The organism is Tsuneonella sp. HG094, from assembly GCF_053819285.1.
The window spans coordinates 1,725,898-1,780,235 of the sequence record NZ_JBSORA010000001.1 but is presented as its reverse complement, the minus strand read 5'-3'; the positions used below and the strand labels follow the sequence as shown (position 1 = coordinate 1,780,235).

Here is a 54,338-nt window from a genome sequence, read left to right as displayed (position 1 = left end):
GCGTGTCGAGCAGCCCGCCACCGTCGAGCGCCAGCTGGAACCGCACCCGGTCCTTTTCGAGCGCGGTCTTTTTGAGGTTGAGGCGCACACCGTTGGCGAAGACGACCTGGCGGATGCCGAGCTTGCTTTCCACCGCATCGCTCACCACCGCCCCGGCCGGGCCGAAATCGGTGTAGGCGAAAGTCGCGGCGGTCGTCAGGTCAGGTGCCGCGATCGCTTCGGCCATGGCAGCGGTCCACGCCGTGCGGAGTTCGCTTTCACCGCCAACCGGCGGGGTGCGGCCCTGGAAGCGGATCAGCGGATCGTCGAGTGGCGCGGCGTCCGCGCGCAAGGCGGCGATGACCGCCGCGGGCGTAATCGAGGGCGCAAACGCCTCGAACCGTTCCAGCGCGCTTTCCGGGGTTGCAGGAATCAGGTCGTCGTCGAGCATCTGCTCGATTGCCGCCACGAGAGCGCCGTTGCTTCGGGTTGCCGCCGATGCCGCGGCGTTTTCCGACGACTGCCGGATGCGTGCCACTTGTTCGGAGACCTCGGCTTCGGAGAAGCCATACTCCAGCGCCCGCCGCCATTCGCGCGCGGCGACCGCGAGGCCGTCTTTCCATCGCCCATCGACCGCATCGACGATCAGGTTGGTCGCGCGCCCGTCTTCAAAGACGTCGCCGGTGCCGAACCCCGCGCCCCGGAACGGCGCGTCCTCACTGCGGGCAATCGCTTCGAGCCGCCGGTTGACGATGCGATAGCCGACCGAGCGAAGCAGGTCCTGCCGGCGGGTCGCGACGGTGTCGGGCTCGTCGACCCATGGCGACAGGCGGGTGACGCTGATCCGCTCCGACAGCGCCGGATCGAGATAGACATCGGTCGAATCCTTGCGGCCGATGTCGAGCGGGCCGGTGACGGGGGTGCTTGGCGCCGCCTTGCCCTGCCAGTCGGCGAAGCGCTTCGCGATCGCCTGTTCGACTGCGGCTACGTCTATCGCCCCAACCACGATCAGCACCGCGTTCGAAGGCACGTAGGCCCGCTCGTAAAAGCCGCGCAGCTTCGCCGCGTCTGCCCCGCGCAGCGTGGCGTCGGTACCAATCGGCAGCCGCTCGGCATAGCGTGCGCCAGGCGCGGAAAACGCCCACTCGTCGATCGTTTCCTTGAGCGAGTAATTCGTCCGGTCGCGCTTCTCGGCGAGGATCACCCCGCGTTCGCGCTCCACTGCGGCATCGGAAATGGTCAGCTCGCTGGCCGTCTCGCGCATCAGCATCAGCGCGGTGTCGATCAGCTTGGCATCGTTGCGCGGCAGGTCGAGCTTGTAGCTGGTCGTCTCGAACCCGGTCGAGGCATTGGTATCGGCGCCGAACGCCAGTCCCTCGCGCTCGAGCAGCTTGATCATCTCGCCCTCGGGCACGTTCCTCGACCCGTTGAACGCCATGTGTTCGAGATAGTGGGCAAGGCCCCGCTCCTCGTCGCGCTCCTCCAGCGAGCCAGAACCGAAGCGCAGGCGGACCAGCACGGTATCTTCGGGCGTGTGATTTTCGCGCAGGACATAGCGCATGCCGTTAGGCAGCACGCCGAAGCGGTACGCCGGGTCAACCGGGATGTCGCTCTGCTCGAATGTCCAAGTCGGCGGCGCGAGAGGGGCAACGGTCTCGGCGAAGACCGGGGCCGAGGTTGCGAGGAGGATCGGGAGGAGCAGACGCGACTTCATGCGCGCCTTCTTGCCCGCGGCTGCTGAACGGGGCAACAACCGCGGCGCGCATGAAGCTCGATCTTGTCTACAATCCCGTTTCGGGGAGCTTCCGCCAGGCGCGGCTCGATGCGCTGGTCGCGGCGTTTTCGGCGCACGGTTGGACCGTGCGGCTCGTCCCTTCGGCACGGCGCTGGCGTCCGGCGGACGATGTGCCGGACCTCGTGTGCGTGCACGGCGGCGACGGCACACTGCGCGACAGCGTGCAGACGCTGGGCCCGCTGGCGGCCAGCGTACCGCTCTGCATTGCGCCTGCTGGCACGATCAACCTCGTCGCGCGCGAGATCGGCTATGCGCGCGATCCCGCAAAGCTCGCCGCGCAAGTGAGCGCGGCGTGGAGGAAGGGGGCGTGTGGCTGGCTTGCGGCGCCGCTCTACACCTTGGGCGAGATGCCCGTCGTCGCCTGCCTGTCGATCGGGCCGGACAGTCACGCGGTCGCCAGCATTTCGGGTGAGCTCAAGAAGCGGATCGGACGGCTGGCCTACGCGGTGGCGATGATGCGCCTGCTGCGCCGCTGGCCGGTCGGCACGATGACAGTGCGCGGCGAGACGACCGAGGGCGAGCGGTTCGAGGTAGAGGCGGGCGCGGTCATCGCCAGCCACGGCGCGCTTTATGCCGGGCCCTTCCGTCTGTCACCCAAGGCCGCACTCGCCGCTGATGGTGTCGAACTGATCGTGCTCAACCGGTCGAGCCGGCTCGCGACGGTCGCCTTCGCCTTTGCGGCGATGTTGCACGTGCCCTTCGAGAAACTGGGCCTCGCGAAACTATACAGCGTCCGCAGGGTCGAATTCGACCGCTGCGTCAGCCCAGTGCAGGTCGACGGCGACCACATCCCCGACTGCGCCTACGCGATCGGACCGAGCGGCATGAGCTTGCGCTATGTGATCTAGCGCGTTTTCAACATATCGCTCGGCAGGCACGGTACGTCTGCACCGGTCCAGTCCAGTTCGTACACTGCTGGTACCGACGACAGCGTGCCCCACGGTTCCATTGTCTGGCTCGGATCGTAGGTGATGTTGGCCTTGCTATTGTCGAAGCGGGCAAGGCGATCGTTATCGCGCTTGGCATCGGCGGCGGATATCTCGATTCGTTCGACCCGCGAGCCGCGCACGAGGCGAATGGTTCGATCGTCGCGTTTTTCCATCATCCGGTAATAGGCGCGGCCGAAAATGAGCGTGTCGAAAGTGGAGTTGAAGCCCCAGTTCGTCAGCGGCGTGGCGTCCGGGAGGCGAATAGTCGTGGCGTAACAGCTGTATGTTGGCTGGGTGTAGAAGGGTGCTAACTGATCCTGCTGGGGCGGCCGCTGACGCCGTTCGGGTGGGCTGAAACCTCCACCGGGCAGCGAAAGATCGTAGGTTTCGCCGGACTTGTCCCAGTCGACCGGTCCGGTTCCGGTGATCGAGAGAATGCTCGCCTGCGTCGCCCGGTCGAAGCGATAGGCAACCTTGTCGATCGCGTCCCACTGAGATCCACCAGCCACGGCGTTCTGGAATCCTTGCGTCAACTGGTCCGGCGTGAGGGGCGAAAGCTGGAGGTATTCGACAAGTCCGTCGACGCCCCGTTTTACGGTTGTCTGGACCATCCGCGCCGGCTTGTCGAAGCCCGCGCGGGCGTCGATCTCATGCAGTCCCATCTCGTCCGGCAACTGTGCGGGGTTCTGGGCCAGCTTTTCGAGCGGGGTACCCTCTTTCGACAGAGGCAGCACCGAGCGGTAAAAGACGACGGGCTTCGTCCCCATTTCGAAGACACCCGGTAGCGTTCCGTCGAGCCACAGACGCTCGCCGTCGATGGTGGCGCGGACCAGGACGTGGTCGAACAGACCAGGGTTGGGCAATCGCTCGGACAAGCCGTCGTCCGATCCGGTATTGCTGACGACGACTGCCTGCGCGGGAATGCCGAGCTCGTCGAGGAGCGCCAACAGCAGAGCGGTCTTGCCCTTGCAGTCCCCGTATCGGCGGCGCCAAGTTTCTTCGGCTGTTGCAGGGCGATAATTGCCGCCGTCGAGCCCAACGTACACGTACCGGACCTGCTCCTGCACGAGCGAAAGCGCGGCGGCCGCACGCGCCCGGGTCGTCGCGTGCTGCGCTGCGATGCGCGCTGCCTCTGTTTTCAGGGGGGAACCCGCCTCCAGCCGGCGCGACTCGTCGAACAGCGTGGAAAAGCGGGCCGATACCGCGGTCCAGCTCGGAAAATCGCTGAATTCAAGCACGCGCTGCCACCGGTACCGCGGCGGAGCATCCTTGGGCGTGGCCAGGAGCGAGGGATTGTCCATCAGGATTTCGACCCCCTCTCCGTCTTCACGACGGGAACTCCGAAATCGTTGGTCATCTTGAGCTGCGGCTGCTGACCATCTGCCCAATTCAGGGCTATGCGATAGCGACCGGGAAGCGGCGTGCCGGCCAGTGCAAGCAGCCCGGCGCTGGTGTCCTTCAGGGTCGGGTCACTAGAGGGAAGGGTGTACGCCCATTCGAGCTCGTCACCGACGCGAAGGTCGGGCACTTTCAACACTGCGGTCATGATCCCGCTGAGGGTAGCCTGCTCGAGTTGGTCTTCGCGCCGGAGAATTTCGAATTTCGTGCCGTCGAGAACGTCGATTGTCTCGTCACCCCGGAAAATCCGAAGCGAATGGACGGTCGGAGACCCCACTGCTGGATTCCAGGCGAGCGCGAAGTTGCCGATTTGGAGCGCCTGGGGATGGAGCACTCGGACGCGTTGCGAGACAAACGTCTGCTGCCCATTCCGATCGAGATATACCTGAGTGTCCTGCGCCCGCACGAAGGCCATTCCGCTCGCATCGGCCGGGACCGGCAAAAGTTCGCTTGACTTCGCCCATGCCGGAGCGGGCGCGCGTTCGACTGTCTGATTGATCACCTGCTGCCCGGCAGCCGGCGCCGACGCCAGCATTGCACCGGCCACGATCAAACACTGTGACGTCCGCATTGCGCCCCTTTTCATCTCCAAGAAGATCATGCCGGACTATCGCCGATTTGCAAGTACGCGCGAGCGAAGACTATCTCGCCGACACGAAAATACTTTGCGGTTACTTCTTCGGCTTCGTCGAACTGCGCAGGCGGCCGCGGTGGGCGCTCATGTCGAGGACTTCGCCGGGCGACTGCCCGTCGTCCTGCAGCAGGCCGAGGCGGCGGGCCACTTCCTGATAGGCCTCCTCCTCTCCGCCGAGGTCGCGGCGGAAGCGGTCCTTGTCGAGCTTTTCGCCGGTCGCCATGTCCCACAGGCGGCAGCCGTCGGGGCTGATCTCGTCGGCCAGGATCGTGCGGCTGAAATCGCCATCCCAGATGCGGCCGAATTCCAGCTTGAAGTCGATCAGGCGAATGCCGATCGCAGCGAACATCCCGCACATGAAATCGTTGATGCGGATCGCCATCGACGAGATGTCCTGCATCTCCTCATGGCTCGCCCAGTTGAAGCAGGCGATTTCTTCCTCGCTCACGAACGGGTCGCCGAGCGCGTCGTCCTTGTAGCAATACTCGATCAACGTGTGCGGAAGAGGCTCGCCTTCCTCGATCCCGAGGCGCTTGGTGAGCGATCCGGCGGCGACGTTGCGCACGATAACCTCGATCGGGATGATCTCGACCTGGCGCACCAACTGCTCGCGCATGTTGAGGCGGCGGATGAAGTGCGTCGGAATGCCGATATGAGCGAGGCGCGTGAAGACATACTCGCTGATGCGGTTGTTGATCACGCCCTTGCCGTTGATCGTGCCCTTTTTCTGGGCGTTGAAGGCGGTGGCATCATCCTTGAAATATTGGATCAACGTGCCGGGCTCGGGACCCTCGTAGAGGATCTTGGCCTTGCCTTCGTAAACTTGGCGGCGGCGGGACATGGGCGGTACGTCCTTCAATCGAAACGATGCGCCCCGGCGGGCGGGTCGGCGGTGACTCGCGCAGCCGGGGCGTGTGGCCTCGCGCCTTAGGGAATAGCCCAGTGGAACGCAATGTGGTCGGCGGGCAAGAAGCTGTGTGCATGACGCGCGCGTAAGGCGTGCTAGGGCAACCGGCATGAGAAGAGCGTGGATCGTGATCCTGTGCGGCGCCGCGGCAGTGACGCTGGCGATGGGGGTGCGTCAGTCGTTCGGCCTGTTCCTGCCCACGATGAGCGGCGCACTCGACATTTCGCGCGGCAGCTTCGGACTGGCCTTGGCGATCCAGAACCTGATGTTCGGTCTGGCGCAGCCGTTCGTGGGCGCGATCGCCGACAAGCACGGGGCGGGGCGAGTCACGCTGGCCGGGACCGTGCTCTACGTTCTCGGCCTTATCGGCGCATCGCAGGCGGGCGATGCGATGGGACTGCACCTCTCGCTCGGAGTGTCGGTGGGGCTTGCGCTGTCGGCGACGACGTTCGTCACCGTGCTCGGCGCGGTCGGCCGCGTGGTCGATCCCGCCAACCGCAGTCTCGCGTTCGGGATCGTGACGGCGGGCGGATCGCTCGGCCAGTTCCTCGTTGTGCCGGGTGGGCAGATGCTCGTCGCGGAGCTTGGCTACCGCTCGGCTCTGGTCGCACTAGCGGGACTAGTCGCGCTGATCGCACCGCTCGCGCTGGGCCTTGCCGGGAAGCCATCAGGCGAGGCCGTGGCGGAAGCAGCGCAAGGCCTTGGCGATGCGTTGCGCGAAGCGTCCCGGCACAGCGGATACTGGCTGCTCAACGCGGGTTTCTTCGTCTGCGGCTTCCATGTCGCCTTCATCGCGACCCACTTCCCCGCCTATCTCGACGACAAGGGTCTTGGACTGCAGATCGGCGCGACGGCACTCGCCCTGGTCGGCCTGTTCAACATATTCGGCTCCTATGCCTTCGGCGCTTCGGGCGACCGTCTGCGCAAGAAATGGGTGCTCAGCGCGCTCTACGCGGGTCGCGGGGTCGTGCTCACTGCGTTCGTCGCGCTGCCGCTGACGAACACGAGTGCGCTCGTGTTTGCCGCCGCGATGGGTTTCCTGTGGCTCGGCACCGTGCCCCTGACGAGCGGTATCGTCGGGCAGATTTTCGGCGTGCGCTATCTCTCGACGCTCTACGGCATCGTCTTTCTAAGCCACCAGATCGGCAGCTTTTTCGGCGCATGGGCGGCGGGCTATCTGTTCGACCGCTACGGCACCTACGATGCGGCGTGGGCCGCTTCGATCGCGCTCGCGGTGCTGGCAACGATCGTCCACCTGCCGATCCGCGACGCGCCGGTGGCCCGGCTGCAACCGGCATGACCTGGCGCGGACATCTTGCGGCGCTCGGGTTCCTCGCCATGGGCGCGGCGGCCGGCCTTGTGCTCTGGGACGGGTGGGGCGCCTATGTCTGGCTCGCCGACGCGATCATCTGGTGCGGCTGACGACGGGGCAGTTGCGCTGAGCGGGGAAAGTGGTGCCTCGGGGCGGATTCGAACCACCGACACTGCGATTTTCAGTCGCATGCTCTACCAACTGAGCTACCGAGGCAGGCACTGTCGCGCGGGGCCTGACGGCTGCCCGGCGGTTGGCGAGGCGGCGCTATGGCGGCGCGCAGCCCGCTTGGCAAGGGGTCAATCGGACTCTTCGCGGACGATTTCTTCGGGGGCGGCCGGCGCGCCGGGAACTGCGTATCCATCGGAGAACCACTGGACGAGGTCGCGGTCCTTGCAGCGGGTCGAGCAGAACGGCGCGTGGGTTTCGCTGCGCGGTTTGCGGCAGATCGGGCAGAGTCGGGCCTTGGCAGTCATCGCGGCACGATCTGGGCGAGCGAGGCTTCGAAGGCAAGCGAGTGATCCGCCACAGTCCTGATTTCGCGGCCCGCTCGCCGCGCAAGTTCGCCGAGCCAATCGGGGTGAAGGGCCGACAGGACCGCCGAATGCGCGCTGAGCAGGATGGCTCCGGCACCTTCGATCCGCTCGGCCCGGCGCAGTAGTAATCGCGCCGCCGCGCCCGTCCGGTCGAAGGCAAGCCGGTGAAGCAGCGAGGGGCCTTCCCGCCGGGCCACGATCTGCACGAACCCGAAGCCGTTCATCGCGGTGCGTTCGTGGGGCCAGCCGTCGAGTGCGGCATCCAGCGCCTCGTCGATGGACCGGCGATCGGCCTTGGCATCGAGGGCGGGAAAATCGATCCCGATCGAGCCACCGAGGTCAAACCGGCGAATCGCGGTTGTGACGGGCAGTACCGCCGCACGAGCAAGGTCGCGCAGGGCGAGCGCACCGTCGATGTCGATCAGCGTCATCGCGGCGGTCGGCGCGAACCATAGCGTGCCGCCCGAGAATTCGACCGACGCATCCCACGCATGCTGCCAGAGGTCTTCCCAATCCCCGGCAGGAAAGCTCCGCACGGAGCGGACAGGTGCTGCCAGGGCCTCGACGAGCGAAGGTGCGGGGCGAGGCTCGTTATCGCTCGGCCGCGCCTGGGCGAGCTTGCGGCGGCGCGGTTCCGTTACCGCCGCCCGATGGACCTGCAACCGGATCGCGGAACCCTCGGCAGCGCTGGCAGGCAGGCGATCGACGAGAGCATCCTCGCCGTTGGCGAAGCGCGCGATGCCGCGCGGTGAGCCCTTGGGGCGGCGAACGAGCACCGCGTCCTCGACCATTCCTGCTTCGAGCGACTCCGGCCACCGCATCTTTGCCGCGACCACCCGGTCGCCGTCATAGAGGAGCGCGCGCTCCTCGCCGATACCGCTTTCGACGAGCCACTCAGCCAAGCGCGAAGCCCGCCGCCTTGAGCAGCGCCCGCGTCTCGAACAGCGGCAAGCCGACCACGCCCGAATGGCTGCCGCCGATCCACGCAATCAGGCCCTCGGCACTCCCCTGGATGGCGTAACCGCCCGCCTTGCCATGCCATTCGCCGCAGGCGAGATAAGCTGCGATCTCATCATGCGACAGGCGCTTGAAGCGGACCTGCGTTTCGCTCAGCCGCTCGCGGATCGTGCCGTCGGGCGCGCGCAACGCAATCGCGCTCAGCACGCGGTGACGGCGGCCGGACAGCAGTTCGAGACAAGCCCGCGCGGTGGCCTCGTCCTCGGCCTTGGGCAGGATCCGGCAACCGGCGGCGACGACTGTGTCGCCGGCCAGCACGAAGGCGGCCGGGTCGAAAGACGCCTCGGCCTTCTCGCGCGCCATGCGGATCGCATAGTCGCGCGGCAGTTCGGCCTTGCGCGGGGTTTCGTCGATATCGGCGGCGGTCACGCGCACGGGCTCGACGCCGAGCCGCGCGATCAACTCGCGGCGGCGCGGACTGGCGGATGCGAGGACGAGATCGGGCATTGTCTGCCCGGCCGCGTTATTGCGGCCCCGGGCCGCCGCGTCCCGGCATGAAGCGGTAGGTGATGCGCCCCTTGGTCAGGTCGTAGGGCGTCAGCTCGACGAGGACTTCGTCGCCCGTCAGCACGCGAATACGGTTCTTGCGCATCTTGCCGGCGGTGTGGCCGAGAATCTCGTGGCCATTCTCGAGCTCCACCCGGAACATCGCGTTCGGCAGCAGCTCCACCACCCGCCCGCGCATTTCGAGGAGTTCTTCCTTGGCCATGTAGCTCGTCGGTTCCTTTTGATGTGTCGGTCGAATTGGCCGGTGCCCTTAGACGGCGTCGCGGCAAAAGGGAAGCGATTGCCTGTCCATCCCGGAAACGGGTGCGCGACAAAGCGTTACGCGAATTCACCTTGTGTTCGGTCGGCCGGCCCGACACATGCCCTCGGCGGGGGAGGCCCGGTTTGTTTTTATTGAAGGAATCTCCCGTTGTCGGTTCGTTTCCCGCAGTCGTCCCTGCTCGTCCTGGCGCTCGTTGCCGGCCCAGTGCTCGCACAGGAAGCGCCAGCTCCGACTGCGCAGGCGGAGTCCGCTGCCCCGGCGGACGAAGGTTCGGCGAGCGATAACGAGATAGTCGTCACCGCAGCCCGGATTCCCGGCCAGGTCGAGACTGCGGTTCCCCCCATCGTCGAGCTCGACGAACAGCAGGTCGCCGCATACGGCGCGACCTCGATTTCCGATCTCGTGGCCCAGCTTGCCCCGCAGATCGGTTCGGGCCGCGGCCGCGGCGGGCGGCCGGTGTTCCTGCTGAACGGGCAGCGAATCTCAAGCTTTCGCGAAATGGGCCGCCTGCCCCCCGAGGCGATCCGCAAGGTCGAGGTGCTGCCCGAAGAGGTCGCCGTGCAGTTCGGCTACCCCGCCGACCAGCGCGTCATCAACTTCATCCTCAAGGACGATTTTGTCAGCCGCGAGGTCGAGGTCGAGTACGGTCAGCCGTGGGCCGGGGGCTACAGCAGCCAAGAAGGCGAGTTGGGCCTACTCACCATCGACGGCAAGAAACGGTTCAACGGCACCCTCAGCTACAATCGCCGCACCCCGCTGACCGAGGCGGAGCGCGGGGTGATCCAGGCGACCGGCAACGCGCCGACGGTGGCGACGGATGCCGACCCGGCGGCATTCCGCACGCTCGTCGGCCGCAATTCGACCTTCGAGGCCAACGTTACCCGCAGTAGCGGCTTTGGCGAAGGCGCGGGCGGCGGCACGTTCACGCTCAACGGGAACTATACCCACGAGAACTCGACCTCGCTGTCGGGGCTCGACACCGTGCTGCTGACCGGCCCAACGGGCTCGACGGCGGTGCGCACCATCGATGCGGATCCGCTGTTCCGGCGGTCGAACAGCGACACATATTCGCTGGGTGGTGGCGTCAACATGCCACTCGGCGATTGGCAATTTTCTTCGACGGTCGATGCCAGCCTTGCCGACATCGAGACGCTCATCGACCGGCGGCGCGACACGACCGCGCTGCGCAACGCGGCGACCGCCGGGACCCTGCCGATCGACGGAGCGCTGCCGACTATCGGCGATGCGGGCATCGACACCGCCAACAGCCGCACATGGAACGCGTCCAACAAGACCACGCTGGTCGGCCGTCCGTTCAGTTTGCCGGGCGGCGAGGTCGGGCTGACCTTCGACGCAGGGTACGACTGGACCCGGATCGAGAGCACCGACACGCGCAGCGTAACCGGCAATCCAACGCTGACGCGCGGGAACCTCAATGGCGGGGTCAACCTCAACCTGCCGATTACCAGCACCCGCGAAGGGTTCGGCGAGGCGCTGGGCGATCTGTCGCTCAACCTGTCGGGCGGGGTCGATTACCTGTCCGACTTCGGCACGCTGACCGACTGGTCCACCGGGCTCAACTGGCGTCCGACCGAGCGGCTCGGGCTTCAGGCAAGTTACACGGTGCGAGAGGCGGCGCCGGGCCTTTCGCAGCTGGGCGGTCCGCAACTCGTTACTTTCAACGTCCCGACCTACGATTTCCAGACCGGGCAAACGGTGCTGATCACGACTACGACGGGCGGCAATCCCAACCTTCTCGCCGAGACGCAGCGCGACCTCAAGCTGGCAGCCAACTATGATATCGACCTGTTCGAACGCGCGAACGTGGTCGTCGAATATTATCGCAACCGCTCGGACAATGTGACTTCGAGTTTCCCGCTGTTGACGCCTGCGATCGAGGCGGCATTTCCCGGCCGAGTGACGCGCGCGGCCGACGGCACCCTGCTGGCGATCGATTCGCGCCCGGTCACCTTCGCGCAGACCAAGAGCGACCGCATCCGCTATGGCTTCAACCTGTTCGGGAAGGTCGGCAAGGCATCGCCCGAAAGCGCAGGCTCCGGTTCGAGAAGCGCGCGCTTCGGCGGCGCGGCTGCGGCTGCACCGGCGCCGACGCCAGCTCCTGCGCCATCGACTCCCCGTGTAACAACCGGAGGGTTCGACCCGGCGCGCTTTGCAGAGATGCGGACGAAGTTCTGCGGCACGCCCGAGGGCCAAGTGCCCGACCTCAGCGGTATCCCCGAGCGGATGCTGGAGCGGCTGAAGGGTCCCGATGGGCAGGTCGACCCGGCAAAGGTCGCCGAGATGAAGACCCGCTTCTGCTCGGCCGACGGTGCGCCGGGCGGTCCGCGCAGGTTCGATCCGGCAGAATTCGCTGCGCTGCGCACGGCACTTCAGTGCGCCGATCCGACGAAGCCGATCGATATCGCAACGCTGCCGCCCCAGATCGCCGACCGCCTCAAGGGACCGGACGGTTCGATCGATCAGGCACGCCTGAAGGAGCTGCAGACGCGGCTCTGTGCTGTGCAGGTTCCTGCTCAGGGCGCCCAAGGGTCCGGTCGTGGGCAAGGCGGCGAGCGTGGCCCTGCCGGTGGCGGCGGTCCCGGCGGAGGTGGCCGCGGGCCGGGTGGTCCGGGCGGCGGCATGATGGGCATGATGGGGGGCCGGGGCGGCGACGGGCAGGGACGGTGGAACCTGTCGGCCTATCACACGATCAACCTCGGCAATTCGGTGCTGATCGCGCCGGGCGTACCGGAACTCGACCTGCTGAACGGTGATGCCACCGGCAGCAGCGGCGTCTCGAAGCACCAGGTCACGCTCGAAGGCGGCGTGTTCTACAAGGGCATCGGCGCGCGTCTGTCGGGCAATTACGCCAGCGGTACGACCGTGAACGGCAGCGGCTTGCCGGGATCGAGCGACCTGCGCTTCCACGACCTCGCTACGTTCAACGTGCGCATGTTCATGGCGCTCGACCAGCAGAAATGGCTGACCGGCGGCGGCGAGGATGCGGGATTCTGGAAGGGCGCGCGGCTCGGCCTGGCGATCAACAACGTGTTCGATGCGCAGCAGCGCGTGACCGACGAGACCGGCACGGTGCCTTTGCGCTACCAACCGGCGCTGGTGGATCCCACCGGCCGGTTCATCGAACTGGAGTTCCGAAAGGTCTTCTAGTTCAGGCGCGACCGGGGAAAGGCGAAGGACGCACAGCCCTTCGCCTCGAACGGCGCCCACGAACCCTCGGGCTGGGCGAGCCGGTCGGCGATGGCAATCATCGCTGCTGGGTTGACGCCGAGGCCGACATGACTGGCAAACACCTCGATATTCTCGGTATGCGGATTGGTGCCCGGATGCTGGACCGATCCGCGCCAGTGGACGACGCCGTCTGCCTTGGTGAGGATCGAGGTGGTCGGCACTGGCGGCGCTTCGGCAAGTTTGCGGAAATTGCCCTGGCGCATCGGCTCGGGTTCCGCGCCGTTGAGCATTTCGAACAGCCGGCGCGCGTTCGAGTGGTTGCGGTCGTCGCTGATCGGGCTGCCGAGGGTGATGACCTGGCGCACCTTTTCCGGTGCGAGCTTCGCCAGTTCGCGCGCGAACACTCCGCCCAGGCTCCAGCCGATGACCGAGACCTTGCCTCCCGTCCGCTGGAACAGCTCGTCCAGGCACCCGGCCATCGCCTCGACCCGGACATTGTCGACCCGGACGTTGCGGCCCAGCTTCCAGCCGACCGCTTCGTATCCGAGTTGGGAGAGCAGGCGGCGCATCGGGCCGGTCGAGGTATCGGACGCCATGAAACCGGGCAGGACCAGCACACCATGTCCGTCGCCCTTCGGCAGCAGCGACAGCAACGGGCGCAGCGCGATGAACGCGGCGTATTCGCCGAGCGCGCGCGACGGTTCGGTCAGCGCCAGCAGGCGGCTGGGTGGATGGGCGCGGTATCCGGGATCGGTCGCGGTGGTTGCGGTCACTTGGTGCTTCCCTTGCTTGTTTTTGCGCGCGTGGCGGTTTTCGGTTTCGAATTGGAACGCTTTGCCGGCGCCTTTGTGCCGGAAGCCTTTTGCGCTGCCGGTTTGCGCGCGGCGGGCTTGCTGGTCTTTTCCGGAGCGCCGCTGGCCGCGTTGCGCAGTTCCTCGAAGCTGTCCTGGATGCACTGGGCGTAGAATTCGGGGTCCGGCATCAGCTCGCGGCAGGCGGTGAACGTCACCGTCGCCTCGTCGCAATAGCTCTGGACCGTGTGGCCGAGGCCCATGCCGTCTGTCAGGCACAGGAGCCCGAACATGCTCTCCAGCCTGGCGCCGGTCGAATAGATCGGTACCGGCGGGCCCGGAACGTTGGTCACCACAGTCGAGAACATCGGCGCCATGCCGCGGTTGGCGAGGCCCAGCCGGGTGTAGAGCTGTGCGCCGAGGCTCATCCACAGCGCGGGCGAAACCTTGCTCGCCTCGGTCATGTTGCGCGCGCCGACAGCCTCGGTCATCGCCTTGGAATTGGTCGTGCGGTCGTGGACGAACTGCAACCGCTTGATCGGATCGGCGATGGGCGTGCCGAGGGGCGCGACCATCGCGGCGACCTGATTGCCCATGTCGCCCTTCTCGGTCTTCGAGCGGACCGAGATCGGGGCCATCGCCGTCAGCGTCTTTTCCGGCAGGTCGTCCTTTGCGAGCAGGTACTTGCGCAACGCTCCTCCCACGATGGCGAGGAACACGTCGTTGACCTTCGCCCCGTCGACCGCGGTGCGGATCGTCTTGAGGTCGGCGAGCGGCAGGCTGCGACCTTCGACCACGCGGTGCGCGCTGATGACCTTGTTGAAGCGGGTGCGCGGGGCGAGCATTTCGCCCGAGACCTTGAAGTCCTTGACCACGAGGCCCTTGAGCGCCTTCGCCAGCCCGGGTGCCGCCTTGGCCGCGACTTCGAGTTGCTTGAGCGGGTTGGTGACCGCGTTGAAGTAGCTCTTGCCGAGCAACTCGGCGGGGTTTGGAATTTTCTCCGGCTTCCAGGTGTCGGGTGTCTTTGGCGGACCGTCGTCGGCGCGCAATGTGTGCATCGCCTCCATCAGGTCGATGCCGCTCATCCCGTCGATCGCGGCGTGGTGGACCTTGGTCACCATCGCGTAGCAACCCTTGGGCACGCCCGGCACATTATCGATCCCCTCGACCACGGTGAACTCCCATGGTGGTCGAGTGAGATCGAGCGGGCGGGCGAATATTCGCGCCGCCTGGATGCACAGCTGCCGCCAGTCGCCTGGCTCGGGCAGCGCCACGTGGCGGACATGGTATTCGAGGTCGAAATCCGGGTCCTCGATCCAGTACGGATAGTCGAGGTCGAACGGCACGCGGACCATGCGCTGGCGCATCGTCTTGGACAGCTGCATGCGGCTTTCGAAAAAGGCGAGAATGTCCTTGAAGCGGACGAAGCCGCCGGGCGCGGTCGCGGGATTGTAGATCAGGATCGAGCCGATGTGCATCGGCGAATTCTTCGTCTCGAGCGCGACGAAGCTCGCGTCCATGCCCTGCAATTGCCGCAAGCGCGTTTCTCCCACCTCGTCGGGTCTGTGCCCGGTTGCGATGCGAAGCTAACACACGGTCGGCAGTTGGCAATGCTTCCTGCTAGAGCGCGTCCCCGGTCGCTACTCCGCTCGCCCATGCCCACTGGAAGTTATAGCCTCCGAGCCAGCCGGTCACGTCGACTGCCTCTCCGATCGCGTAGAGGCCGGGGACCGCCTTTGCCTCCATCGTCTTCGACGAGAGTTCGGCTGTGGAAATGCCGCCGACCGTGACCTCGGCCTTGGCGAACCCCTCGCTGCCGTTGGGGCGGAAGGTCCAGCGCGCAAGTCGGCCTTCCGCTTCGCGCAGGGCAGCGTCGGACTGGTTGCCGAGTTCACGGTCGAGCCCGAGCCGGTCGGCGAGTGTCAGCGCCAGCCGCTCGGGCAGGAGTTCGCGCAAGACGCTGCGCATGGTCGCCCGCGGCGCGGTGCGCTTCGCCTCGAGCAACCAGCCCGCCGCGCGATCTGGGAGAAAGTTCACCGCGACCTCCTCGCTCGGCCGCCAGTAAGACGAGGCCTGAAGGATCGCCGGGCCCGACAGCCCGCGATGTGTAAACAGCGCAGATTCGCGAAACGCGGCTTTCCCGGCGCTTGCGATCACTTCGGCCGAGACCCCCGAAAGCTCGCGAAAGAGCACGTCCTCGCCGCCGAGTGTCAGCGGAACAAGTGCGGGTCGCGGCTCGACGATCTTGAGTCCGAACTTGCGCGCGAGGTCGTAGGCGAAGCCGGTGGCGCCCATCTTTGGTATCGACGGGCCGCCGGTCGCTATCACCAGCGCAGGGGCGCGGTCATCTCCGACACGGAAAAAGTCGTCTGCGTGATCGGCCTCGATCGTCTCGACCCCGCAGCGCACCTCGACAGCGCCCTTGCCGCACTCCGCCAGCAGCATGTCCACGATCTGCCGCGCGGACCCGTCGCAGAAAAGCTGGCCCAGCGTTTTCTCGTGCCATGCGATGCCGTACGCTTCGATCAATTCAAGGAAATCGCGCGGGGTGTAGCGCGCCAGCGCGCTCTTGGCGAAGTGGGGATTGGCCGAGAGGTAATTCGCGGGACCGGCGCCGATGTTGGTGAAATTGCATCGCCCACCGCCAGAAATGAGGATCTTCTTCCCCACTTCCGCGCCTCGCTCCAACACCAACACTCGGCGCCCGCGCTGGCCGGCGCGTCCTGCACACATCAGGCCCGCGGCCCCGCCGCCAAGGATGATCGCATCGTAGTCCACGCCGGGCGCCTAGCGGAGGCAGACCCGGCGCGGAACCGCTATCAGGCGTCTTCGGGCACCTTCTGCTCCTCGAGCGCGGCGATCAGCGCCTGGCTGAAAGCCGGAATGTCGTCGGGATTGCGGCTGGTGATGAGGTTGCCATCGATGGCCACTTCCTGGTCGACCACGTGACCGCCTGCGTTCGCGAGATCGGTACGCACCGAAGGCCAGCCCGTCACCGTGCGACCGTCGACGATGTCGGCTTCGACCAGCAACCAGGGTGCGTGGCAGATCGCGGCGATCGGCTTGTCGGCATCGTTGAAGTCTTCGATCAGGTCGATGACGGTATCGTTCATTCGCAGGACGTCGGAATTCATCTGGCCGCCGGGCAGCAGCAGCGCATCGTAGTCGGCTGCCTCGACCTCATCGACAGTCAGGTCGACTTTCACCGGTCGGCCCCAGTCCTTCTGGTCCCAGCCTTTGATCTCGCCGTCCTCGAGGCTAGCGACGACGGTTTCGAAGCCGGCTGCCTCGAGGTTGGCCTTGGGCTTTTCCAGTTCCGATTGCTCGAAACCGTCGGTGGCGATAATCAGTACGCGCTTGGTCATGAGTGGACTCCTTCGGCCACCATACGCGTGGGGATAGCGGCGCGTTCCGCCGTTGAGCGGCGCCCCGTGCGGCTGCTAGGGCGGCTCGCATGGCAGACATCATCGAAGCCGAAAAAGACCCGTTCGACGCGATCGTCGATGCCCCGTTCGATAGCGCGCTGTCGGAGCGATACCTCGTCTATGCGCTGTCCACGATCACCGCGCGTTCGCTGCCCGACCTGCGCGATGGACTGAAGCCGGTCCACCGCCGCCTGCTGTGGGCGATGCGGCAATTGAAGCTCAACCCGAACGATGCGTTCAAGAAGTCGGCGCGCGTGGTCGGCGACGTGATCGGCAAGTACCATCCGCACGGCGATGCCTCGGTCTACGACGCGATGGTGCGCCTCGCGCAGGATTTCGCGCTCCGCTATCCGCTGGTCGAGGGGCAGGGCAACTTCGGCAACATCGACGGCGATAACGCCGCCGCCTATCGTTACACCGAGGCGCGGCTGACGCGCACCGCGATGCTGCTGATGCAGGGCCTCGACGAAGGCACGGTCGATTTCATCCCGACCTACAACGGCGAGGAGGAAGAGCCCGAGATCTTCCCCGGCCTGTTTCCCAATCTCCTCGCCAACGGATCCAGCGGGATCGCGGTCGGCATGGCGACCAACATCCCCAGTCACAACGTGGCCGAGGTGATCGATGCCGCTCTCGAACTGGTCGATAACCCGCACGCGGAACACGCGCGGCTGATGGAGCTGTTCAGGGGACCCGACTTCGCGACCGGTGGTCTCGTCGTCGACAGCGCCGAGGCGATCTCGGCCGCCTACGAGACCGGGCGCGGCAGCTTCCGGATGCGCGCGCGCTTCCACGCCGCCGAGGCGAAGGACGAGGTCGACCGCAATGCCGGGATCGAGCGGCTGGGCGGCGGGCAGTGGCAGCTGGTGGTCAGCGAAATTCCCTACCAGGTGGCCAAGGGCAAGCTGATCGAGCAGGTCGCGCAAGCGATCGCCGACAAGAAACTGCCGATCCTCGAGGACGTGCGCGACGAGAGCGACGAGAACGTCCGCATCGTTTTCGTGCCCAGGAGCCGCAACGTCGATCCCGAACTGCTCAAGGAATCGCTCTACAAGCTGACCGACCTCGAAACGCGCTTCGGACTCAACCTCAACGTGCTTGCCAACCTGTCCGGGGCCGGTCGGACGCCGATGGTGATGGGGCTGAAGGAAGTCCTGCTCCACTGGACCGCGAGCCAGATCGACATCCTCCAGCGCCGCAGCCGCCACCGGCTGGAGCAGATCGCCAAGCGGCTGGAGCTCGTCGAAGGCTACATCGTCGCCTACCTCAACCTCGACCGGGTGATCGAGATCATCCGCACCGAGGACGAGCCCAAGCCGATCATGATGGCCGAATTCGGCCTCACCGATCGGCAGGTCGAAGCGATCCTCAACATGCGGCTGCGCAGTTTGCGCAAGCTCGAGGAGATGGAGCTGCGGCAGGAGCGCGACGCGCTGCTCAAGGAGCAGGACGACCTCGAGAAGCTGCTGGGGTCGCCCGCCCGCCAGCGCACCCGCCTGCGCCGCGACCTCGAAAGTTTGCGCAAGGAATATGGTCCCGACACCGCGCTCGGTGCCCGTCGCACGACGATCGCGGAAGCCGCGCCGACGGTCGAGTTCAACCCCGATGCGATGATCGAAAAGGCACCGGTCACCGTGATCCTGTCGCAGAAGGGGTGGATCCGCGGGGCCAGCGGCCACCTGCCGCTCGACCAGGAGTGGAAGTACAAGGAGGGCGACGGTCCCGCCTTCGTGCTCCACGCGCAGACGACCGACAAGCTGCTGCTCGCGGCCGACGACGGGCGCTTCTACACGCTGGGCGCGGACAAGCTGCCGGGCGCACGCGGCTTCGGCGAACCCGTCCGCACGATGATCGACATCGACAGCGAGGCGCAGGTGATCGCCGCGCTGGTCCATCGGCCCAAGGGCCAGCTCCTGCTAGCAGCGTCGAGCGGCAAGGGCTTCGCGGCCGAGACCGACGAACTCCTCGCCGAAACGCGGAAAGGCCGCCAGGTCGTCAATCTCAAGCCCGGGCAGAAAGTCGTCGCCGTCCGCGAGATTGCCGCGGCGCACGATCACGTTGCGGTGGTCGGCGACAACCGCAAGCTGGTGGTGTTCCACTTGGAGGAAGTGCCGATCCTCGGCCGGGGCCAGGGCGTCACCCTCCAGCGCTACCGCGACGGGGGCTTGAGCGATGCGCTGACCTTCAGGCTCGAGGACGGGCTCAGCTGGGCGATGGGCGGCGATACCGGGCGGACGCGCACCGAGAGCGATATCTGGCAATGGAAGGTCGCGCGCGGAGCGGCGGGCCGCCTGCCGCCGCAAGGATTCCCCAAGAGCAATCGTTTCACGCAATAGAAACGGGCCGGACGCGTCTGCGCGCGTTCGGCCCGTTCAGCGACCCGAAGAGCTCGTGCCTGAAGCCCGGCCTTCGGTTGACATCGGTGTAAGATGGGCTGTCATCCAACGGCAACGATTGTGCGGCAAGACGACGCTATCGCAGGACGGTTGCGTCAATGAAGCGCTTCATCGAGTAGTTGTTCCACTCTTGTTCGGTCGGGGAAGCCTTCCTCGACCCAGCGGCGTTCGATCGCGCGCAGGATTCGGGCGACCTCCGGGCCCGCGCCCACGCCGCGAGCGACGATCTCCCCGCCCTTGAGCGGCAACTGCGGCACATCCCACCCGGCGAGGGGCGCAGGGTCGCCGCCGTTCAGGAGTAGCCGGTCCGTGGCGCAGTCGAGGCCGACCCGGTAGCCGAGCGCGCGCGGATCGTCGCTATCGCGCGTGTCGCGCGCGGCGGCGCAGGCGAGGCGGTCGCGCTGGCTGCGCGAGAGACGCAGGCGCGCCGCTACCGTTTCGGCGACGGGCGGCACCGCCGGCAGGAGCGCGGCAAGTCGGCGCATGGCGTCGGGTTCGATCCCTGCTGCCGCTTCCGCTGCGACGAGATCGGCCAGCTTGTCGACCTCGTGCTTGCCGCATTCGGGCAGGACGACCTGCATCACGCCGAGCGCGCGCATCCGTGCCACCGTCGGCGCGGGGTCGGGCAGGGCGAGCAGATTCTGCAATTCCCAGCCCACGCGTTCGCGGCTGAGGCCCTTGAGGCCTTGCGCCAGCTCGGCGCAGGCCTCTTCCGCCTCGGCATCGAGTTCGCTGCCGAAGCGCGTCTGGAAGCGGAAGTAGCGCAGCAACCGCAGGTAATCCTCGCGAATGCGGGCGCGGGCATCGCCGATGAAGCGAACGTGTCCTCGCGCAAGGTCGTCCACTCCGCCGAAATAGTCGTGGACCTCGAGGGTATCGGGATCGGCATAGAGTGCGTTTATCGTGAAATCGCGCCGCGCGGCATCGTCGCGCCAGTCGCTCGCGAAGGCGACCGTCGCGCGCCTGCCGTCGGTCGACACGTCCTTGCGCAGCGTCGTGATCTCGACGTTGCCGCCGTCGAGGATCGCGGTGACGGTGCCGTGGTCGATGCCGGTCGGGATCGTGCGGATGCCGACCGCATCGAGCCGGTCGATCACCTCGCGGGGTTCGAGCGGGGTTGCGGCATCGATATCGTGCGCCTCGCACCCCAGGAGCGTGTCGCGCACCGCCCCGCCGACCCAGCGCGCGTTGCCGGGGCCGAGCGCCGCAACGAGGCGGGCAAGCTCGGGGCGGCGGGTCCAGTCGGCGGCGGGCAGAACGGTGGCTGGGCTATCCGGCATCGAACAGCTCCGCCAGCGCCATCCGGCGCGACAGGTTGCCGATGATCGCCGCCGTGATTCCCCAGATCCGGTGCCCTTGCCAGACGATCTCGAAATAGGTTCGCTGGGCGCCCTCCCACTCGACGGTGCGCGGCGTGCGGTTGGCTGGGTCGAGCAGGTAGGCGAGCGGCGGCTCGAACCAGTCGGCGACTTCCAGGGGGTTGGGCCGGATCGGCAGGTCGGGCGGGACGACTGCGAGCACGGGCGTCACGTCGTAACCCGTCCGGGTGCGAAACGGATCGCTCGCGCCGATGACCCGCACGTCGCGCGGGTGGATGCCGAGCTCCTCGTGCGCCTCGCGCAGCGCTGCCTCGATCGCATCCTCGCCGGGATCGATCTTGCCGCCGGGAAAAGCGGCCTGGCCCGCGTGCGAGCGCATGGTTTCGGGCCGGTGGGTGAGGATGACGCCGGGCGACGCGCGCTCGGTCACCGCGATCAGGACCGCCGCGGGGCGTAGTTCGTCGGGCGGCGCCATGGCGTCTGTCAGGAGTTCGATTTCCTGCGCGTGCCCCGCCTCGAACACGCTGGCGAGGCGGTCGAACAGCGCGCTCATGTGGGCACCAGCGAAAAGGTCGCGCCTTCGCTCGCCACCCGCCAGTCGGCGTCGGCGAGGTGGGCGAGCTGTTCGTAGGTCGACCGGTTGAGCCGCGCCTCGCACCCGCGCCGCACCGCGAGGTAGAGCGCAGGCGTGTCCGCATCCCCGCGTGCGGTGAGCGGATGCTCGGGACCGGCGATCACGATCTCGTCGGTGTTGAGCCGGAACGCCAGCGCTCCGTCCTTCGCAGTCACGTCGACGGCCACGAAGGCGGCGTCCTCGACCGCGATCGAGAGCTTTTGCACCGGGGTGACGAGCCAATGGCCCTCCTCGTCGCGCAGCAGCAGCGAGGCAAAGGCGCGCACCATGGCCGGACGCGCGATCGGGCTGCCTTCGTGGGTCCAGCTGCCGTCGGCGCGGATCGCCATGTGGCTGTCGCCCGTCTCGCCGGGCGTCCACCGTTCGACCGGCGGTAGGGTGCGCGCGGCCACCGCATCGGCAAGCTCCGCCAGCGACATTCCGGCAATCTCGGGCGGCGGCTCGTAGGGCATCGTCGGGGGCGATGCCAGAAGCGCGTCAGTTCGCCAAGCGCGCTGCGCTCCACGGCCCCAGCATCCCCGCAGGCGGCAGGACGGCGGTGCTGGCACCCCGCACGAGCAGGCGGTCGGGGGACCACGGGCCCGGGCACTGCCAGCCGCGCGGCGCTTCGACGAACCCGAAGCGCCCGTAATAGGGCGCGTCGCCGATGAGGATTTGCGGCAGGGCCGCCGCCGGATCGATCGCGCCGAGCGACGCCGCCATCAGCGCCTTGCCATAGCCCTCGCCCTGGTGGCCGGGCAACACAGCGACGGGTCCGACCATCAGCAGCGGATGGTCGCGTCCGTCCGTCGCCTCGAGCGCGACTGGCCAGACCTGGATCGTGCCGACCAGCCAGTCATCCTCGTCGAGCGCGGCGAAACTGAGCGCGGGAAGCCAGTCGGTCCCCTCGCGGATGCGATACGACGTGCGCTGCCGGCGCTCGGGTTCGAACGCGGCGTCGAGCAGGTCTTCGACGAGGCGCGGTTCGACCGCGGCAAGGGGCACGATGCTGGGCATGGGGCGCGCGCCCTACGGCGGGGGCGAACGCCTGTCGAGGCAGAATCAGCCCGGACGGAGTGCGATCAGCCTTCCGCCGGACTTGTCCTCGAGGATCCATATCCGTCCATCGGGGCCTTCGAGGATATCGCGAACGCGGCGCTCCATTCCAATCCGCGCCAGCTCGCGTCCCTTCTCGCCCTCGAAGCCCACGCGCACGATGACGTTCGGCTTCATCCCGCCGACCAGCGCCTGACCCTTCCATTCCGGCTTCAGCTTGCCGGAATAGATGACGAAATCGCCGGGCGCGATGACTGGGTTCCAGCTTATCGCCGGTGCCGCGAACTCGGGCCGGTCGGCGTGGGGCGGAATGACCTTGCCATCGTAGTGATCGCCCTCGGAGACCACCGGCCATCCGTAGTTCGCGCCTTTCTTGACGAGATTGATCTCGTCGCCGCCAGCGGGCCCGTGCTCGAGATCCCACAACCGTCCCTGCGCGTCGAACTGCAGGCCGAGCACGTTGCGGTGTCCCCACGACCACACATCCTGCGCCTTGCCCGACTGTCCGCTCAACGGATTACCGGCTGCGGGCGTGCCATCGAGATTGAGCCGGACGATCGATCCGAGGTTGTTGGCAGTATCCTGTGCCGGCTGCATCTTCTGGCGGTCGCCGCTGGACACGAACAGGTATTTGCCATCGGGCGAGACGGCGATGCGGTGGGAGTAGTGCCCGCGCCCGGTGACCTTGGGCTGACGCCAGACGACGGCGAGATTGTCGATCCGGCACGCGTCGGCTTCTTCGCACACTAGGGTGCCGCGGCCGAGTGCGGCGCCGCGGGTGTCGTTGTCGCCCGCTTCGGCCCAGGTGAGATAGATCGTGCGGCGACCGAGCGTCCTGCTGCTCTCGGACGGAAGAAAGGCGACGTCGCCGAGCCCGCCCTGGCCGCCGTAGTCGACTTTGGGCAGCCCGGTCACCGTGCCGACCTTGCCGCTCTGCACGTCGACGAACTTCATCGTGCCCGCACGCTCTGTAATGAAGATCGTCTCGGTTCCGGGCGCGAAGGCTGCTGCCCAGGGCTCTTCGAATGCCCCGTATTCCTTCGAGGTGAAATCGCGTCCGCTCATCACGACCACCTCGCTTGCAGGTGCGGGCGTCGAGCGCGCATCGGCGGGAGTTTCCCCGGTCGATTGCGCGCCGCAGCTTGCGGCGGCGAACGCGGTGAAGGATATGGCGGCGAGGGAACACAGTCGCTTGGTCATGTTGTCAGGAACACCCCATCTCGGTTTTGGCTCCGCCCCACTCGTCGTCGGGGTCGACGAGGCGGGTCGCGGGCCTTTGGCCGGCCCGGTTGTCGCCGCTGCCGTCGCCTTGTGCAAGCCGCGTCCGGCGGGCCTCGACGATTCCAAGAAGCTCTGCGCCGCCACCCGTGCGCGGCTCGACTTGGCGGTCCGCCGCCGCTGCGCCTGGGCTGTCGGCGTGGTCGAGGTCGATGACATCGACCGGCTCAACATCTTCGGCGCGACGATGCTGGCGATGACGCTGGCAGTTGCCCGGCTGGCCGAAATGCTCGGCCGCGATCCGGAACTGGTGCTGGTCGACGGCAATCTCACCCCGCACGGACGCCGGCCGGAATGGCGCTGGGCAGCGCGTCCGATCGTCGGCGGCGACGGCAAGGAACCAGCGATCGGCGCGGCCTCGATTGTCGCCAAGGAATGGCGCGACCGGCTGATGGCCGACCACGCCCGCGCGCATCCCCACTACGGATGGGAGCGCAACAAGGGCTACGGGACGCCCGACCACCTTGCCGCCCTCCGCGCGCACGGCCCGTGCCCGCTCCACCGCCGCAGCTTCGCTCCGGTGGCGCAGGCAGACCTCTTCGCGGCTTGAGACCGCGTCCGCTCAGGCCAGCCGACGCCCGATCCTGAACGATACGGGAGCGTAATGGCCTGTCGAGGGTACGATGGGCCGCAGGATCACTTCGTCGGCTGCGGGACCGAGCAGCAATCCGTCGATTTCTCCCGCAACCGAACCGTCGGCAGCGGCGAGCTTGCCGGCAAATCGCGTGCGGTCCTGCGACAAGACGACATCGTGCAGGATCATCTGCGTGGGACCGGGCGAACTTCGTGTGACATCGATGTGCCCGCTTACCGCTCCGGTTGCGAAGTCGATCTTGAGCGCGTCGTTGGTCCCCAAGGTGTACGACACGCTGCCACTCGTCGGCACCGAAGCGGACGGTGTAGGGATGCCGTAGAAGAATTCCGAGACGAGGTAGGGAAACGCCCCCTTGTCGACAGGGCTGGCAAGGCTTCCGGCCATGGCAAAGCGTGCTGGCTGATCCGCCACGTATGGCAGCGACAGGTAGAGGTCGCCGTTGAAGACGGAGACCACGATGCTGTTCACGTCTCCGTTCGGTCGGGTTCCAACTGTTCGCGCCTGGGCCAGGGTGAAGTTGGCCTGGCCCAGCCCTTTCACTTGCAAGGCGAAGGCATCGGGCGGGGTGAAACCCAGTGCGACATCGGCCTTCGGATCCCATGTCGCCGGGTCGGCGGAGAAATCCCACCCGGTCCCGGTCGAGCGAACGGTGAATCCGACCGCGACGAACGTTGTCGCAACCGTAGCGCCCAGCGTGCCGAAAGTCCCCACCGGTGGCGGGGGAGGAGGTGGGGGCGGGGGTGGTGGCGGCGGAGGAGGAGGTGGCGGCGGGGGCGGGGTGACCGCCGTGGGCGGTGAGCCCGACGAACTGCCGCCGCCGCAGCCGCCGAGGATGACGACTCCGAGTGCCGCGAGAGTGTTGCGCCGCGAAATATCGTGCATGGTAAGTACCCTCCTTCGAGAGCACATTCATCGATCGATGCGGCAGCCGAAGCCATGATGGAGGGGCGATCTTTGACCGATGGTTTGCCGATGCGGGGTCAATCGGACCGCGAAAAGGCGCGGCTGCGCATGCTTTCGACATACAGGCGCGCCATGCGCTCCTGGGTTTCGGGGCCGCCGATGGGACCGCCCCGTGCCGTCGGCGTGCCAAGCTCGGTCCGTTGATTCGTCCGCGGGAACGGTAGTGGGGGGCGCGGTCGTCCCAGGAAGGCGCAGAGGGGTTCCCACCCGTCCGCCGGGTCGAACACGAGCAAGCGGTCGGGCGAGAGGCTCGCGACCACCTCGGCATTGCGCGCGGCATACCAGTCGGTGATCGCGGGACGGTCGTCGGGTTCGGTCGGGAGCCGATCGAAGATCGTCGCTTCCATCAGCGGACCGACAAGTCCTGCATTCCAGCTCTCCCTGGCGGAGGGCGCGAAGATCGTGCCCGATACCGATTCGTACCACGCATCCGGCGACCGGGTGGTAAGCACCACTTTCGCGTCCGGGTAATGGGCGGCGATCTCTCGCCAGAAGCTCGCCGAGGGGTAATCGCTCGTACTGCGAAAACCGGCGAAGATCGCATCCCAATCGGGCAAGCCGTCCGCTGCGTCGAGCCAGAGCGGTACTTGCCGACGCAAGCCGGCGAACACTTCCGTCATATGGTGGCACGGCCCGAAACCGAGCGCTTCGAGCGCGAATTTCATCGACAGGGTGGCATTCCGACCGAGGCCGGCGGCGATCACCTCGATTGTCATCCGCGCGCCTCCGTTCGCCGATGGGAACGACTGCGATGTGCGCGCAAGCGGCCCGCCCGGCAAGGCGCATCCCGCCGCGCGGAAAATCGCGTCGATAGAGTCTTCCGCGCCACACCCCACGATATCGAGCCACCGGATTCCGCGCGGACTCAACATCTTGTGGCGGACACCTTCTGTTCCGTCTCACATCCGGGGCGTCAGATCGCAGCCCCGCAAACTCCGCGCTTGACCTCGAGTCCGCGAGGACTCACCCTGTGGATAAGTTGAATCGGGGGTAATGAGGGAATGGGGGTCTTGGAGACCACGAAGGTGCGCGCGCGCCGCGCCCCGAACGCGGAAACCGTGCGTGCGGAGCTACCGCTCGGACGGATTCTCGCAGGCGACTGCGTGGAGGCGATGCGCCGGCTGCCCGATGCTTCGGTCGACCTCGTGTTCGCCGATCCGCCGTACAACCTGCAACTCGGCGGCGACCTCAACCGGCCAGACGGCAGCCATGTCGACGCGGTGACCGACCACTGGGACCAGTTCGCCAGCTTCAAGGCATACGACGATTTCACCCGCGCCTGGCTGACCGAGGCGCGCCGCGTGCTCAAGCCCGACGGCGCGCTGTGGGTGATCGGCAGCTACCACAACATCTTCCGCGTCGGCGCGATCCTGCAGGACCTGGGGTTCTGGATTCTCAACGACGTCGTCTGGCGCAAGACCAACCCCATGCCCAACTTCAAGGGCACCCGCTTCACCAACGCGCACGAAACGCTGATCTGGGCGAGCATGGGCGAGAAGAGCCGCTACCAGTTCAATTATCGCGCGATGAAGACGCTCAACGACGAACTGCAGATGCGCAGCGACTGGACCTTCCCGATCTGCTCGGGCGGGGAGCGGCTCAAGGACGACAGCGGACACAAGGCGCACCCGACGCAGAAGCCCGAGGCGCTGCTCTACCGCGTGCTGCTGGCGACGACCGAGAAGGGCGACGTCGTGCTCGACCCGTTCTTCGGCACCGGCACCACCGGGGCAGTGGCCACGCGGCTGGGCCGCGAATGGATCGGCTGCGAGCGCGAGAGCGCGTATCGCCAGGTCGCGACACGGCGCATCGAAAAGGAATTGCCGCTCGACGAAAGCGCGCTTGCGACGATGCAGTCGCCCCGCAACGCGCCGAAAGTCGCGTTCGGTGCGGTGGTCGAGGCGGCACTGCTGCCGCCGGGCACCGAAGTGTTCGACAGGAAGCGCCGCTGGATCGCCACCGTGCGCGCCGACGGGTCGCTGTCGTGCGGCTCGCAGAGCGGATCGATCCACGGTCTCGGCAAGGAGGTGCAGGGCGCGCCGAGCTGCAACGGCTGGGCATTCTGGCATTACGAGGCGGGCGGACAGGTGAAGCCGATCGACGCCGCGCGCCAGCTCTACCTGCTCGGCGTCGAGGACTAGAATTTTCGCTGTCCTACAAGCGGCGTCCCGTGCAAGACCGGCACATGCCATTCGTGTCCTCGATCATGTCCGCACGGTGCGATCATGACACGCCCGGTGCCGCGCGGGTCGACCGGCAGTTCTGGTGTATACTTCGTGTCACCTTTGGCGCGGTGACGGCATGAGCGACCGCCTTTACCTGATGCCAATCGGCCTTGCGGCCAGCCCGCAGGACGAGGAAGGCGATTGCGTCCGCCTTGCCGGGGGGCTGGTGTACGCGCATCGGTTCGCCGCGATCGTGCGGCGGGGCGGGGCTGTCGTGGCGCGGCACCGGTTCACGGCTGAAAGCGCGGCGAACATCTTTGTGAACCTGCCCGAGGCATTGGTCGCCGAGGCGGAGACACAGTGGGCGAACCTGCGGGCCGCGCATCCGCCGCTCCAGCTCGGCAACCGGACGATCCGGCTCGACCAGCCGCAGGTTGCGGGCATCCTCAATGTCACACCAGACAGCTTCTCCGACGGGGGTGCGTTCCTCGACCGGCCCGAAGAGGGCGCGGCGCATGCGGCGAAGATGCTCGAGGCTGGCGCGGCCCTCGTCGATATCGGCGGCGAGAGCACGCGCCCCGGCGCACCGGCGGTGTGGGAGGGCGACGAGATCGCGCGCGTGGTACCGGCGGTCGAGTATTGCGCCGCGATGGGGGCCGCGATCGCGGTCGACACCCGCCGGGCTGCGGTGATGAACGCCGCGCTCGATGCGGGCGCGCAGATGCTCAACGACGTGTCCGCGCTGCGGCACGATCCCAACATGGCGGAACTTGCCGCGGCGCGCGGATGCCCGGTCGTGCTGATGCACGCGCCCGGTTCCGGCGATGACCTCCACGCCGACGGCGACTATCGGGCGGTCGTGCTCGACGTGTTCGACTGGCTCGCGGCCCGACGCGACGAAGCGGTCGCCAGCGGCATCGCGCGCGAGCGGATCGTGCTCGATCCGGGTATCGGCTTCGGCAAGACGCTTGCCGACAATCTCGCGCTTCTCAATGCGCTGCCGCTTTTCCATGCGCTCGGCCAGCCGGTCATGTTGGGGGCGAGCCGCAAGCGGATGATCGGCGCGCTCAGCAACGAGGCCGCCGCGCACGAGCGGCTCGGCGGCAGCGTCGCGCTCGCACTCAAGGGCATGGATGCGGGCGTCCAGCTCATTCGTGTCCACGACGTGGCCGAGACGGTTCAGGCGCGCAACGTGTGGCGGGGCCTGCGCGACGCCGCGCTAACCGATTTCTCCGGGCTGCCGGCGTAGGTCCGCCGCGGCGTCAGGCCGTTTCGTTTTCCTCGATGTAGGTCTCGGCGTCCTTGAGCTTGCGCTCGTACTCGTCCTCGTGCGCGGACTCGAAAGCAAGATACTGGATCGCCAGTTCGACGCGGGTCTTCAGCGGCACCGTGCGGCGGAAGTCGGTCAAGCCCTGGCGCTCTTCCTCGCTCATGTGGTGCGAGTTGTCGTAGTTGCATTTGTCGACCCAGTGCCACCACATCTTCGATCCCGGCTTGTGGCGCATCGCCTCCTCGGCGGCGATGGCGATCTTGTTGTGATCGTCGATCGCATCTTCGGTCGTTTCGGCGGCGCTCGGCGAATCCACCGCGCCTTTGCCCTTCTTGAGAAGGGTCGGGTAGAAGAACCGCTCCTCCGCCTCGGCGTGCGCCTCAAGGAAGTTTTTGAGCTTGGTGAAGATCTTGCCGAGCGCTTGCGCGTCGTCCTTCGCCTCGTCGAGGGCGGCGAACATCATCCGCTGGCGCGCGTGGTCGGCATAGATGCAATCGACGATATCCATCGGTCGGTTTCCCTCTTGTTCGAGCTTTGCACTTCGAACGGGAAACCCGCGCGCCGGTTCCGCTAGAGCGAGTAACCGCCGTCGCTCACCAGCACAGCGCCCGTGATCGTCGCGGCGGCGCTCGACAGCAGGAAACCCGCCTGCCCGGCAATCTCCGCCGCGCTGGCATAGCGGCCGAGAGGTGTGGCCATCTTCGCCATCGCCTCCAGCGCGGCTGACCGGTCGCCGCGGTGTTCGGTCACAAAGTCGCAGAAGAACGGGGTCTGGTCCCACATCGGAGTGTCGACCCCGCCCGGCGCGATTGCGTTGACGCGCACGCGGCGCGGGGCGACTTCCTTGGCAGCCACCTTGGCAAGCTGGATCAGCGCCGCCTTCGACGCGCCGTAGGCCGCCGTGCCCGGCTCGGCCTTGATGCCCGAAACCGACGCGGTCACGACCACGCTGCCGCCATCACGGATCGCGGCGAGCGCGTGCTTGAGCGACAGGAACGCGCCGTCGAGGTTGATCGAGAGCATCGCCCGCCAATCGACGAACGACAGGTCGCCAATCGCGCCGCCGCCGGCGATCCCGGCGTTGATGATGGCATGATCGAGTTGGCCGAAGTCGATCGCATCCCAGAACGCCGGCTCGGCAACGTCGCCTACATGCCGCTCGAACGCGCAGGGAAGGTCGAGCGCCGCAAGCCCGGCTTCGTCACGGTCCACCACCACGAGCCGCGCGATCCCGCGGTCGGCAAGCCACACGCACAGTGCGAGGCCGATGCCCGATGCGGCACCGGTGACGAGCGCACTGCGCCCGGCGAATTCGGATTGCTGGTCTGTCATGCAGACCGACTAACCGCTCAGGCGGCGTTATCGATCCCAAGATCGCCCAGCTTGCGGTAGAGCGTCGAGCGCCCGATTCCGAGGCGACGGGCGACTTCGGTCATCCGCCCGCGGTAGTGCCCGATGGCAAGACGGATCACGTCGGCCTCGATTTCCTCGAGGCTGCGCAGGTTGCCGTCCTCGGCATACAGCATCACCCCGACGCCGTCCTGGCGGGGATCGCGGCTTTCGACCGCCTCGCCCAGCATCTCGGACAGTTGCGGGAAACTGTCGGCCGTCAGTGCCTCGCCGTCGCAGAATACTGCCGCGCGGAACAGCACCGCCTGGAGCTGGCGGACATTGCCCGGCCAGTCGAATGCGGCAAGGAGCGCCAGCGCGCCGTCGGTAATGGTCAGCGCCTTCAGGCCCGGCTGCTCGCCGATCCGGGTAAGGAAATGGCGGGAGAGCGCCTGGATATCGCCCGTCCGCTCGCGCAGCGGCGGCAGCGTGATCGTGGTGGCGGCGAGCTGGGCGTGGAGCGCCGGATGGAAATACCCCGCATCGCCCAGCGTGGTCAGCGGCAGATTGCTCGCCGAAATCACCCGCAGGTCGATCTTGAAGCCGTGCCTCGCGCCGATCGGGCGGACCACGCCGGTCGAGAGGACCTCTGCCAGGCGTTCCTGTACCGCCATGTTCAGTCGGTCGACCTCGTCGAGGACGAGCGTCCCGCCGTCGCACTGCTGGATCGCGCCGATCTGGCGTTCGAACGCGCCGGGAAAGGCGTTCTGTTCGTGCCCGAACAACACCGATTCGATCGAATTGGCCGGAACGGCGCGGGCGTTGATCAACCGGAACGGCGTCTTGGCGCGCGGACTGGCGGCGTGCATCGCGCGCACGAGCATTTCCTTGCCGGTGCCGCTTTCGCCTTCGATCAGAACGTTGCCGTGGCCGCGCGCGGTCTTGGCCGCCTTGGCCAGCGCGGCGCGGAAGTTGGGTGCGGTGCCGATCATCGCATCGAAATCGAGCACCTGGCCGAGCTTCTCGGTCAGCGGCTGCAATTCGTCGCGCGGCGCCTCGCGCTTGGAGGCGCTGCGGAGCGCCTGCATCAGCCGGTCGGGTGCGACCGGCTTGATGAGATAATCGGTTGCGCCCGCCCGCATAGCCTCGACCGCGAGGAGCGGGCTGGCGCTGGCGGTGAGCATCAGGATCGGCAGCGCGGGACGGCGGGCCTTGAGCTCCTCGATCAGGCGGCAGGCGTCGTCGCCCGGCACCCACTGGTCGAGGATGATCGCGGAAAGCTGCATCCCCTGCCGCGTGCCGAGCGTGGCGATCGCGGTTTCCGAATCGGCGACCACGATCGTGCGCCACCCCTCACGCGCGGCGAGCGCGGCGATGAGTCGGCTCTGCGCCGGTTCGTCGTCGATCAGCATCAGCAGTCGATTGTCGCCGTCGGTCATGTGCCGTGTGTCCCGTCCTGAAACAGACCGACCCATTAGGGGACAGGAGTAAAGGTCCGCTTAAGACCCAAAGTCCGGTGTCGGCGGGCTTGAGCGCGGCGTCGCACCGCGATAGGGGATGCGCCGACCACATTTCAGGGGTGAGACTACGACGATGGCAACCGGCAACGACATGAAAGCGCACGCGGGCACCTATGGCGGCTTCATAACGCTGCTCAAGTGGAGCGTTCCGATCATCGCCGTGCTGACGCTTCTCATCGTGCTAGCCATAGCCGAGTGACGGCCGCTCCGGTGCGGATCGCCGTCCTACGGGAAACCGCCTCGGGTGAGACACGGGTCGCCCTGACCCCCGAGACAGCAAAGAAGTTCATCGCGCTGGGCGCGGCCGTCGCGGTAGAAAGCGGCGCGGGGCTTGCCGCAAGCATCCCCGATGCCGCTTACGTCGATGCAGGGGCCGAGGTCGGCCCGGCGGCGAGCGTGGTAAAGGGCGCGGATATCGTCATGGGCGTGCAGGCGCCCGATATTGCTGCGCTGACAGGTGCCAACCCCGGTGCGTGGGTCGCGGCGACATTCGACCCGTTCGCCCGCAAGGACCGGGTCGATGCGTATGCGAGCGCCGGGCTCGAAGCGCTGTCGATGGAATTCATGCCGCGCATCACCCGCGCGCAGTCGATGGACGTGCTTTCCAGCCAGTCGAACCTAGCCGGATACAAGGCGGTGATCGCAGCGGCCGATACCTATGGCCGAGCCTTTCCGATGATGATGACCGCCGCAGGCACCGTGCAGGCGGCCAAGGTCTTCGTGATGGGAGTGGGCGTTGCGGGCCTGCAGGCGATCGCCACCGCGCGGCGCCTCGGTGCCCAGGTTTCCGCCACCGACGTGCGTTCGGCCACCAAGGAGCAGATCCAGTCGCTCGGCGCGAAGGCGATCTTCGTCGAGAGCGTCGCCGGGATCGAGGGCGAAGGCGCCGGCGGCTATGCCACCGAGATGAGCGAGGAGTACCAGAAGGCGCAGGCCGAACTGGTATCCGGCCATATCGCCAAGCAGGACATCGTCATCACGACCGCGTTGATCCCTGGTCGCGCCGCTCCCCGGCTGGTCAGCGACGCACAGATCGCCTCGATGCGGCCGGGCAGCGTGATCTACGACCTTGCGGTCGCGCAGGGCGGCAACGTCGAAGGCTCGGTCGCGGACCAAGTGGTCGAGAAGCACGGCGTGAAGATCGTCGGCTATGCCAACACGCCCGCGACGCTGGCCGCCGACGCCTCGGCGCTGTTTTCGCGCAACCTCTACAACTTCCTCTCCGCGTTCTGGGACAAGGAGCAGGGCAAGCCGGTCCTCGACGATGAAATCGGCGATGCGGTGCGGCTCACGCGCGGGGGCGCGGTGGTGAGCGAGAGGCTGAAGGGGGCCTGAGCAATGGACTTCATATCGATCCTGTCGATCTTCGTGCTCGCCTGCTTCGTGGGCTATTACGTCGTGTGGTCGGTAACCCCGGCGCTGCACACGCCGCTGATGGCGGTGACGAATGCGATCTCCTCGGTGATCGTGGTCGGCGCGCTGATCGCGGCGGCCGCGGCGGGCAGCCCGAGCGCCAAGTGGCTCGGCCTCCTCGCGGTGGCGCTGGCGAGCGTGAACATCTTCGGCGGCTTCGCGGTGACCGCGCGGATGCTGGCGATGTACAAGAAAAAGGATAAGCCCTCGGCCACATCGGAGAAGAAGGCATGAGCCTCGGGCCGATGCAGACGACCGATCTTTCGGTCGCCGCCGACGCGGCGCACGCGGTGAACCCGTGGGTGGCGCTGGCCTATCTCGCGGCGGGCGTGCTGTTCATCCTCGCGCTGCGCGGGCTGTCCAGCCCGGCGACGAGCCGCGCGGGCAACCGCTACGGCATGGTCGGCATGCTGATCGCGGTGGTGACGACGCTGGTGACGCATTTTCCATGGATGGACGAAAGCCGCTGCCCGCAGCCTCGCGAGTTCGGTTTCGATGGGTGTGGGTCAATTATCATCCCGGATTGGGCGACGAGTGGCGAAATCCTTGCCGCCATCGCCATCGGCGGCGCAGTCGGCTGGATCATTGCTCGGCGCATCGCGATGACCGCCATGCCGCAGCTTGTGGCGGCGTTCCACTCGCTCGTCGGCCTCGCGGCGGTGCTCGTCGCGGTGGCGGCGTTCCTCAATCCCGCGGCGTTCGGCATTCTCGGAATGGACGGCAACATCCTCGCGGTCAGCCGCGTGGAAATGATGCTCGGCGCGGCGATCGGCGCGATCACCTTCTCGGGCTCGGTCATCGCCTTCGCCAAGCTCAACGGCAACATGAGCGGATCGCCGATCATGCTGCCCGGGCGGCACGTGATCAACCTCGGCACGCTGCTTGGCATCCTTGCCGGCACCGCGGTCTATGCGCTCGCGGCGAATGCCGGGGCGGGCGAGGGGTGGCTGTTCTGGGCGGTCCTCGTCGCCGCGTTCGTGATCGGTTTCCTGCTGATCATCCCGATCGGCGGCGCGGACATGCCGGTCGTGGTGTCGATGCTCAACAGCTATTCGGGCTGGGCAGCGGCGGCGATGGGCTTCACGCTGCACAACACCGCGATGATCGTCACCGGCGCGCTGGTCGGCAGTTCGGGCGCGATCCTCAGCTATATCATGTGCCGGGCGATGAACCGCAGCTTCCTGTCGGTGATTGCGGGCGGATTCGGCGCCGATGCTGCGGTGGCGGGCGAGGCCAAGGAGCAGCGCCCCTACAAGACCGGCAGCGCGGCGGACGCGGCGTTCATGCTCGAGCAGGCGGAAAAGGTCATCGTCATTCCCGGCTACGGCATGGCGGTGGCGCAGGCGCAGCACGCGCTTCGCGAGATGACCGACGCGCTCGAGGAAAAGGGCGTCGAGGTGAAGTTCGCGATCCACCCGGTCGCGGGGCGCATGCCGGGACACATGAACGTGCTGCTGGCCGAAGCGCAGGTGCCCTACGACAAGGTCTTCGAACTCGAGGACATCAACTCCGAGTTCGCGCAGGCCGATGTCGCCTTCATCATCGGGGCGAACGACGTGGTGAACCCGGCGGCCAAGACAGACAAGACTTCGCCGATCTACGGGATGCCGGTGTTCGACGTCGACAAGGCCAAGCAGGTCTTTTTCATCAAGCGCAGCATGGGCGGCGTGGGTTACGCGGGCGTCGACAACGACGTGTTCTACATGGACCAGACCATGATGCTGCTCGCCGACGCCAAGAAGATGGTCGAGGATATCGTCAAGTCGTTCGACTGATGCGCCTTCCCCTTATTGCTGTAGCCCTGCTGGCAACCACCGGGTGCGTTTCGCAGATCGCCGAAGGTCGCGTCCGGTCCGCGCTCGTCGATGGCGGGCTGTCCGACAGCCACGCGGCCTGCATGGCGGATCGCATGGTCGAACGCCTGTCGATCGCGCAGCTCAGGAAACTCGAGAGCTTGAAGCCGCGCGCGGGAGAGCCCGTGCGCCCCGTATCGATCGCAGGCTACGTGGAACGCGTGCGCCGAGTGGGTGACGCCGAGGTCATCGCCGTCACTGCAAGCTCGGCCGGCTTGTGCGCCGCTGGATTGGGCTGAAGCGCGTCAACTGCCCTTCAGCGTCGGCACCCCGCCGTTGAGCGCGAAGTCGCCGAAGGCGAACTTGCAGGCGTCGAACCCGGTCCACACGACGGGCGTGTTGTCGCCGTCGAAGGTCATGCGTACGTCGTATTTGCAGACCTTGGCATCCTTGTCGAAGTGGACGGTATAATCGTCGCCCGGTTTCACCTTGCCTTCGCCCTGGTCTTCCTCGCGGATGTCCTTTTTCCAGTCGCCGGTTCCGGCTTGCGAAACCTCAACCAACTTGATGGTCTTGCCGGTCTTGTTGACGAGTACGAAGTCCCAGCTTTCGGCGAAGGCGGGCGCGGCCGTGAGCAGAAGCCCTGCCGCGATAGTCAGTTTGATGTGCATCTTGCGTCCTCTCCCCAAAGGATCCGGCAACAGATTGCTCCCGTCGCGAAGCACTTGCAAGTCCCTGCATTCAGCGTTGACTAACGGTCCTGTCAGTAGCAGCTTCGAGCCATGAGGATGACCTGTATCGGCCTGCTGGCGCTCGGCGCCGCGGCCTCGCCGTCGCTCGCCGCGACGCATACCGTGGCTGCCGGGGCCGACGCGCATGCGCGGCTGCAGGAGGCGCTGATCCTGGCGCAGCCGGGCGACGAGGTCGTGCTCGGTCCGGGCCGGTTCGCGCTCGATGACGGGCTCAGCCTCGATGTCGACCGGGTCACGGTGCGCGGATCGGGCATGGACACGACGGTGCTCGATTTCACCGGTCAGAAGGGTGCGGGCGAAGGACTGCTCGTCACCAGTGACGGCGTAACCTTGCGTGACTTCGCGGTCGAGAATCCGAAGGGCGACGGGATCAAGTCCAAGGGAGCCGACGCAATCGTCTATCACCGCGTGCGGGTGACCTGGACCGGCGGACCTCTGGCGACCAACGGCGCGTACGGCATCTACCCGGTCGAAAGCACCGGCGTGCTGATCGACGGGGTGCAGGTATCGGGCGCGTCGGACGCGGGCATCTACGTCGGGCAGAGCCGCGGCATCACCGTGCGCAATTCGGTCGCGCAGGCGAACGTCGCGGGGATCGAGATCGAGAACAGCCGCGACGCTCTGGTGGAGGCGAACCTCGTCACCCGCAACACCGGCGGCATCCTGGTTTTCGACCTGCCGAGCCTGCCGGTGATGGGCGGAGGCAATGTGCTCGTCCGCGACAACCTGGTGGTCGACAACGACACGGCCAACTTCGCGCCGCCGGGCAACATCGTCGCGGGCGTGCGGCGGGGCACGGGCGTGATGGTCATGGCCAACGACGCGGTAACGGTCGAAGGCAACACGATCGCCGGCAATCCCACCTCGGCGGTCATGGTGGTCGCCTATCCGCTGGCGTTCGAGGATGCGCGCTACAACCCCCTGCCGCGCAAGGTCGCGGTGGGTGCGAACCGGGTAAGCGGAAATGGCACCGATCCGCAGGTGCCGGGCGGCGCAGCGCTGGTTGCGGGTTTCGGCGGCGCGCTGCCGCCGGTCATGTGGGACGGACTTGGTGAGACAGCGCTCAGTGCCGACCCGACTATGAACGGCTGGTCGCTCGGTTTGACGAAGCAGGGCCAGGGTCCCGCCGATGCCAAGCCCGCCCCTGCCAAGTTCGCTGCCTTCGCCGATGCGGTCGATCGCGAAGCGGTGGGCGTCCCGGCGGAGCTCGACGCGCGGCTCAAATGATCCGCAGCGCCATCTTCGGCATTGCGCTCGCGGCCGCTGCGGTCGCGATCGCGCGGGATGCGCCCACGCCAAGCGACGCGGCGATCGCGGGCAGCGATATGCCGCGCACCCTTTCGGCGTTCGGGTTCTTCGCCGATGCCGCCGCGCAACTGCCGTCGGACGGCGTGGTCCCTTACCGGCTCAACACGCCGCTGTGGTCCGACGGCGCGGAGAAGCTGCGTTTCGTCTACGTCCCGCCGGGCAAGCGCGCTGCGGCGGCGGGAGAGGGGCTGCTCGACCTGCCCGTCGGCTCGGCGCTCATCAAGACCTTCGCCTTTAGCGAAAAGGGGAAGCGAAGGCTGATCGAAACCCGGCTGTTGCTCCACCGCGCGAACGGGTGGGTCGCGTTGCCCTATCTTTGGAATGCCGAGCAGACCGAGGCGACCCTGGCGGTGACCGGAGCACGGGTTGCGGTGACGACCCCGGCAGGCGAGGCGATCGAGTACCGCGTCCCCAACAAGAACCAGTGCAAGGAATGCCATGGCCTAAGCGGAGCGGTCGTGCCCATCGGCCCCAAGGCGCGCAACCTGGCCGCCGATTGGCTGGACGGGTTCGCCAAGACCGGTCACCTCGATACGGTACCTTCTGTCGCCCACCCGCTCCCTTTGTGGGAAAACCGAGCCGGCGCAACGGCCGAGACAGCAGCGCGCGGCTATCTCGACGTCAACTGTGCGCATTGTCACCGGCCCGGCGGCTCGGCGTCCAACTCCGGCTTGGACCTGCGCTGGGAGCAATCGGACCCGAAGGCACTCGGCGTGATGAAGCGGCCCGTCGCGGCGGGGCGCGGGGCGGGGGCATTCCTGTTCGATATCGTCCCAGGCAAGCCTGCGGAATCGATCATGGTGCACCGCATGGCCAGCCTCGAGGGCGGGGTCGCGATGCCCGAGCTCGGCAAGGCGACCGTCGATCGCGAAGGCTTGGCAGCGGTAGAGCGCTGGATCGCCGGGCTGTAACGAGCGGATTTCTTCGCACATGCGGTAGACGCCGCCTCGCTCCAGCGGCTAGCGAGGCCCGAACGTCGTTCGAAGGGAACCTTCCGTTGCGCAAGCTGGGCCTGATCGGGGGAATGAGCTGGGCCTCTACCCGCGACTATTATGAATACATCAACCGCGCGGTCCAGCGCCGCGTGTCCCCGCTGTCGAGCGCGCCGCTGCTGATCGAGAGCCTCGACTTCGAAGGGTTGCGCGGCATCGAGGACGACGCGGGCTGGGAGCATGCGGCGGACGTTCTGTCGGATAGCGCCCGACGGCTCGCCGGTGCGGGGGCAGGCGCGCTGCTTATTGCGGCCAATTCGATGCACAAGGTCTATGACCGGGTGGCCGAGGCAGCGGGCGTGCCTGTGCTCCACATCGCCGACTGCGTCGGGCGCGAGATGCAGGCAGCCGGGATCAAGAGCGCGGCAATTGTCGGTACCCGCAACGTGATGACCGAGAGCTTTTATCGCAAGCGGCTCGTCGCCCACGGAGTCGACTTGTTGCCGCCCGACATGGACCAAGTCGCCGCGATCGACCGGATCATCTACGACGAGCTGATGGTCGGCAAGGCGAGCCGAACCGCCGAGCGCACTATGAAGACCTGGATCACGGTCAAGGAGCAGGAAGGGGCGGAGGCGATCGTGCTCGCTTGCACGGAGCTGTCGATGGTGGTCGACGTCGATGCGAATGTCCTGCCGGTCTTCGATTCCGCTCGTGCACATTGCCGTGCAGCAGTCGAGTGGCTGCTTGGCGACGAATAGTATTTTTCTTGCGACAAACCGGTGGGTAAATTTCCCGCTCAGCATCTTTCTGTATTCCCTTCGGCAACGATTGGCGCATTCTCTCGCGACCTGTTGAGGGAAGGGACACATCATGAAAAACCGGGTTGCCGGCCGCCTTGCGGCCGTGGGTTTGACGTCACTCGCCATGGCGCTTGCCGCCACTCCGGCGCACGCCGAGAAGATCGCGAACTCCTACATCTGCGTATTCAAGAACGACCGCGTCGCGAAGAGCGAGGTCGCGGGCAAGGCGCGCGCCGCCGCGAACGCGCATGGCGGGTCGGTCAAATTCGTCTACGGCGATGCCCTCAAAGGCTTCGCTGCCAACATGAGCGAACAGGCCGTGACCAACATGCGCCGCGCGAACCCGTCGATCGCCTATTGCGAACAGGACCAGGTGATGAGCCTGCCGCCGATTTCGGTCATGGCAGGCAAACCCGGTGGCGGGACCGCTCCGGCCGAAACCACTCCATGGGGGGTGGCGCGGGTGAATGGCGGCATCGACGCCACGGGCAAGACTGCGTGGATCATCGATAGCGGGATCGATGGGGATCATCCGGACCTGATTGTGGACCAGACGCGCAGCAGGGATTTTACCGGGTCGCGGACCGGATGGCAGGACGAAAACGGACACGGGACTCACGTAGCCGGCACTGTCGCTGCGGTGGACAATACCGTCGGAGTCGTCGGGGTCGCCGCTGGCGCGACGGTGGTTGCGGTTCGCGTGCTCGATCGTCGCGGTTCGGGCTCGACATCGGGCGTGATCGCGGGCGTCAACTACGTGAAAGCGAACGGCCAGGCGGGCGATGTGGCCAACATGAGCCTCGGCGGCGGTGTTTCGCAAGCGCTCGACGATGCGGTGCTGGGTGCCGCGGGAACCGTGCCGTTTGCCCTGGCTGCCGGCAACGAGACCGACGACTACCACAATCACTCGCCGGCACGCGCCGGCGGCGTGGCGACGAACGACAAGGTGTTCACGGTTTCGGCCATGACCAGCGCGGGCGCGCTGGCCAGCTACTCCAACTACGGCATCGGCATAGCCTGGGCCGAGCCGGGCTCGGCTATCCCGTCGACGTACAAGGACGGAGGCTACGCGACGCTGAGTGGAACCTCGATGGCCTCGCCGCACCTTGCCGGTCTGCTGCTTCTTGGCGCAGTCCGTTCGGGCGGTACGATCACCGGAGACAAAGACGGCGTACCGGACCAGATCGGCGTCCGCTGATCCGGCCAGAGGATATATTGCGGGCCGCGCGTCAGATTCGATGCGCGGCCCTTTTTCTCGGGCGCAAGACATGCGTTCCGCTCCTGTTCCCGTTGCCCCCCAAGCGGCCCGCGCCTAACCGCCGCTGACCGATGACGCTTGCACCCTACGCCGCCGATCCCCACGCCAGTGTCGGCCGCGAATTTGCCGAGAACCGTGAAGGTGCGCGCGGACCCCGCAGCGAATTCCAGCGCGACCGCGACCGCATCGTTCATTCGATCGCGTTCCGCCGCCTGCGATCGAAGACGCAGGTGTTCATCGCCCCCGATGGCGATCATTATCGCACTCGCCTGACCCACAGCATCGAAGTCGCCCAGATCGGCCGGGTGATCGCCCGCGCCCTCGGGCTCGACGAAGACCTGACCGAGGCGCTTTGCCTGGCCCACGACATCGGCCACCCGCCCTTCGGCCATGCGGGCGAGGATGCGCTGGAAGAGGCGATGGCGCTGCGCGGCGGGTTCGATCACAACGCCCACACGCTGCGCGTGCTCATGCGGCTCGAGAGCCCGTATTGCGACCACCCCGGCCTCAACCTGTCGTGGGACGTTCTCGAAGGCCTCGCCAAGCACAACGGCCCGGTTCAGGCGCCGAACTGGGCCTTGGCGGAACTCGACGCGGCATTCCCGCTCGATCTCGGCGCGTGGCCCAGCCTCGAGGCACAGGTCGCCGCGATCGCCGACGACATCGCCTACGACAACCATGACATCGACGACGGCCTCCGCGCCGGTTTCCTGCTGCTCGACGATCTGCTGGAATTGGCGCCGATCGCCGACCAATACCGCGCGATCGAGCGCCGTTATCCGGCAACAAGCGTGGACCAGCGTCTGCGCGAACTCGTGCGCAGCCGCATCGGGCTGATGGTCAACGACGTGATCGAGACGACGCGGGCCAACGCGGAGGGATTGCGGAGCGTGATCGAGGTGCGCGCCCAACCCGCTGCGCTCGCCGCGTTCTCGCCTGCAATGGCCGAGGAGGAAAGGGCGCTGAAGGCGTTCATGTACGAGCGGCTCTACTACCACCCCGAACAGCTCACGGCCGCTGGCCGCGCGCGCGACGTGGTTTCGCGCCTGTTCGCAGCCTACGACCAGGATCCGGCGACCTTGCCCGATGCGTGGCGGGCGGCGATGCCGACGCAGGAGCCGCAACGCAGCCGCCATCTCGCCGATTTCATCGCCGGAATGACCGACCGTTTCGCGATCGACCAGTGCACGCGCATTTTCGGGCGTGCGCCCGAAGGGCTGCGCAATGTCTGATCCGCTGCGCATCGCGCTCGTCGGGGCGACCGGCCTCATCGGCACCGAGGTGCTGCGGCTATGCGTCGGGCGCGAGGACGTGCGGCTAGTCGCGGTGTCGCGGCGCGAATTCCGCCTGCCCGAAGGCGCACGCATGGAACTGTTCGTCGCCGATGCCGACAAGTGGGGCGAGGTGTTCGAGGCGATCCGGCCAACTGCTGTGATCTGCGCGCTCGGCACGACATGGAAGAAGTCCGGCAAGGACGAGGATGCGTTCCGTGCGGTCGACCGCGATCTCGTCCTCGCGACAGCTTCCGCTGCGAGTGCCGCCGGGGTCGAGCGCTTCGTTGCCGTCAGTTCGGCGGGCGCGGACTGGCGGTCGAAGAACTTCTACCTTCGCACGAAGGCCGAGGTCGAGCGCGAACTCGGCAAACTGCGGTTCAAGCGCCTCGACATCTTGCGGCCCGGGCTGCTGCGCGGCAAGCGCGATAGTGATTTGCGGTTCCTCGAACGCTTCGGCATCCTTGTCTCGCCGCTGACCGACCTGTTCCTCCAAGGCGGGATGGCGGGCTACCGCTCGATTTCCGCCGAACTGGTGGCCAAGGCAGCGCTCGGTCTCGCCAAGCGCAAGGCGGCGGGCAAGTTCTTCCATGACAATGACGCGATCCTGCGCGCAGCAGCGGGGCTGGCGCTCACCAACACGCAGACGTGAACTCTTAATCACATTGAGATGTGGCAATCACACTGCAATGTGCTATTACGAGTCGCATGGCACATTCCATTATCGATCGCGTTCGCGAACTCGTCGCCGATGACCGCATGAGCCGTACCGCGCTTGCGCGCGCCGCCGGCCTTCACGCCAACTCACTGCGCGATTGCCTCGAGCCGCGCTGGAACCCGACCGCCGATACACTCGCGAAGCTCGAACAGTTCCTCTCGGCGAACGACGAGCGGCCGGTCATCGTATCGGCCGAGGAAATCATCGACGAGGCGCGCAACGGTCGGATGTACATCCTCGTCGACGACGAGGACCGTGAGAACGAGGGCGACCTGATCATTCCGGCGCAGATGGCGACGCCGGGCGCGATCAACTTCATGGCAACCCACGGTCGCGGACTGATCTGCTTGGCGATGACCAAGCAACGGGTCGACCAACTCGGGCTCGACCTGATGAGCCGCAACAACCGCACACGACACGAGACTGCGTTCACCACCTCGATCGAGGCGCGCGAGGGCGTCTCTACCGGGATCTCCGCTGCCGACCGCGCGCGGACCGTATCGGTAGCGATCGACGGAACCCGAACACGCGACGACATCGTGACACCTGGACACGTCTTCCCGCTCGTCGCGCGCGAGGGCGGGGTGCTCGTTCGCGCCGGACATACCGAGGCAGCGGTCGACATCTCGCGGCTTGCCGGGCTCAACCCGTCGGGTGTGATCTGCGAGATCATGAACGACGATGGCACGATGGCGCGCCTCGGCGACCTCGTCCGCTTTGCCCGCCTTCACGACCTCAAGATCGGCACGATCCGTGACCTCATCGCCTACCGCCGCAAGCACGACCACCTGCTCGAGCGCCGGGCCGAGCGGCGCTTCATCAGCAAATGGGGCGGGGACTGGCAGGCGGTCGCCTTCTACAACAAGGCGACCGGTGAAGAGACGCTTGCGCTGGTGAAGGGCGCAATCCGCACGGACCGGCCAACGCTGGTGCGGATGCACAGCCTGTCGCTGTTTCCCGACATCTTCGGGGAAGACAACATGCGGTCGAGCCTCGTCGCACAATCGATGGAGATCATCGCAGCCGAAGGTTCGGGGGTGATCGTCCTCATTAATCGGCCGGGCGCGGATTATGTCAGCCGCTCCATCCACATGGGCGAACTGGGCGAAACCAGCCCCGCCGTGACGGACTCGACCGAGCAGCGCGATTATGGCGGCGGGGCGCAGATCCTGGCCGAGCTGGGGGTCCACGACATGGTCTTGCTGACCAATACCGAGCATTCGCTGGTTGCGCTCGAGGGTTACGGCCTCAGCATCGTCGGCCAACGTCCGATCACAGAAACCGCGACCGCAGACTAAAGCGAGCCGCCAGCCAAGGCGTCTATCGCCCCCTGCAGGATAACTGCGGCGGCGTGGGCATCGATCCGCTCCTTTCGGCGAGCCCGACTCATGTCCTGTTCGATCAGCGAGCGCTCTGCGCTGACCGTCGACCAGCGTTCGTCCCACAACAGCACCGGCAGGTCGAGCGCGGCAGCGAGGTTGCGGGCGTAAGCGCGGCTAGCCTGCGCGCGCGGTCCTTCGCTGCCGTCCATGTTGCGTGGCAGGCCGATAACGATGCCGACGACACTGCGTTCGCGGCACAGCGCACCGAGTGTGTCGCGGTCGCGGCCGAACTTGCCGCGCTCCAGCGTCTTGCCGGGTGAAGCAAAGCGCCAACCTGCATCGCAAAGCGCGGTGCCGATGGTCTTGGTACCCAGGTCGAGCGCCAGCAGCGCGCCGCCGCTGGGCAGCGCAGCGCCGAAGTCCCGCGCAGTGTCGGTGATCAGCGGGCCATCACTCAACGAGGAAGCGTCCACGACCCGACCCGGCGCGCGACGTCGGCCTGCAGGTTGGCCCAGAACAGCGGGATGTCGTAGACGTGGTAGTTGTTGCCCGGCAGCACCGCGCTGCCCATCGTCGGTGGATCGCCGATGAGCAGCAGACCGCGATCATCGCAACGTGCGGGCGCATAGGCGCGTACCAGGGATCCGTTCGACAGATCCTGGTCGGGCACCAGCGTACCCAGGTTCGCATCGACATCGGCGCTGCCGCCCATCATCCCGGTGAGTGGGTTGGTGCACAGGAACGAACTGTCACCGCGCGGCTGGCCATCGAACCCGATCGAGGAGCTGTAGGTTTCGAACAGGTCGTCGGGATCGGCGGGTTCGGCGAACGTGGACCAACTGACCACGCAACCGGACTGGGCAGCGGTGGCGCAGGCGGGCAGGCCGAGTGCGGGCAGGTCGTGGTCGAGCGAGATCGGCCAGCCGACCACGTAGGCGGCGGCCACCCGGCTCGCGATCGGTTTGCCTGCGATTTCCTCGCGCATCAGGCGAAGCAGGTGGAGCGAACCCTGGCTATGGCCCGCGATCACGATCGGATCATCGGGGTCGACGCTGGCAAGGAACACGCGGAACGCGTCGCGCACGTCGCGATAGGCGGCATCGATCGCCTTTTTCGCGGGCTCGCTTTCGGTCAGGAATGCGCCGAACGTCGCCTGGCGGTAGCGCGGCGCCCAGATCTCGCTCGCCTGATTGAACGGGCTGGCCATCCCCTTGAGGTACAGCTTGGCGACGCGGTTGGCCTCGGGATCTTCGAGCGGGGCGTTCCAGCGGTTGCGGTCGAGGAAGCTCGTAGGGTGAACGAAGAACACCGCAAAATCGCGTGGCTTGACCGCATCGGTCCCGCTGGCGGTCAAAGTGGAGGTCGGAAGCGGAGTCGGAGCAGCTTCGGCTCCGTCGGCGCTGTAAGCGGGCTGCCAGCGCGCCGGGTCGGCCACGCCCATGCCGGGCCGCGAAAACCACATGGCCGGGTCCTGGTATGCGTTGGCCGTAAGCGGAGACTGCTCGACGAAATCGCCCGACGGCACGAACGCGAGCCGCGTAAGCTGCTGCGACCAGACGCTGAGCGCGATCGCCCCTGCGATGACGAGGACGATGATAAACGCGACGAAATAAAGGAACTTGCGCGCCATCAGGTAGCAGGCTTGGCAGTAATGTCGGTGGCAGTGTGACCAGCGTTCCCGCCGTCGCCTTCGCCGTCCTCTTCGAGGCGGTGCGCGCGGCGTTCCAGCGCCACCTTGATCATCGCCAGCATCGGATCGGCAAAGGTGAGACCGAGCACCCCGAAAAGCACGCCCATGATAAGCTGGAAGCCGAGCACGAGCGCCGGGGCGAGATCGACCGTCTTCTTGGCGATCATCGGGACCAGCACGTATCCGTCGAAGTTCTGGACGGCGAGGTAGATCGCGATCGTCCACAAACCCATCTCGGTCCCGCCGGAGAACCCGACAAGGATCATGAGCGCGCCGGAAATGATCGCGCCGATGTTGGGAATGAAGGCAAGGATGCCGGTGATGAGCCCGAGCAGCGCCGCCATCGGCACGCCGACCCAAGTCAGCGCGACATAGGTGAACAGCCCTTCGGCGACCATGCCCAGCAGCCGCCCGGCAAGAAGGCGCCGCATCGTGAACGCCATCGCGCGCATCGACTTGTCGAGATCGTCGCGCCGATCCTCGGCCACCATCCACGACAGGCCGCGCTCGTACGGACGCGGATCGACCGCCAGATAGATGCCGATGATCGCGATCAGGAACAGCGTGGTGAGGCCGCCGACTACACCGCCGATCGCCCGGGTGACCGTGCCAACCCCGCTCATGAGGTTGCCGGCGAAGCTCTGGATATCGCCCTGGCTGATTGCCACACCCTTGGAGCGCAGCCAGGCCACCGCGCGGCCTGCCTGCTCTGTAACAAGGGCCGGGAACTGCGCCGCCTGTTCGGCGATCTGGACCCCTGCGAAGTGTGTCAGCCACGCGGAGAAAAGCAGCGCGAAGAGAAGAACGATGCCGACCCGCCAACTGCGGCCGATGGGCAGGACCCGGCCGAGCAGGCGCGCGCCGCCATCGAGCATTGATGCGAAAACCAGCGCCCCGAAGATCACGAGGAGCGATTGCGCTACATAGACCGCCAGCACGGCAAGGCCGATGATGCTGACCCAGATCGCGGCCCGCTGGGCCTCGTAGCGCAGCTTGGGACTGGCGATATGGGTCGGGCTGACGCCGACCGCTTCGCTGGATTCGTTGGTGTCGGCCGGTTCGCTCATATGCCTACTTAGCGATGGCGGGGCGCAGCGTCGACCATGCTCGACCACCCCGCAGCGAACTCCACCAGGTCAGCGGATTGAGCGTGGTCGTGCCGTCGAGAGAGAAGGTGATGAACTCGGCCCGGCCGCCGACGTTGGCGAGCGGGACCGGGCCGCCGAGACCGCTTTCCCACGTCTCCGCGCGACTGTCCGCCGAATGGTCGCGGTTGTCGCCCATCAGGAAAACGTGGTCGGCGGGCACCTGGATCTCGGGCATGTCGTCGAGCGGCTGCTGCCGATGGTCGACGATGCGATAAGTCGCGCCGTTGGGCAGCGTCTCGCGGCGCGCGGGGACCTCGTAATAGTCCTTCCCGTCGGGCGCGCGCACCCGGAAGCCTTCGAAATAATCGAGGCACGGCGTTCCGTTGCAGACCTGCGCATCGACCGGGATGCGGATGTCGGGCTCCACCTTCTGCACGATCGGATTGCCGTTGAGCACGATCTGGCCGTTCCGCACGGCGATCCGGTCGCCGGGCAGCGCAACCACGCGCTTGATGTAGTCCTCGTCCCGGTTGGGCGGCACGGCGATCACGATGTCGCCGTATTCGGGCGTTGCAGGCCAGACGCGGGTATTGCCGCGCGGCAGGACGTGGAAGCTCGCCGACACCCAGCTCCACCCATAGGGGTACTTCGACACCACCAGCCGGTCGCCGACCATCAGGTTCGGCACCATTGAGGTCGACGGGATGTAGAACGGCTTGGCGACGAGGCTGTGGAACGCCAGCACGGCGAGCAGCATCAGGCCGAGGCCGCGTAGCTCCGCCAGCCAGTCGACCTTCTCGCGCTTTTTATCGGATTCGCTCACGGACTGGATATCGCTCAGGATTGTCATTGTGGGAGGGCCTCGATCACGACGAAGGCCTGCGCCCATGGATGATCGTCGGTTAGGGTCAGGTGAATGCGCACCTCATGGCCGGGCGGGGTCAATTCGGCAAGCCGCTTGGCGGCTCCCCCGGTCAGCGCGAGCGTGGGCGCGCCGGAGGGTGCGTTCACGACCCCGATGTCCTTGTGGAACACCCCGCGGCGAAATCCGGTCCCGACCGCCTTGGCATAGGCCTCCTTGGCGGCCCAGCGCTTGGCGAACGTGCCCACGCGAGTGAAGGGACGCTTTGCCGCCTTGGCGCGCTCGACATCGGTGAAGCACCGCGCCTCGAATTTCTCGCCCCACCGCTCAAGCGAGGCGGCGATGCGGTCCATGTTGGTGAGGTCGCTGCCGAGGCCGATGATCATTGCGCCCCCTTCACCGAGCATCGTCCATCAGTTCGCGCATTTGGCGCACCGCCGACTCGAGGCCGACGAACACCGCCTCGCCGACGAGGTAGTGGCCGATGTTGAGTTCGGCGAGCTGGGGAATCGCGGCGATGGGCTGGACATTGTCGTAGGTGAGGCCGTGGCCGGCGTGTGGTTCGATGCCGTTCTTGGCGGCGAGCGCGGCCATGGCGGCGATGCGGCGCAGTTCGACCGCAACCTGTTCGCCGGTGGCATGGGCGTATTCACCGGTGTGCAACTCGACGACTGGTGCTTTCATGCGCAGCGCGGCTTCGATTTGGCGTTCCTCGGGCGCGATGAACAGGCTGACGCGGATGCCGGCATCGGACAGGCGAGCGACGATCGGGGCGAGGCGGTTGTGCTGTCCCGCCGCGTCGAGCCCTCCCTCGGTGGTGCGCTCCTCGCGTCGCTCGGGCACGATGCACGCGGCGTGCGGTTTGTGGCGCAGCGCGATCTCGAGCATCTCGTCGGTCGCGGCCATTTCGAGATTGAGCGGCAGGTCGGTCGCCGCCTGGATGCGCGCAAGGTCATCGTCGCGGATGTGGCGGCGGTCCTCGCGAAGGTGTGCGGTGATCCCGTCCCCGCCGCAGCGCGCGACGATCTCCGCCGCACGCACCGGGTCGGGATGATCGCCGCCGCGCGCGTTGCGGATCGTCGCGACGTGGTCGATGTTGACGCCCAGGCGTAGCGAATGCGGCACTCTATTTGCGGCTGCCCGGCTTGGTCACGGGAATCGCCGCAAGTTCCGGCGGAATCTCGTCCTCGGCATAGCTGGGAAAATTGATGTCGATCAGGGGGTAGAACGGCACGCCGAGATCGACGGTGCCGTTCGAGCGGTCGACCACCGCGGCTTCGGCGATCACCTCGCCGCCCTCGCGCCCGACGGCGGCGATCGCCTCGCGGCTGGAGAGGCCGGTGGTGACCACGTCCTCGACCATCAGGACTTTCGCGCCAGGTTCGAGCCGAAAGCCGCGGCGCAATTCGAAAATGCCTTCGGGACGTTCGAGGAACAGCGAATCCTTGCCCAGCGCGCGGCCCATCTCATGCCCGATGATGAGGCCGCCCATCGCCGGACTGACGACGACATCGATCTGGCTGCGCAACTCGCGCGGAAGCTTCTGCGCCAGCGCGATGGCGATCCGTCCGGCGCGATCCGGGTTCATCAACAGGCGGGCGCACTGGAGGTAGTGCGCACTATGGCGACCGCTGGACAGTTTGAAGTGGCCTTCCAGCAGCGCTTCGCAGCCACGGAATTCCTGCAGCACGTCTTCGTCGGTCATCGGGTGGTCGCGGGCTTTCGAACGGGGTGGCGAACGGGGCGGGAACTGCTTGGGAAAAATCTCCCTAGAAGCGCTTGAGGCATGGGGCAAGCGCGCGTATAGGCCCGCCAAACCCGCGCCCGGCGGGGCTTTTCGGCTGCTTCAGGGGGCCACGAATCCGACGGGCAGAAACGACCGAATACAAGACGGCAAAGACGGAAAGCTTCGCACCGATGATCCTCGGCAAATCGACCGCTCAATACTTCGCCCCGCTGTGCGCCGCGCTGCTCGTGGCGCTCTCGCCGCAGGCTGCAGTGGCCCAGGTCGCCGCTCCCGCCTCGGTAGCGAGCCAGCCCGCTGCCGCGACCGAAGCGGCTCCCGCTGCCGCCGAAACCGGCGCTGCCGCCGTCGGCGCGGTCGACGACAAGGCCGATGCATCGAGCGAGACGGTCGCCGCCGGTTCGTCCGCCTACACGCCGCTCGGACCCGAGTGGATCAAGGGGCAGCCGGTCCCCGGCGGGATCGACCTGCAGCCGCAGTATTCGCCGATCGGCGAGCAAGCCAAGCCGTTCCACGACGCGCTCGTGTGGATCATGGCGATCATCAGCGCCTTCGTGCTCGGCCTCATGCTCTATGTCATGGTGCGCTTCCGCCGGAAGGCGCACCCGACGCCCACGCGCACCACGCACAACACGATGATCGAGGTGGTGTGGACGCTGCTGCCGGTGCTGATCCTCGTCGGCATCGCGATCCCCTCCATCAGCCTGCTGTCGGCGCAGTACAAGTCCGCGCCGAAGGACGCGCTGACCGTCAAGGTCACCGGCTACCAATGGTACTGGGGCTACACCTATCCCGACAACGGCGGGTTCGAGGTGATCTCGAACATGCTGCCCGAGGAAGAGGCCGAGAAGCGCGGCGAGCCGCACCAGCTTGCGGTCGACAACCGCATGGTCGTGCCCGCCGGTGAATGGATCCGCATCCAGACCACCGCCGCCGACGTGATCCACGCCTTCGCCGTGCCGTCGCTGTGGTTCAAGCTCGACGCCGTTCCCGGTCGCCTCAATGAGAAGCGGCTGATGATCAAGGAGCCGGGCATCTATTACGGCCAGTGTTCGGAGCTCTGCGGCGCCAAGCACGGCTACATGCCGATCGCGGTCGAGGCGCTGCCCCGTCCGCAATTCGAGGCATGGGTCCGCGCTCAGGGCGGCACCGTCGGTGCACCCGAGGAAGCTGCCGCTCCGGCCGCAGCGCCGATCCAGCAGCCTGAGACCGCCGCGCAGCAGCCCGCCGCCGGAGCGACCGCTACGGCGACCGCCGAAGCGACCGCCACCGCTGCCGCCGCCCAGTAACGATACAGATCAAAGCGTAGAGACCGAAATCATGGCCACCACCGCCGACCACTTCCAGGCTCACGACGATCACGCGCATCACCACGATGCCGATCACAAGCCCGGCTTCTTCGCCCGCTGGTTCATGTCGACGAACCACAAGGACATCGGCACGCTGTACCTGATCTTCGCCATCATGGCGGGCATCATCGGCGGCGCGATTTCGGGTGTGATGCGCATGGAACTGCGCGAACCCGGCATCCAGGTGCTCGGCTCGTGGGTCGCCATGATGGGCGGCGCTGAAAGCTTCGAGGCCAATCTCCACGCGTGGAACGTCCTGATCACCGCGCACGGCCTGATCATGGTGTTCTTCATGGTCATGCCGGCGATGATCGGCGGCTTCGGCAACTGGTTCGTGCCGCTGATGATCGGCGCGCCGGACATGGCGTTCCCGCGCATGAACAACATTTCGTTCTGGCTGACGGTTGCAGGCTTCGTATCGCTGTGCATCAGCCTGTTCGTGCCCGGCGACGCGACCGGCAACGGCGCGGGCACCGGGTGGACGGTCTATGCGCCGCTCTCCACCAGCGGCTCGCCGGGCCCCGCGACCGACTTCGCGATCTTCTCGCTGCACCTTGCCGGTGCGGCGTCGATCATGGGCGCGATCAATTTCATCACGACCATCTTCAACATGCGCGCGCCGGGCATGACCCTGCACAAGATGCCGCTGTTCGTGTGGTCGGTGCTGGTCACCGCATTCCTGTTGCTGCTGGCGCTGCCGGTGCTCGCCGCGGCGATCACCATGCTGATCACCGACCGCAACTTCGGCACGACGTTCTTCGCGGCCGACGGCGGCGGCGACCCGATCCTCTACCAGCACCTGTTCTGGTTCTTCGGCCACCCCGAAGTGTACATCATGATCCTGCCGGGCTTCGGCATGATCAGCCAGATCGTCGCGACGTTCAGCCGCAAGCCGGTGTTCGGCTACCTCGGCATGGCCTACGCGATGGTTGCCATCGGCGTCGTCGGCTTCATCGTCTGGGCGCACCACATGTATACCGTGGGCCTGGACGTGAACACGAAAATGTACTTCACCGCGGCGACCATGGTGATCGCGGTGCCGACCGGTGTGAAGATCTTCAGCTGGATCGCCACGATGTGGGGCGGATCGATCGAGTACAAGTCGCCCATGGTTTGGGCGCTGGGAATGATCTTCCTGTTCACCGTGGGCGGCGTGACCGGCGTTTATCTCGCCAACGGCGGCATCGACGACGTGGTGCACGACACCTATTTCGTGGTCGCGCACTTCCACTACGTGCTGTCGATGGGCGCGGTGTTCAGCCTGTTCGCGGGTTTCTACTACTGGTTCCCAAAGATGAGCGGTAAGATGCACTCCGAGCTTCTTGCCCATCTCCACTTCTGGGGCTTCTTCATCGGCGTGAACGTGATCTTCTTCCCGCAGCACTTCCTGGGCCTGCAGGGCATGCCGCGCCGCTATCCCGACTACGCCGAGGCCTATGCCCAGTGGAACGGCGTCAGTACCCTCGGTTACGAGATCATGGCCGGTTCGATGATCTTCTTCTTCGCCAACATCATCTACGCCTTCGTGGCGGGCAAGAAGGCGGCCGACAACTACTGGGGCGAAGGCGCCACGACGCTCGAATGGAGCCTGTCGAGCCCGCCGCCGTTCCACCAGTTCGAAACGCTTCCGGTGATCGAGGACGACCACGATTACCACAACCACATGCCTAAGGGATCGGCGACCGCCTGAGCGGCAGCCACTTGACGGACAACGAGCGGCCGGTCCCTTATGGGGCCGGCCGTTTGCTTTGGAGAGGACGACGAATGCCCGAGATGCGCCAGATCGACACCGGCGATGCCACCTTGCGCTGTGCCATCGAAGGCACCGGCCCTTTGGTGATCTTCGTCCACGGCTTTCCCGAAAGCTGGTATTCGTGGCGCCACCAGCTCGGCCCCGTGGCGGCGGCGGGCTTCACCGCCTGCGCGATCGACGTGCGCGGCTACGGCGGTTCGGACAAGCCGCCCAAGATCGAGGATTACACGCTCGAGAAGATTGCCGCCGACCTTGCGGGCCTTGCCGACGCGCTCCAGCCCGATGCCCCCGCAATCCTCGTCGGCCACGATTGGGGCGCGCCGATCGTTTGGAACACCGCGCTGACCAATCCCGAGCGGTTCTCGGCCGTGGCGGGTCTGTCGGTTCCGTTCGCGGGCGTGCCCAGCCGCCCATTCACCGAGGTGTTCCGCGAGCACTTCACCTCGAAGGGCAAGTTCTTTTACCAGGAATACTTTCAGGAACCCGGCGTCGCCGAGGCCGAGGCGGAGGCCGATCCGCAAGGCTTCGTCCACCGCATGATGTATTCGATCTGCGGCGACGTGAAGCCGGGCAACTATTACGACAAGCCGCTCGGGGCGACGTTCTCCGAAGGGTTGCCGGATCCGCAGCCGGTCGCCTGGCTCACCACCGAGGACATCGAGTTCTACGGCCGCGAGTTCAGCCAGAGCGGCTTTCGCGGCCCCCTCAACCGCTACCGCAACCACGAGCGCGACTACGCATGGCTGCAGGGCTGGCAGGGCAAGCGCATCGAGCGGCCCAGCCTTTTCATCGGCGGCGACCGCGACCCCGCAACCTTCCTGTTCGGCGCGGTAACCGACCCGGTCGGCATGATGCGCATGTTCGCGCCGAAGGTAGAAGGCCACATCCTCAAGGGTGTGGGCCACTGGACCCAGCAGGAACGCCCTGACGAGGTCAACGTGCTGCTGCTGGACTGGCTGGGCCGGCTTTAGCTCGACGGCACCGTCCGGTCCGGGTGATCGTCCCGCGCTCCGTCGGTGGACAGTGCGGAATCGAGTGCGACGGGGTCGATCGTCACGATCCGCGACGTGCCCAATCCGCGGACGTGGATCAGCGTCGCTCTACGCACATAAACCGTGCGAGCGTTGCCTTCGATCATCTCCTCGTCGGTATCGATGTCATAGGTACCCGCTGGCAGCGCCTCGCCGACCTCGGGCAGCGTGAACGGATGGGAGAACGTCACCTGCGAGCGGGTCGTCCGGGTTGCCACTCGATGTCTCCCTTGTCACGGCGCGTTCAGCAGGGCCCGCGCAGCTAGCTGTTCTTGATCGTCTCCAGACCCTTGATCGAGCCCGGCTTCAGCGTGGGCTGCGAGGCGTTGGTCTTGGGCTTTTCGGCTTTGGGCTTGCGGACTTCACGGTTCGATTTTCTCTGGCCTTTAGCGATGGCGTTCACTCCTCTAGGGGTTGGGGGGCTGGGTGCTGTCGGGGCGTCAGGTGTCGGCCTTGCCGCGGTCGGGATTTTCGTTCTGTTGCTGGGCACCGTCATCGACCTTCCGCGAATCCCCGGCATAGCTGCCATAGATGATCGTGGGCGGTGCACCGGGGGCCAAAGGAACTTGGGCCACGGGAACGGCATCGGCGTGTGCCATCGTCCGCAGCCGCCTGATCCGGTCGGCATATTCGGCGATACGACCGAAGTGCTCGTCGTTCGCTCCCGCACCTGCCTTCATCACCGCGATCTGGTGCGCGTGTAGCAGTTCGTTGAGGTCCATGGCGGGCTCCTGTCGGTCGGTGTGGCGAGCGGTTTCGGATGGTTCAGCGGCGCACACGCTAGCCCCTTTGCGCTTCCGCCTGCTCACGATGGGTTTGCTGGCGGCAGAGATTCACCGCCCGCGGCTTCCCCCCGTCGCCGGGAACGAGGATCGTGAAGCTATATCGCTGGAACGGTCGCGGTTCGGGAAAGAACTGCGCCTGGTCGGCGCACTTGAACACGACCGGGGCGCCATCGATGTCGGGTTTAAGCATTCCCGCAAGGCGTCCCTGGTCAAATGAAATGATGGTGCCGTACCGGGTCATGCCAAAGCGCCCTTCGATGCATCATCCGGCCGATCGACGGCGAGATCCTGCAAGATCGCCTGCACGCGCGCGGCGCCCGCCGCGTCCGCGGTTGCCACGGCAAGAGGCTGGCCGCCCAGCTCGGGACGATCGGTGTTGAGAAAGGCGATCGCTGCGTCTTTTCCCAGCAAGCGAAACGCGAGCTGGGTGATATCGCCCTGACGCGCCGCGCGGTCCTGCGGGAATGGAGCCAACCGCGCTCGGCGCTTCCAGTGCGATGCGGGCGCGCTGATCTTGTCTTCGGTCATCGGGCAAGGGTTCCTTCCGGGTGCGGACGACCGCTCATCGGGTCAGCCAGTAAATCAACAGTCCCAGCGCGATGAGCGGCAGGAAGACGCCGAGATAGTTCGACTGGGAGGTCTGGGAGGCGGTCACAGCAAATCCTGCTCGAGCCGGGTCATCCGGCGCGCCTGCGCAATGGCGTCGTCAAGATTGGTGTAGCGAAAGGCGCCCACGGAGTACGTTTCGGTCACGTGCCGGACGACCCCCAGGGATTCGGCAAGCGCGTCGGGTGCCAGGCTCCCGCCCTCGTTCTCCCAGGATTCGGCTTTGCGTGGGCGATCTGCGGGTGTGGAGTTGGACATCGAGCGGCTCCCTTGCTGCAAGCGGGAGCCCTCAGTCTCTCAGTCGAGGGCGCTCACATCGAAGGATGCCACATCGATGCACTCAAGATGGGGTTCCGCGCGCGAGATACAAGGTGGTCAGCGTTTCCTACATCCAGCGATCGTGCCACACGGCGGCTGTGAAACACCCATTGCCAGACCGGACCGCTTTCGTCGCCGCGTGGGAAGACGTCGCGTCTTCCTGCCTGGACTCTGTGACATCGTGACGTGCTTGCGAACCTCGCCTTCCGCTTCCCCTTTCCGCCTCCCGCCCCTATAGGCCCGCCCGACCCCCGATGACCGATTCCGCCGCCTTCTACCTGCCCAGCGACTGGCGCGACTTCCTGTCGCTGACCAAGCCGCGCGTGATGAGCCTGGTGATCTTCACCGGCCTGTGCG

Annotated in this window: 60 protein-coding genes and 1 tRNA gene (2 of these 61 only partly in view); 24 read left to right on the top strand and 37 right to left on the bottom strand. The window is 66.6% G+C overall.

Annotated elements, in window-relative coordinates; all coding sequences use genetic code 11:
* Positions 1-1,693: the 5' portion of a M16 family metallopeptidase gene (locus ACWPMX_RS09030; protein ID WP_455699698.1), read on the bottom strand. The gene continues 1,145 nt to the left of window position 1, outside the view; the window shows 1,693 of its 2,838 coding nt (coding positions 1-1,693); its start codon is at positions 1,691-1,693; the stop codon falls past the left edge of the window.
* A gap of 50 nt (positions 1,694-1,743) precedes the next feature.
* Between ACWPMX_RS09030 and ACWPMX_RS09025 the strand changes: the two genes are divergently transcribed.
* Positions 1,744-2,622 (top strand): diacylglycerol/lipid kinase family protein, encoded by an 879-nt coding sequence (locus ACWPMX_RS09025; RefSeq protein WP_455699697.1) that lies wholly within the window; start codon positions 1,744-1,746, stop codon positions 2,620-2,622.
* Here the strand turns inward: ACWPMX_RS09025 and ACWPMX_RS09020 are convergent.
* From ACWPMX_RS09020 to purC, 3 genes are all read right to left on the bottom strand, one after another.
* A complete protein-coding gene (locus tag ACWPMX_RS09020) occupies positions 2,619-4,004 on the bottom strand; it encodes a transglutaminase domain-containing protein (protein WP_455699696.1) in 1,386 nt (461 codons plus the stop codon). The two genes, ACWPMX_RS09025 and ACWPMX_RS09020, sit on opposite strands and share 4 nt — an antisense overlap.
* A complete protein-coding gene (locus tag ACWPMX_RS09015; protein WP_455699695.1) occupies positions 4,004-4,702 on the bottom strand; it encodes a DUF3857 domain-containing protein in 699 nt (232 codons plus the stop codon). Before ACWPMX_RS09015 ends, ACWPMX_RS09020 begins: the two co-directional genes overlap by 1 nt.
* Before the next feature lie 70 nt (positions 4,703-4,772).
* Complete coding sequence (purC, locus tag ACWPMX_RS09010; protein ID WP_455699694.1) at positions 4,773-5,576, bottom strand: phosphoribosylaminoimidazolesuccinocarboxamide synthase; 804 nt, start codon at positions 5,574-5,576, stop codon at positions 4,773-4,775.
* 175 nt (positions 5,577-5,751) lie between these two features.
* Between purC and ACWPMX_RS09005 the strand changes: the two genes are divergently transcribed.
* Both ACWPMX_RS09005 and ACWPMX_RS09000 read left to right on the top strand, forming a co-directional pair.
* Positions 5,752-6,942 carry an MFS transporter gene (locus ACWPMX_RS09005; RefSeq protein ID WP_455699693.1) on the top strand — a complete coding sequence of 397 codons (1,191 nt, stop codon included), beginning with the start codon at positions 5,752-5,754 and terminating at the stop codon, positions 6,940-6,942.
* Positions 6,939-7,064 (top strand): hypothetical protein, encoded by a 126-nt coding sequence (locus tag ACWPMX_RS09000; protein WP_455699692.1) that lies wholly within the window; start codon positions 6,939-6,941, stop codon positions 7,062-7,064. The genes ACWPMX_RS09005 and ACWPMX_RS09000 overlap by 4 nt, the downstream gene beginning before the upstream one ends.
* A gap of 30 nt (positions 7,065-7,094) precedes the next feature.
* Here the strand turns inward: ACWPMX_RS09000 and ACWPMX_RS08995 are convergent.
* The 5 genes from ACWPMX_RS08995 to infA form a co-directional block, all read right to left on the bottom strand.
* A tRNA-Phe gene (locus tag ACWPMX_RS08995) sits at positions 7,095-7,170 on the bottom strand.
* Between the two features lie 83 nt (positions 7,171-7,253).
* Complete coding sequence (gene yacG / locus ACWPMX_RS08990; protein WP_455699691.1) at positions 7,254-7,430, bottom strand: DNA gyrase inhibitor YacG; 177 nt, start codon at positions 7,428-7,430, stop codon at positions 7,254-7,256.
* On the bottom strand, positions 7,427-8,392 hold the full coding sequence (locus tag ACWPMX_RS08985; protein WP_455699690.1) for a ribonuclease: 966 nt from the start codon (positions 8,390-8,392) through the stop codon (positions 7,427-7,429). The genes yacG and ACWPMX_RS08985 overlap by 4 nt, the downstream gene beginning before the upstream one ends.
* Entirely contained in the window at positions 8,385-8,954 is a 570-nt protein-coding gene (locus tag ACWPMX_RS08980) for a Maf family protein (RefSeq protein ID WP_455699689.1), read from the bottom strand. Before ACWPMX_RS08980 ends, ACWPMX_RS08985 begins: the two co-directional genes overlap by 8 nt.
* Before the next feature lie 16 nt (positions 8,955-8,970).
* Positions 8,971-9,216 carry a translation initiation factor IF-1 gene (gene infA / locus ACWPMX_RS08975; RefSeq protein ID WP_067681512.1) on the bottom strand — a complete coding sequence of 82 codons (246 nt, stop codon included), beginning with the start codon at positions 9,214-9,216 and terminating at the stop codon, positions 8,971-8,973.
* 207 nt (positions 9,217-9,423) lie between these two features.
* On the opposite strand from infA, the gene ACWPMX_RS08970 reads away from it, so the two are divergent.
* Complete coding sequence (locus ACWPMX_RS08970) at positions 9,424-12,444, top strand: TonB-dependent receptor plug domain-containing protein (protein ID WP_455699688.1); 3,021 nt, start codon at positions 9,424-9,426, stop codon at positions 12,442-12,444.
* Here the strand turns inward: ACWPMX_RS08970 and ACWPMX_RS08965 are convergent.
* The 4 genes from ACWPMX_RS08965 to ACWPMX_RS08950 form a co-directional block, all read right to left on the bottom strand.
* On the bottom strand, positions 12,441-13,238 hold the full coding sequence (locus ACWPMX_RS08965) for an esterase/lipase family protein (protein WP_455699687.1): 798 nt from the start codon (positions 13,236-13,238) through the stop codon (positions 12,441-12,443). The genes ACWPMX_RS08970 and ACWPMX_RS08965 overlap by 4 nt on opposite strands.
* Positions 13,235-14,794 carry a wax ester/triacylglycerol synthase family O-acyltransferase gene (locus ACWPMX_RS08960; protein ID WP_455699686.1) on the bottom strand — a complete coding sequence of 520 codons (1,560 nt, stop codon included), beginning with the start codon at positions 14,792-14,794 and terminating at the stop codon, positions 13,235-13,237. Before ACWPMX_RS08960 ends, ACWPMX_RS08965 begins: the two co-directional genes overlap by 4 nt.
* A gap of 82 nt (positions 14,795-14,876) precedes the next feature.
* Positions 14,877-15,989, bottom strand: a complete 1,113-nt coding sequence (locus ACWPMX_RS08955; RefSeq protein WP_455700757.1) for an NAD(P)/FAD-dependent oxidoreductase — start codon at positions 15,987-15,989, stop codon at positions 14,877-14,879.
* Positions 15,990-16,075: 86 nt separating this feature from the next.
* Positions 16,076-16,621, bottom strand: coding sequence for a type 1 glutamine amidotransferase domain-containing protein (locus ACWPMX_RS08950; RefSeq protein ID WP_455699685.1), 546 nt, complete (start codon positions 16,619-16,621; stop codon positions 16,076-16,078).
* Positions 16,622-16,710: 89 nt separating this feature from the next.
* Here ACWPMX_RS08950 and parC point away from each other — a divergent pair, with 89 nt between their 5' ends.
* A complete protein-coding gene (gene parC / locus ACWPMX_RS08945) occupies positions 16,711-19,017 on the top strand; it encodes a DNA topoisomerase IV subunit A (RefSeq protein ID WP_455699684.1) in 2,307 nt (768 codons plus the stop codon).
* Positions 19,018-19,172: 155 nt separating this feature from the next.
* Here parC and ACWPMX_RS08940 read toward each other — a convergent pair whose 3' ends face one another.
* The 5 genes from ACWPMX_RS08940 to ACWPMX_RS08920 are packed head-to-tail and all read right to left on the bottom strand — an operon-like array spanning position 19,173 to position 23,265.
* Positions 19,173-20,357, bottom strand: a complete 1,185-nt coding sequence (locus tag ACWPMX_RS08940) for a CCA tRNA nucleotidyltransferase (RefSeq protein ID WP_455699683.1) — start codon at positions 20,355-20,357, stop codon at positions 19,173-19,175.
* Positions 20,347-20,949: a CoA pyrophosphatase gene (locus ACWPMX_RS08935; RefSeq protein ID WP_455699682.1), complete on the bottom strand. Its 603-nt coding sequence runs from the start codon at positions 20,947-20,949 to the stop codon at positions 20,347-20,349. Before ACWPMX_RS08935 ends, ACWPMX_RS08940 begins: the two co-directional genes overlap by 11 nt.
* On the bottom strand, positions 20,946-21,482 hold the full coding sequence (locus ACWPMX_RS08930) for a DUF1285 domain-containing protein (protein WP_455699681.1): 537 nt from the start codon (positions 21,480-21,482) through the stop codon (positions 20,946-20,948). The genes ACWPMX_RS08935 and ACWPMX_RS08930 overlap by 4 nt, the downstream gene beginning before the upstream one ends.
* A 25-nt stretch (positions 21,483-21,507) precedes the next feature.
* Positions 21,508-22,026, bottom strand: coding sequence for a GNAT family N-acetyltransferase (locus ACWPMX_RS08925; protein ID WP_455699680.1), 519 nt, complete (start codon positions 22,024-22,026; stop codon positions 21,508-21,510).
* Between the two features lie 45 nt (positions 22,027-22,071).
* Entirely contained in the window at positions 22,072-23,265 is a 1,194-nt protein-coding gene (locus ACWPMX_RS08920) for a PQQ-dependent sugar dehydrogenase (RefSeq protein ID WP_455699679.1), read from the bottom strand.
* On the opposite strand from ACWPMX_RS08920, the gene ACWPMX_RS08915 reads away from it, so the two are divergent.
* Complete coding sequence (locus ACWPMX_RS08915; protein ID WP_455700756.1) at positions 23,264-23,893, top strand: ribonuclease HII; 630 nt, start codon at positions 23,264-23,266, stop codon at positions 23,891-23,893. The genes ACWPMX_RS08920 and ACWPMX_RS08915 overlap by 2 nt on opposite strands.
* Before the next feature lie 12 nt (positions 23,894-23,905).
* On the opposite strand, the gene ACWPMX_RS08910 is transcribed toward ACWPMX_RS08915, so the two are convergent.
* Positions 23,906-24,820: a hypothetical protein gene (locus ACWPMX_RS08910; RefSeq protein WP_455699678.1), complete on the bottom strand. Its 915-nt coding sequence runs from the start codon at positions 24,818-24,820 to the stop codon at positions 23,906-23,908.
* Between the two features lie 98 nt (positions 24,821-24,918).
* A complete protein-coding gene (locus tag ACWPMX_RS08905) occupies positions 24,919-25,617 on the bottom strand; it encodes a sulfotransferase family protein (RefSeq protein ID WP_455699677.1) in 699 nt (232 codons plus the stop codon).
* A 285-nt stretch (positions 25,618-25,902) separates the two neighbouring features.
* On the opposite strand from ACWPMX_RS08905, the gene ACWPMX_RS08900 reads away from it, so the two are divergent.
* Entirely contained in the window at positions 25,903-27,042 is a 1,140-nt protein-coding gene (locus ACWPMX_RS08900; RefSeq protein WP_455699676.1) for a DNA methyltransferase, read from the top strand.
* Positions 27,043-27,202: 160 nt separating this feature from the next.
* On the top strand, positions 27,203-28,315 hold the full coding sequence (gene folP, locus ACWPMX_RS08895; RefSeq protein ID WP_455699675.1) for a dihydropteroate synthase: 1,113 nt from the start codon (positions 27,203-27,205) through the stop codon (positions 28,313-28,315).
* Positions 28,316-28,328: 13 nt separating this feature from the next.
* Here folP and ACWPMX_RS08890 read toward each other — a convergent pair whose 3' ends face one another.
* The 3 genes from ACWPMX_RS08890 to ACWPMX_RS08880 all read right to left on the bottom strand — a co-directional run bounded on the left by ACWPMX_RS08890 (position 28,329) and on the right by ACWPMX_RS08880 (position 31,104).
* On the bottom strand, positions 28,329-28,844 hold the full coding sequence (locus tag ACWPMX_RS08890; protein WP_455699674.1) for a hemerythrin domain-containing protein: 516 nt from the start codon (positions 28,842-28,844) through the stop codon (positions 28,329-28,331).
* A 62-nt stretch (positions 28,845-28,906) separates the two neighbouring features.
* Entirely contained in the window at positions 28,907-29,668 is a 762-nt protein-coding gene (locus tag ACWPMX_RS08885; protein ID WP_455699673.1) for an SDR family NAD(P)-dependent oxidoreductase, read from the bottom strand.
* 17 nt (positions 29,669-29,685) lie between these two features.
* Positions 29,686-31,104, bottom strand: coding sequence for a sigma-54-dependent transcriptional regulator (locus ACWPMX_RS08880; RefSeq protein ID WP_455699672.1), 1,419 nt, complete (start codon positions 31,102-31,104; stop codon positions 29,686-29,688).
* 118 nt (positions 31,105-31,222) lie between these two features.
* On the opposite strand from ACWPMX_RS08880, the gene ACWPMX_RS08875 reads away from it, so the two are divergent.
* Genes ACWPMX_RS08875 through ACWPMX_RS08855 form a run of 5 tightly spaced genes read left to right on the top strand, consistent with a single transcriptional unit; the run spans position 31,223 to position 34,690 of the window.
* Complete coding sequence (locus tag ACWPMX_RS08875; RefSeq protein ID WP_455699671.1) at positions 31,223-31,384, top strand: aa3-type cytochrome c oxidase subunit IV; 162 nt, start codon at positions 31,223-31,225, stop codon at positions 31,382-31,384.
* 11 nt (positions 31,385-31,395) lie between these two features.
* On the top strand, positions 31,396-32,520 hold the full coding sequence (locus ACWPMX_RS08870) for an NAD(P) transhydrogenase subunit alpha (RefSeq protein WP_455700755.1): 1,125 nt from the start codon (positions 31,396-31,398) through the stop codon (positions 32,518-32,520).
* Positions 32,521-32,523: 3 nt separating this feature from the next.
* A complete protein-coding gene (locus tag ACWPMX_RS08865; protein WP_455699670.1) occupies positions 32,524-32,832 on the top strand; it encodes an NAD(P) transhydrogenase subunit alpha in 309 nt (102 codons plus the stop codon).
* Positions 32,833-32,843: 11 nt separating this feature from the next.
* Positions 32,844-34,373, top strand: a complete 1,530-nt coding sequence (locus ACWPMX_RS08860; RefSeq protein WP_455700754.1) for an NAD(P)(+) transhydrogenase (Re/Si-specific) subunit beta — start codon at positions 32,844-32,846, stop codon at positions 34,371-34,373.
* Positions 34,373-34,690, top strand: coding sequence for a hypothetical protein (locus ACWPMX_RS08855; RefSeq protein WP_455699669.1), 318 nt, complete (start codon positions 34,373-34,375; stop codon positions 34,688-34,690). Before ACWPMX_RS08860 ends, ACWPMX_RS08855 begins: the two co-directional genes overlap by 1 nt.
* 6 nt (positions 34,691-34,696) lie before the next feature.
* Here ACWPMX_RS08855 and ACWPMX_RS08850 read toward each other — a convergent pair whose 3' ends face one another.
* On the bottom strand, positions 34,697-35,062 hold the full coding sequence (locus ACWPMX_RS08850; protein ID WP_455699668.1) for a hypothetical protein: 366 nt from the start codon (positions 35,060-35,062) through the stop codon (positions 34,697-34,699).
* Between the two features lie 117 nt (positions 35,063-35,179).
* Between ACWPMX_RS08850 and ACWPMX_RS08845 the strand changes: the two genes are divergently transcribed.
* The 7 genes from ACWPMX_RS08845 (at position 35,180) to ribB (ending at position 42,731) form a co-directional block, all read left to right on the top strand.
* Positions 35,180-36,370 (top strand): parallel beta-helix domain-containing protein, encoded by a 1,191-nt coding sequence (locus ACWPMX_RS08845; RefSeq protein WP_455699667.1) that lies wholly within the window; start codon positions 35,180-35,182, stop codon positions 36,368-36,370.
* Positions 36,367-37,362, top strand: a complete 996-nt coding sequence (locus ACWPMX_RS08840) for an SO2930 family diheme c-type cytochrome (RefSeq protein ID WP_455699666.1) — start codon at positions 36,367-36,369, stop codon at positions 37,360-37,362. The genes ACWPMX_RS08845 and ACWPMX_RS08840 overlap by 4 nt, the downstream gene beginning before the upstream one ends.
* 86 nt (positions 37,363-37,448) lie before the next feature.
* Positions 37,449-38,144, top strand: a complete 696-nt coding sequence (locus ACWPMX_RS08835; protein ID WP_455699665.1) for an aspartate/glutamate racemase family protein — start codon at positions 37,449-37,451, stop codon at positions 38,142-38,144.
* Positions 38,145-38,256: 112 nt separating this feature from the next.
* Positions 38,257-39,384 carry a S8 family serine peptidase gene (locus ACWPMX_RS08830; RefSeq protein WP_455699664.1) on the top strand — a complete coding sequence of 376 codons (1,128 nt, stop codon included), beginning with the start codon at positions 38,257-38,259 and terminating at the stop codon, positions 39,382-39,384.
* Positions 39,385-39,515: 131 nt separating this feature from the next.
* Complete coding sequence (locus ACWPMX_RS08825; protein ID WP_455699663.1) at positions 39,516-40,676, top strand: deoxyguanosinetriphosphate triphosphohydrolase; 1,161 nt, start codon at positions 39,516-39,518, stop codon at positions 40,674-40,676.
* Positions 40,669-41,367 carry an NAD(P)H-binding protein gene (locus ACWPMX_RS08820; protein ID WP_455699662.1) on the top strand — a complete coding sequence of 233 codons (699 nt, stop codon included), beginning with the start codon at positions 40,669-40,671 and terminating at the stop codon, positions 41,365-41,367. Before ACWPMX_RS08825 ends, ACWPMX_RS08820 begins: the two co-directional genes overlap by 8 nt.
* Before the next feature lie 56 nt (positions 41,368-41,423).
* Positions 41,424-42,731: a 3,4-dihydroxy-2-butanone-4-phosphate synthase gene (gene ribB / locus ACWPMX_RS08815; protein WP_455699661.1), complete on the top strand. Its 1,308-nt coding sequence runs from the start codon at positions 41,424-41,426 to the stop codon at positions 42,729-42,731.
* On the opposite strand, the gene ruvX is transcribed toward ribB, so the two are convergent.
* Genes ruvX through pyrE form a run of 7 tightly spaced genes read right to left on the bottom strand, consistent with a single transcriptional unit; the run spans position 42,728 to position 48,100 of the window.
* Positions 42,728-43,213, bottom strand: a complete 486-nt coding sequence (gene ruvX / locus ACWPMX_RS08810) for a Holliday junction resolvase RuvX (protein ID WP_455699660.1) — start codon at positions 43,211-43,213, stop codon at positions 42,728-42,730. The genes ribB and ruvX overlap by 4 nt on opposite strands.
* The gene (locus ACWPMX_RS08805; protein WP_455699659.1) at positions 43,210-44,385 is read right to left on the bottom strand and encodes a DUF3089 domain-containing protein; all 1,176 of its coding nucleotides are present in this window, start codon (positions 44,383-44,385) and stop codon (positions 43,210-43,212) included. Before ACWPMX_RS08805 ends, ruvX begins: the two co-directional genes overlap by 4 nt.
* Complete coding sequence (locus ACWPMX_RS08800; RefSeq protein ID WP_455699658.1) at positions 44,385-45,512, bottom strand: AI-2E family transporter; 1,128 nt, start codon at positions 45,510-45,512, stop codon at positions 44,385-44,387. Before ACWPMX_RS08800 ends, ACWPMX_RS08805 begins: the two co-directional genes overlap by 1 nt.
* Before the next feature lie 4 nt (positions 45,513-45,516).
* Positions 45,517-46,383 (bottom strand): signal peptidase I, encoded by an 867-nt coding sequence (lepB, locus tag ACWPMX_RS08795; RefSeq protein ID WP_455699657.1) that lies wholly within the window; start codon positions 46,381-46,383, stop codon positions 45,517-45,519.
* On the bottom strand, positions 46,380-46,781 hold the full coding sequence (gene acpS, locus ACWPMX_RS08790; RefSeq protein WP_455699656.1) for a holo-ACP synthase: 402 nt from the start codon (positions 46,779-46,781) through the stop codon (positions 46,380-46,382). The genes lepB and acpS overlap by 4 nt, the downstream gene beginning before the upstream one ends.
* Positions 46,782-46,791: 10 nt before the next feature.
* The gene (locus tag ACWPMX_RS08785; protein WP_455699655.1) at positions 46,792-47,520 is read right to left on the bottom strand and encodes a pyridoxine 5'-phosphate synthase; all 729 of its coding nucleotides are present in this window, start codon (positions 47,518-47,520) and stop codon (positions 46,792-46,794) included.
* Position 47,521: 1 nt separating this feature from the next.
* A complete protein-coding gene (pyrE, locus tag ACWPMX_RS08780) occupies positions 47,522-48,100 on the bottom strand; it encodes an orotate phosphoribosyltransferase (protein WP_455699654.1) in 579 nt (192 codons plus the stop codon).
* Positions 48,101-48,312: 212 nt separating this feature from the next.
* On the opposite strand from pyrE, the gene coxB reads away from it, so the two are divergent.
* From coxB to ACWPMX_RS08765, 3 genes are all read left to right on the top strand, one after another.
* Entirely contained in the window at positions 48,313-49,428 is a 1,116-nt protein-coding gene (gene coxB / locus ACWPMX_RS08775) for a cytochrome c oxidase subunit II (RefSeq protein ID WP_455699653.1), read from the top strand.
* Between the two features lie 31 nt (positions 49,429-49,459).
* The gene (gene ctaD / locus ACWPMX_RS08770) at positions 49,460-51,178 is read left to right on the top strand and encodes a cytochrome c oxidase subunit I (protein ID WP_455699652.1); all 1,719 of its coding nucleotides are present in this window, start codon (positions 49,460-49,462) and stop codon (positions 51,176-51,178) included.
* Positions 51,179-51,252: 74 nt separating this feature from the next.
* Positions 51,253-52,212: an alpha/beta fold hydrolase gene (locus ACWPMX_RS08765; RefSeq protein ID WP_455699651.1), complete on the top strand. Its 960-nt coding sequence runs from the start codon at positions 51,253-51,255 to the stop codon at positions 52,210-52,212.
* Here ACWPMX_RS08765 and ACWPMX_RS08760 read toward each other — a convergent pair.
* From ACWPMX_RS08760 to ACWPMX_RS08735, 6 genes are all read right to left on the bottom strand, one after another.
* Positions 52,209-52,490, bottom strand: a complete 282-nt coding sequence (locus tag ACWPMX_RS08760; protein WP_455699650.1) for a hypothetical protein — start codon at positions 52,488-52,490, stop codon at positions 52,209-52,211. The two genes, ACWPMX_RS08765 and ACWPMX_RS08760, sit on opposite strands and share 4 nt — an antisense overlap.
* Positions 52,491-52,534: 44 nt before the next feature.
* Positions 52,535-52,675, bottom strand: a complete 141-nt coding sequence (locus ACWPMX_RS08755; protein ID WP_455699649.1) for a hypothetical protein — start codon at positions 52,673-52,675, stop codon at positions 52,535-52,537.
* Between the two features lie 37 nt (positions 52,676-52,712).
* Positions 52,713-52,994, bottom strand: a complete 282-nt coding sequence (locus tag ACWPMX_RS08750) for a hypothetical protein (protein ID WP_455699648.1) — start codon at positions 52,992-52,994, stop codon at positions 52,713-52,715.
* Positions 52,995-53,052: 58 nt separating this feature from the next.
* Positions 53,053-53,298, bottom strand: coding sequence for a cold-shock protein (locus ACWPMX_RS08745; protein ID WP_455699647.1), 246 nt, complete (start codon positions 53,296-53,298; stop codon positions 53,053-53,055).
* The gene (locus ACWPMX_RS08740) at positions 53,295-53,585 is read right to left on the bottom strand and encodes a hypothetical protein (RefSeq protein ID WP_455699646.1); all 291 of its coding nucleotides are present in this window, start codon (positions 53,583-53,585) and stop codon (positions 53,295-53,297) included. The genes ACWPMX_RS08745 and ACWPMX_RS08740 overlap by 4 nt, the downstream gene beginning before the upstream one ends.
* Before the next feature lie 123 nt (positions 53,586-53,708).
* The gene (locus ACWPMX_RS08735) at positions 53,709-53,921 is read right to left on the bottom strand and encodes a hypothetical protein (protein ID WP_455699645.1); all 213 of its coding nucleotides are present in this window, start codon (positions 53,919-53,921) and stop codon (positions 53,709-53,711) included.
* A gap of 314 nt (positions 53,922-54,235) precedes the next feature.
* Between ACWPMX_RS08735 and ACWPMX_RS08730 the strand changes: the two genes are divergently transcribed.
* On the top strand, positions 54,236-54,338 hold the beginning of the coding sequence (locus ACWPMX_RS08730; RefSeq protein ID WP_455699644.1) for a heme o synthase. The gene runs 815 nt beyond the window's last position; only the first 103 of its 918 coding nucleotides appear in the window; its start codon is at positions 54,236-54,238; the stop codon falls past the right edge of the window.

Bases quoted from the DNA above. Each gene is read 5' to 3' on its own strand.
- ACWPMX_RS08875 (WP_455699671.1), top strand. From the start codon at position 31,223: ATGCGCCGACCACATTTCAGGGGTGAGACTACGACGATGGCAACCGGC.
- ACWPMX_RS08825 (WP_455699663.1), top strand. From the start codon at position 39,516: ATGACGCTTGCACCCTACGCCGCCGATCCCCACGCCAGTGTCGGCCGC.
- ribB (WP_455699661.1), top strand. From the start codon at position 41,424: ATGGCACATTCCATTATCGATCGCGTTCGCGAACTCGTCGCCGATGAC.
- ACWPMX_RS08850 (WP_455699668.1), bottom strand. From the start codon at position 35,062: ATGCACATCAAACTGACTATCGCGGCAGGGCTTCTGCTCACGGCCGCG.
- ACWPMX_RS08950 (WP_455699685.1), bottom strand. From the start codon at position 16,621: ATGACCAAGCGCGTACTGATTATCGCCACCGACGGTTTCGAGCAATCG.
- ACWPMX_RS08855 (WP_455699669.1), top strand. From the start codon at position 34,373: ATGCGCCTTCCCCTTATTGCTGTAGCCCTGCTGGCAACCACCGGGTGC.
- ACWPMX_RS08865 (WP_455699670.1), top strand. From the start codon at position 32,524: ATGGACTTCATATCGATCCTGTCGATCTTCGTGCTCGCCTGCTTCGTG.
- ACWPMX_RS08930 (WP_455699681.1), bottom strand. From the start codon at position 21,482: ATGCCCTACGAGCCGCCGCCCGAGATTGCCGGAATGTCGCTGGCGGAG.
- pyrE (WP_455699654.1), bottom strand. From the start codon at position 48,100: ATGACCGACGAAGACGTGCTGCAGGAATTCCGTGGCTGCGAAGCGCTG.
- ACWPMX_RS08845 (WP_455699667.1), top strand. From the start codon at position 35,180: ATGACCTGTATCGGCCTGCTGGCGCTCGGCGCCGCGGCCTCGCCGTCG.
- ACWPMX_RS08830 (WP_455699664.1), top strand. From the start codon at position 38,257: ATGAAAAACCGGGTTGCCGGCCGCCTTGCGGCCGTGGGTTTGACGTCA.
- parC (WP_455699684.1), top strand. From the start codon at position 16,711: ATGGCAGACATCATCGAAGCCGAAAAAGACCCGTTCGACGCGATCGTC.
- ACWPMX_RS08860 (WP_455700754.1), top strand. From the start codon at position 32,844: ATGCAGACGACCGATCTTTCGGTCGCCGCCGACGCGGCGCACGCGGTG.
- ACWPMX_RS08750 (WP_455699648.1), bottom strand. From the start codon at position 52,994: ATGGACCTCAACGAACTGCTACACGCGCACCAGATCGCGGTGATGAAG.
- ACWPMX_RS08905 (WP_455699677.1), bottom strand. From the start codon at position 25,617: ATGACAATCGAGGTGATCGCCGCCGGCCTCGGTCGGAATGCCACCCTG.
- ACWPMX_RS09025 (WP_455699697.1), top strand. From the start codon at position 1,744: ATGAAGCTCGATCTTGTCTACAATCCCGTTTCGGGGAGCTTCCGCCAG.
- ACWPMX_RS09015 (WP_455699695.1), bottom strand. From the start codon at position 4,702: ATGATCTTCTTGGAGATGAAAAGGGGCGCAATGCGGACGTCACAGTGT.
- ACWPMX_RS08890 (WP_455699674.1), bottom strand. From the start codon at position 28,844: ATGGATATCGTCGATTGCATCTATGCCGACCACGCGCGCCAGCGGATG.
- ACWPMX_RS08935 (WP_455699682.1), bottom strand. From the start codon at position 20,949: ATGAGCGCGCTGTTCGACCGCCTCGCCAGCGTGTTCGAGGCGGGGCAC.
- ACWPMX_RS08805 (WP_455699659.1), bottom strand. From the start codon at position 44,385: ATGGCGCGCAAGTTCCTTTATTTCGTCGCGTTTATCATCGTCCTCGTC.
- ctaD (WP_455699652.1), top strand. From the start codon at position 49,460: ATGGCCACCACCGCCGACCACTTCCAGGCTCACGACGATCACGCGCAT.
- folP (WP_455699675.1), top strand. From the start codon at position 27,203: ATGAGCGACCGCCTTTACCTGATGCCAATCGGCCTTGCGGCCAGCCCG.
- ACWPMX_RS08915 (WP_455700756.1), top strand. From the start codon at position 23,264: ATGTTGTCAGGAACACCCCATCTCGGTTTTGGCTCCGCCCCACTCGTC.
- coxB (WP_455699653.1), top strand. From the start codon at position 48,313: ATGATCCTCGGCAAATCGACCGCTCAATACTTCGCCCCGCTGTGCGCC.
- ACWPMX_RS09000 (WP_455699692.1), top strand. From the start codon at position 6,939: ATGACCTGGCGCGGACATCTTGCGGCGCTCGGGTTCCTCGCCATGGGC.
- ACWPMX_RS08885 (WP_455699673.1), bottom strand. From the start codon at position 29,668: ATGACAGACCAGCAATCCGAATTCGCCGGGCGCAGTGCGCTCGTCACC.
- ACWPMX_RS08880 (WP_455699672.1), bottom strand. From the start codon at position 31,104: ATGACCGACGGCGACAATCGACTGCTGATGCTGATCGACGACGAACCG.
- ACWPMX_RS08980 (WP_455699689.1), bottom strand. From the start codon at position 8,954: ATGCCCGATCTCGTCCTCGCATCCGCCAGTCCGCGCCGCCGCGAGTTG.
- acpS (WP_455699656.1), bottom strand. From the start codon at position 46,781: ATGATCATCGGCCTCGGCAGCGACCTCACCAACATGGACCGCATCGCC.
- ACWPMX_RS08910 (WP_455699678.1), bottom strand. From the start codon at position 24,820: ATGCACGATATTTCGCGGCGCAACACTCTCGCGGCACTCGGAGTCGTC.
- ACWPMX_RS08765 (WP_455699651.1), top strand. From the start codon at position 51,253: ATGCCCGAGATGCGCCAGATCGACACCGGCGATGCCACCTTGCGCTGT.
- ACWPMX_RS08900 (WP_455699676.1), top strand. From the start codon at position 25,903: ATGGGGGTCTTGGAGACCACGAAGGTGCGCGCGCGCCGCGCCCCGAAC.
- yacG (WP_455699691.1), bottom strand. From the start codon at position 7,430: ATGACTGCCAAGGCCCGACTCTGCCCGATCTGCCGCAAACCGCGCAGC.
- ACWPMX_RS08925 (WP_455699680.1), bottom strand. From the start codon at position 22,026: ATGCCCAGCATCGTGCCCCTTGCCGCGGTCGAACCGCGCCTCGTCGAA.
- ACWPMX_RS08940 (WP_455699683.1), bottom strand. From the start codon at position 20,357: ATGCCGGATAGCCCAGCCACCGTTCTGCCCGCCGCCGACTGGACCCGC.
- ACWPMX_RS09005 (WP_455699693.1), top strand. From the start codon at position 5,752: ATGAGAAGAGCGTGGATCGTGATCCTGTGCGGCGCCGCGGCAGTGACG.
- ACWPMX_RS08955 (WP_455700757.1), bottom strand. From the start codon at position 15,989: ATGTGTGCAGGACGCGCCGGCCAGCGCGGGCGCCGAGTGTTGGTGTTG.
- infA (WP_067681512.1), bottom strand. From the start codon at position 9,216: ATGGCCAAGGAAGAACTCCTCGAAATGCGCGGGCGGGTGGTGGAGCTG.
- lepB (WP_455699657.1), bottom strand. From the start codon at position 46,383: ATGACAATCCTGAGCGATATCCAGTCCGTGAGCGAATCCGATAAAAAG.
- ACWPMX_RS08920 (WP_455699679.1), bottom strand. From the start codon at position 23,265: ATGACCAAGCGACTGTGTTCCCTCGCCGCCATATCCTTCACCGCGTTC.
- purC (WP_455699694.1), bottom strand. From the start codon at position 5,576: ATGTCCCGCCGCCGCCAAGTTTACGAAGGCAAGGCCAAGATCCTCTAC.
- ACWPMX_RS08840 (WP_455699666.1), top strand. From the start codon at position 36,367: ATGATCCGCAGCGCCATCTTCGGCATTGCGCTCGCGGCCGCTGCGGTC.
- ACWPMX_RS08745 (WP_455699647.1), bottom strand. From the start codon at position 53,298: ATGACCCGGTACGGCACCATCATTTCATTTGACCAGGGACGCCTTGCG.
- ACWPMX_RS08820 (WP_455699662.1), top strand. From the start codon at position 40,669: ATGTCTGATCCGCTGCGCATCGCGCTCGTCGGGGCGACCGGCCTCATC.
- ACWPMX_RS08735 (WP_455699645.1), bottom strand. From the start codon at position 53,921: ATGTCCAACTCCACACCCGCAGATCGCCCACGCAAAGCCGAATCCTGG.
- ACWPMX_RS08800 (WP_455699658.1), bottom strand. From the start codon at position 45,512: ATGAGCGAACCGGCCGACACCAACGAATCCAGCGAAGCGGTCGGCGTC.
- ACWPMX_RS09020 (WP_455699696.1), bottom strand. From the start codon at position 4,004: ATGGACAATCCCTCGCTCCTGGCCACGCCCAAGGATGCTCCGCCGCGG.
- ACWPMX_RS08740 (WP_455699646.1), bottom strand. From the start codon at position 53,585: ATGACCGAAGACAAGATCAGCGCGCCCGCATCGCACTGGAAGCGCCGA.